Here is a 49087-nt window from a genome sequence, read left to right as displayed (position 1 = left end):
AATGACAGAAAAATGACTGAGTGCTGCATTCCACAGCAAAACCCCGCCTTATACCCATTTACACACAGAGTTATCCACAATCGTAAGAAAATTAGCGGTCAACATCCCTGAAAAGAAGAGAAAACGAATAAGGAAATCGCTATATAGAAAGAAACTCGCTCTACGGTATATAAAGAAGGAATGCACAGGTAGTCCATGCCCCATCATCCCTACCACCTTTGAATTACGCATCCCATCAGGCGATAATACCCGTACAAACCGTGATTCCAGGACCGTGATGAGACACTCTCTGCAACGTACTGCTATACGCAAACGCCCGATGAAGCTCGGCACTACCGTGATCCTCATGGTCAGTGCGGTACTCTTCTCCGTGCTGCTTGTCGTTCATCTGATTTATTTCTCACAGATCAGCAATATGACGCGCGATGCGTTAGCAGGTAAAGCGCTTGCGGTCGCGCGGACGTTGGCAAACTCCCCGGAGATCCGCCAGGGGCTAATGAAAAAGCCCGCGGAAAGCGGCATTCAGGCGATTGCTCAGGCGGTGAATAAGAGCAACGATTTTTTGTTCATCGTCGTCACCGATATGCAAAGCATTCGTTACTCCCACCCCGAAGCACAGCGAATCGGTCAGCCGTTTAAAGGCGATGACATTTTGCTGGCCCTACAAGGTAAAGAGAATGTCGCCATTAATCGCGGATTTCTGGCTAAAGCCCTGCGGGTGTTCACTCCTATATATGACGAACATCACCGGCAAATTGGCGTGGTGGCGATCGGTCTTGAGCTAAGCAGAGTTGCTGAACAGATCAATAACAGCCGCGGCAGCATCATCTGGTCCATCTTATTTGGCGTGCTGGTTGGGCTGCTCGGTACATGGATATTCGTTAAGGTCCTCAAGCGCATTCTGTTTGGTCTGGAACCTTATGAAATCTCCAATCTGTTCGAACAACGCCAGGCGATGTTGCACTCGATAAAAGAAGGCGTCATTGCCGTTGACGAGTGCGGTGAAGTGACGCTGATAAACCAGGCTGCGCAGGAGTTGCTCGATTACCACAAGTCACAAGACGATGCCCAGCTCTCCACGCTCAGCCACGCGTGGTCACAGGTAGTCGATTTTTCACAGGTACTGCATGACGGAACGCCGCGTCGCGATGAAGAGATCATGGTTAAGGATCGGCTACTCTTAATTAACACCGTTCCGGTACTCAGCAACGGTAAAATCATCGGGGCCATTTCAACGTTCAGAGATAAGACTGAAGTGCGAAAACTGATGCAACGGCTGGACGGCATGGTCAACTATGCCGATGCACTTCGTGAACGATCCCACGAATTCATGAATAAATTGCACGTGATTCTGGGATTATTGCATCTGAAAAGTTATAAGCAGCTTGAAAATTACATCCTGAAGACCGCGAACAATTACCAGGAAGAGATTGGCTCACTGTTAGGAAAAATAAAATCTCCGGTGATCGCAGGATTTTTACTCAGTAAGATTAATCGTACCTCTGATTTAGGCCATAGCCTGGTGATCAGTAATGAAAGCCAGTTGCCAGAAAATAGCAACGAAGATCAGGTGGCGGTGCTGATTACCGTTCTGGGGAATCTGATTGAAAACGCCCTGGAGGCGCTAGGTCAAGAACCTGGCGGTGAGATCAGCGTATCCTTGCATTATCGACACGGCTGGTTGCATTGCGAAGTGAATGACGATGGTCCGGGGATCGCCCCCGAACACATTGAGCACATCTTTGAGAAGGGCGTTTCGTCAAAAGGAACCGAACGGGGCGTAGGTTTAGCGCTTGTTAAACAACAGGTTGAAAACGTTGGCGGTAATATATCCGTCGAGTCTGAACCTGGGATCTTCACCCAATTTTTTGTACAGTTACCGTGGAATGGTGAGAGGGCCAGCAGATGATCAATGTCTTAATTGTCGATGACGATGCAATGGTAGCGGAATTAAACCGCCGTTATGTCGCGCAACTCTCCGGTTTTCATTGCTGCGGCACAGCTTCCACGCTGGAGAAAGCAAAAGAGATAATCTTTCATAGCGGTCATCATATCGACCTGATTTTGCTTGATATTTACATGCAAAAAGAAAACGGTCTGGATCTGTTGCCTGTTCTGCACAGCGAAGGTTGCAAGTGTGATGTCATTGTCATCTCTTCCGCCGCCGACGCGACCACCATCAAAGACTCTCTCCACTATGGTGTCGTTGACTACCTGATCAAACCTTTCCAGGCTTCCCGTTTTGAAGAGGCACTGACCGGTTGGCTACAGAAGAAAACTGAAATGGAAAAGCATCAGTACTATGAACAGTCTGAGCTTGACCAGTTGATTCACGGTAGCTCCTCTAATGAGCAGGAAGTGCGGCGCTTACCCAAAGGATTAACGCCACAAACTTTACGCACGCTGTGCCAGTGGATTGATGAGCATCAGGATCAGGAATTCTCCACCGATGAACTGGCCAACGAGGTCAATATCTCGCGCGTCTCTTGCCGCAAATATCTTATCTGGCTCGTCAATTGTCACATTTTATTTACCAGCATCCATTATGGCGTAACCGGTCGACCGGTTTATCGTTACCGCGTTCAGGCGGAACATTACTCATTGCTTAAACAATATTGCCAATAAAAACAATTGGGGATTATTTGTTATTTGAAGGTAACAATTATTAAAATAATGAAAAATCCCTATTTTACTGGTTCATGCTGCAGAATTATAAATTTGCGTTAGATCAAATATATTTGTATCCGGCATGTTAAATGCGTTATTTTAATATTGATTAATGTCACACTGTTTTTAATTTCAAAATCGCTAACAAAAGTTAATTAAGTATTATCTAACTCGCAGAGTGTGTATTTTTACCCATAAAGGATTAGTCTGAAATTAACCAGACATACAAAATCTAGACTGGTAGCAATGGAGACCATGCTACGTACCATGGACACCGTACATTTTTGTGAGCAAATAAAAGTATCCGCACGCCAACCTCATCAAATCATGAAATGGCGTGAGCGTGATCACATAAATAACCCACTCACTCATTCTGTCGGTGGTTCACGTAATAGCGGAAAACGCAAAACAGATAAATTACAGCGTCAACCGCAGCTCTCTATGTCCAGCTCTGCTTCCCATCGCCTGAGGATTCTCTCCTCTGATCAAAGCCACAGAAAAAAGCAAAATATCGCCATAACTTTAAATAAACATTCTAGCAAGACATTTGAACATTAATCGCAAATACGGACATATCGAATACTGACCATTTTTTGATGCCTATTCTGGCAAAAAAGAATGTGGCACAGATCCATTTTTCAAAAAATTGACTGGGTTTTTCGCGAGGGTAAATAAAATGTTATTTAGTATACAACTTCTCATAATATTAATATGTTTGTTTTATGGTGCCAGAAAGGGCGGTATCGCGCTGGGTTTATTAGGCGGTATCGGCCTGGTCATTCTGGTTTTCGTTTTCCATCTCCAGCCGGGTAAACCACCTGTAGATGTCATGCTGGTTATTATTGCCGTGGTGGCCGCATCGGCAACCTTGCAAGCCTCTGGCGGCCTTGACGTTATGCTGCAAATCGCTGAAAAGCTGCTGCGTCGTAACCCAAAATACGTTTCCATCGTCGCCCCGTTCGTGACCTGCACCCTGACGATTCTCTGCGGTACTGGCCACGTGGTATACACCATCCTGCCAATCATTTATGACGTTGCCATTAAGAACAATATTCGTCCGGAACGTCCGATGGCGGCGAGTTCTATCGGTGCGCAGATGGGGATTATCGCCAGCCCGGTTTCCGTCGCCGTTGTGTCACTGGTGGCAATGCTGGGGAACGTCACGTTTGAAGGCAAGCATCTCGAATTCCTCGACCTGCTCAGCATCACCATCCCGTCTACCCTGTTGGGTATCCTGGCGATCGGTATCTTCAGCTGGTTCCGCGGTAAAGATCTGGATAAAGATGAAGAGTTCCAGAAGTTCATTTCCGTACCTGAAAACCACAACTATGTGTATGGCGATACCGCCACGCTGTTAGACAAAAAACTGCCGAAAAGCAACTGGCTGGCCATGTGGATCTTCCTTGCCGCAATCGCCGTGGTTGCCGTGCTCGGCGCGTTCTCTGAGCTGCGTCCTACCTTCAGCGGCAAACCGCTGTCAATGGTACTGGTCATCCAGATGTTCATGCTGCTGACCGGTGCGCTGATTATTATCCTGACGAAGACCAATCCCGCTTCAATATCTAAAAACGAAGTCTTCCGTTCCGGTATGATCGCGATTGTGGCGGTATACGGTATTGCCTGGATGGCCGAAACAATGTTCGGCGCGCACATGACAGAAATCGAAGGTGTGCTGGGCAATATGGTGAAAGAGTATCCGTGGGCCTATGCAATTGTTCTGCTGCTGGTTTCCAAATTTGTAAACTCACAGGCAGCGGCGCTGGCAGCGATTGTTCCGGTCGCGCTGGCAATCGGGGTTGATCCAGCGTACATCGTGGCTTCCGCTCCTGCATGTTACGGTTACTACATTCTGCCGACCTACCCGAGCGACCTGGCGGCTATTCAGTTTGACCGTTCCGGTACCACCCACATCGGCCGCTTCGTTATCAACCACAGCTTTATTCTGCCTGGTTTGATCGGCGTAAGCGTATCCTGTGTCTTTGGTTGGATCTTCGCCGCAATGTACGGTTTCTTGTAATTACAGTTCGCGTGCCGTCCACGTTGGTACGGCACGCCACCGTTAAGACACAGAGAATTTTAAAATTCCTGAGAAAAATGAAAAGGCTGGAAGCAAATGTCAAAAGTTGAATTCACTTACCAGGCGGCTTTCCCACTGGGGGAAGACAAAACTGAGTACTACCTGCTGACATCCGATCACGTCAGCGTCGGCGAGTTTGAAGGCGAAACAATTCTGAAAGTAGCCCCTGAAGCACTTACGCTACTGGCCCAGCAAGCCTTCCACGATGCCTCCTTCATGCTCCGCCCTGAACACCAACAGCAAGTCGCCTCAATTCTCCATGATCCCGAAGCCAGCGAAAACGATAAGTACGTGGCGCTGCAGTTCCTGAGAAACTCCGAAATCGCCGCCAAAGGCGTGTTGCCAACCTGCCAGGACACCGGTACGGCAATTATCATGGGTAAAAAAGGTCAGCGCGTATGGACCGGCGGCGGCGATGAAGCGGCCCTCTCCAAAGGCGTATTTAATACCTATATCGAAGATAACCTTCGCTACTCGCAAAACGCGGCGCTGGATATGTACAAAGAAGTGAATACCGGCACCAATCTGCCCGCGCAAATCGACCTGTACAGCGTGGACGGTGACGAATACAAATTCCTGTGCGTGGCCAAAGGCGGCGGTTCAGCCAACAAAACCTATCTGTATCAGGAAACCAAAGCGCTGCTGACTCCCGGCAAACTGAAAAACTTCCTGGTTGAGAAAATGCGCACGCTGGGTACCGCAGCTTGCCCGCCGTACCACATCGCATTCGTCATTGGCGGCACGTCAGCGGAAAGCACCCTTAAAACGGTGAAGCTGGCCAGCACGCATTACTATGACGCACTGCCGACTGAAGGTAATGCTCACGGCCAGGCGTTTCGCGATCTACAACTGGAACAGGAACTGCTGGAAGAAGCGCAAAAACTCGGCCTCGGCGCCCAGTTTGGCGGGAAATACTTCGCACACGATATCCGCGTGATCCGCCTGCCTCGCCACGGCGCGTCCTGCCCGGTCGGTATGGGCGTCTCTTGCTCCGCAGATCGTAACATTAAGGCCAAGATTAACCGCGAAGGGATCTGGATCGAAAAACTGGAACATAACCCAGCTCAGTACATTCCGGAATCCCTGCGCCAGGCGGGCGAAGGTGAAGTGGTTAAAGTTGACCTCAACCGCCCAATGAAAGAGATCCTCGCCCAGCTCTCTCAGTACCCGGTCTCTACCCGCCTGTCGCTGAGTGGCACCATCATTGTTGGTCGCGATATTGCCCACGCGAAGCTAAAAGAACGTATTGAGTCCGGCGAAGGCCTGCCGCAGTACGTGAAAGATCATCCGATCTACTACGCGGGTCCGGCCAAAACACCTGCGGGTTATCCGTCCGGCTCTTTAGGGCCAACCACCGCGGGTCGTATGGACTCCTATGTTGACCTGCTGCAGTCTCACGGCGGCAGCATGATCATGCTGGCAAAAGGTAACCGAAGCCAGCAGGTGACTGACGCATGCCACAAACACGGCGGCTTCTATTTAGGCAGCATTGGTGGTCCGGCAGCAGTACTGGCGCAGCAGAGCATTAAGCATCTGGAATGCGTGGAATACCCGGAGCTGGGTATGGAAGCTATCTGGAAAATCGAAGTAGAAGATTTCCCGGCTTTCATTCTGGTCGATGACAAAGGCAACGATTTCTTCCAGCAAATCGTCAGCAAACAATGCGCTAACTGCGCCAGGTAACCCATTCGGCCCGGCACTGGACTGACACCTGTTTTTTTGGCGTCAGTCCAGTGATCCCCCCGGGCCAACTTTATCCCCCCATTTACTGGCGTTGAATTTTTACCGCTCACAGGGAATAGTAACCTTTTCCATTACTTGTGAATTCGCAATGCTCCGCACACTGAACCCCACAATTTTGTACTCTGGCGCGCTGTTCCTGGCGTTGATTCTTATCTACACCGGAATCTCCGCCTCGGAGAAAATAACCTGGCTGATGGAAGTCACGCCGGTCATTATTGTCGTCCCGTTGCTGCTAGTGACCGTTAAGCGCTACCCGCTGACGCCGTTGCTCTACACGCTCATTTTCTTGCACGCCATCATTCTGATGGTCGGCGGTATGTATACCTACGCTAAAGTCCCCGTCGGTTTTCAGGTTCAGGAATGGCTGGATCTCAGTCGTAACCCCTATGACAAGCTGGGTCACTTCTTCCAGGGGCTGGTGCCTGCCCTGACGGCAAGAGAGATCTTAGTGCGCGGTAGTATTGTTCGTGGCCGAAAAATGCTGGCATTTTTGGTCTGCTGCGTAGCGCTGGCGATTAGCGCAATGTATGAACTGATCGAATGGTGGGCGGCGCTGGCAATGGGCCAGGGGGCGGATGATTTTCTTGGTACGCAGGGCGACCCGTGGGATACCCAGTCAGATATGTTCTGCGCTCTGCTCGGCGCATTGACAACGGTGCTGTTATTGGCTGGCTGGCACAACAGACAGTTAAAAACTGCCGGATAGCGCTCACGCTTATCCGGCAGTCTGCCCTACCCATTACGAGATTTGATAACCAGAATCGGCAAGGCGAACAACAGGGTCAGAAAGTTCGCCATGCTGACGGCAGTATCTTCAATCAATAATCCGTAAATCAGCCACAAAACCAGCCCACACACAAACATCACATACATTAAACCGGAGATACCCTGCGTGTTGCGGGTGGTAATGACCTTAATCGCTTGCGGTAAGAAAGAGAGCGTCGTCAGGCAGGCTGCCAAATACCCAATCCACGAATGCCATTCCATAGCTACGCCTTCATATCGCCTGGAGCGGCTACCGCAATAGCTGGGATATCCGATTGCTCATTGTGCTGCGGCACCTTACGGTACTTATCCAATAAATGGATCTGGATCCTGCGCAGCGTATCGCCGTTAAGTCGGTAAAAACGGAAATAGAGCAGCAGTGTGACGATAAAAAACAATGTGGGCAGGACAATCATAATGAACTGCATTCCGAGAATTGTTTCCGCTGATTGAGGCATATTGGGTACGTAACCAATCAGCCCAAGTACCACTGCAATGAAGAATGCTGCAAACGCTGATCCCCCTTTAACCACCATGGTCTGAACCGAATAGGCAATACTCTCACAGCGAATATTGAATTTGTATTCACCGTAATCGACGGTGTCCGCCACCATAATGACCTGCAACACCCAGAAAAGCGCAGTACCGATATTCAGGAAAATCCCCGCGGTAACGATCAGGAAGGTATTGTGGTACTCCGCCAGAGCCATAATCAGCAATACGCCTGCGCTCAAAACAGGCATCACTGAAGCGCCAGCCCAGAGTATTCGACGAGAAAGCGCTTTCGCCAGGCGTGGGAAGAGGATCAGCGTTAATAAATTCGCTGCGCCGGCATATGACAGGTAATACGGGAAAAGATCTGCATCGCCAATAACATAGGTAAAATAGTAGATCGCAAATCCGGTGATAATATTGGCCGCAACATTGTAAGCCAGCGCCATCCCTAACAGGCATGAAAGCTGATCGTTTTTGTAAATCAGCCCGAGAATCGTTTTTAGCGGTAGACGACTGCTGTCCGCCGTTGCCTCGCTGTCGGAGGAATAAACTTCATGAACGTTGCGTAATGTGACGAGCGTCGACGCGATGAAGAATGCAATCAGCACCAACGTAAACATCTGGAAACCGAAGCCGCGATCGGCACCGCCAACATAGCTCACAAAAGGCAGCGTCACGCCCGCGGTGACAAACCCGGCAAGGCTGGCGAAGAAACGGGGGAACGGCACCAGTTGTTCACGCTCGCGTTTATCCAGCGTAATGGTGGGGACCAGCGACCAGAATGGAATATCCATAATGGTGTAAGTCATCCCCCATAATATATACGTCACACAAACAAATACGATTTGCGCCGTCCCCTCAAACAGGTGTGCGCTAAAAAGCAAAAACAGCACCAACGAGTTCGCCAACGTGCCGAGTAAGATCCAGGGTTTAAATTTTCCCCAACGCGACCGGGTAGCATTCACTATCCAACCCATCACCGGATCGTTAAACGCATTCCATATTTTTGCCACCAGGAACAACGTTCCAACGACGCCTACCGATAATCCCACCACGTCGGTGTAGTAATACATCAGGTACATGTACACGATACCGATGGCGAAATCCTTACCAAACGCTCCAAATCCATAACTGAGTTTTGTTGTCAGAGAGATGCTCATAGGGTATCGGGTCGCTGTTACCAGCGCCCGCCTTCTGTAAGAGGAAACGTCAGAGGTTAAACGCCGGATTCTCTGCCCGGCTTGATTGTGTGTTAACGGTGTAACCAGGCCGGCAGCCAGTCGCCGTGAGACGCGATCAGGTCATCAACCAGCGCATAAATCTCCTCAATCCCCAATACCGCAGCGGTATGCGGATCCATCATCGCCGCGTGATAAACACGATCGCGATTTTCTGTCAGGATGGCTTCCGTCAGCAGAGTCTGAACATTGATATTGGTTTGCATCATAGCCGCCAAATGCGACGGGAGAGTACCCACCTTCGTTGGCTGGATACCATTCGCATCGACCAGGCAAGCCACTTCCACACAACAGCCTAGCGGCAGGTTATCGATCAAATGGTCATTACGAACGTTGCCGTATACCACGCTCGGTTCACCGGTCCAGATAGCGTTCATGATAGTGCTGGCATATTCGCGCGACGGTTTAATATCGATTCGCGCCGCCGTTTTGTACTTCTCCAGCTCTTTGTTCCAGTTCGCCAACTGTTCCACGCATCGTTTTGGGTACTCATCCAGTGGAACCTTATAGCGCTCAATCAGATCCTCACGCCCGGGTTTGATAAACCATGGCGTATATTCGGCGAAATGCTCCGAAGACTCGGTGACGAAATAGCCGAGTTTTTTGAACATTTCATAGCGCACAATGTTCTGGCAACGCGTATTTCCGTGAATATTCGGTTTCGGCGCCTGACCGGATTCATAAGCCGCCAGCAGTTCCGGATAAAGATTCACATAGGCACCGTCAGCCGTTTTGCGCTCAAGTTCCAGATAAAACGCCATATGGTTGATCCCGGCGCAGCGATAACGCAAAGAGGCTGGGTCGATGTTCAAATCGCGGGCCAGCTCCTCCGCTGTTCCCTGCACCGAATGACACAGTCCAACCTGCTTAATATGCGGATAGCGTGCATACATTGCCCAGGTGTTCATCGCCATCGGGTTAACGTAGTTAAGCATGGTAGCCTGCGGACAAACTTCGGTCATGTCCTCACAAATCTGCCATAAATGCGGGATAGTGCGCAGCGCGCGCATAATACCGCCAGGCCCCAACGTGTCGGCAATCGTCTGCTCCAGACCATGACGTTTACACACCGCAAAATCGGTGACGGTACATGGTTCATAACCGCCGATCTGGAAAGCCACCACCACAAAATCGGCGTCCTGTAATGCCGCTTTTTGATCGGTGTAGCAGGTGATACGTCCGGACGCGCCCGCTGAGTCCATCAACTTACGCACAACAATGTGTGACTCTTCCAGCCGAGTAGGATTAACGTCCATCAGGGCGACATGCGCAGATTTAAGCGCATCGCGATGAAAAACGTCTCCAAGGATATTTTTGACGAAAATCGTGGAACCGGCGCCGATAAAGGTAATTTTGGGTGCAGACATCATGACTCTCCAGAACATTAGTGAACACAGTCATGGTGGCACAGCGCATAGCTGAAAACTTCCGACTTCCCTGGCGAGCATTCCCATAAACTCAGATCGCCTCTTTGCCCGCTAGTGGATCTGAGTTTATGGGACAAAATTGCCCAAAAAGCAGAGTATGCGGTCCCAAAATCTCGCTATGCTCAATGATATCGGTCCGATTTGTGTCCTGATTCTCAGCCTTAATGCGCAGTAAATGACATGATTCTGATAATTCAGGAAATGGAGCAACCATGAGTACACTACCGACATCGCCTCTTCCCCCCGATCCGCACATGTGCAGTAGCGATGAAGAACAAACTCGCAGCCCATTGTCGCTGTACTCAGAATATCAACGGATGGACATTGAGCTGCGCTCACCGCATGCAATGCCTGCCAGCCACTGGCATGGGCAGGTGGAGATCAATGTGCCGTTTGATGGCGACGTCGAGTATCTTATCAACAACGAAGTGGTGCAGATAAAACAGGGACACATCACGCTATTCTGGGCCTGTACGCCGCATCAGCTCACGCGTCCAGGCAGTTGCCAAAGCATGGCTATCTTCAATTTACCGATGCACCTTTTCCTCTCCTGGCCGCTGGATCGCGAACTGATCAACCACGTTACTCATGGCATGGTCATCAAATCGCTGGCGTCGCAGCAGCTGAGCACCTTTGAAGTTCAGCGCTGGCAACAGGAACTGAGCAACCCGAACGAGCAAATTCGCCAGCTCGCCATTGATGAAATTGGTCTGATGCTCAAGCGGTTTAGCCTTTCTGGCTGGCAGCCTATCCTGGTCAATAAAACCTCGCGGACGCACAAAAACAGCGTGTCCCGGCACGCCCAGTTTTACGTCAGCCAAATGCTGAGTTTTATTGCCGAAAACTACGACCAGGCGCTCACGATCAACGACGTCGCGGAGCACGTGAAGCTCAACGCCAACTACGCGATGGGGATTTTCCAGCGCGTGATGCAACTCACCATGAAGCAGTACATCACCGCGATGCGCATCAATCACGTCCGCGCATTGCTTAGCGATACCGATAAAACCATTCTCGACGTTGCGTTGACCGCCGGATTCCGATCCAGTAGCCGTTTTTATGACACCTTCAGCAAGTTTGTCGGCATGTCGCCGCAGCAGTACCGCAAACTGAGCCAGCAGCGTCGGCAAACAATGGCTGGCTGATATCATTCGCCAATATCAGTATCAGCCAAAAAAATATTCCCCCTGTCGATAAACGGCGGTGAAAAACCGCCAACAAGCGAACATAACCACTTGTTTAAAAACAAATTAAATACAAATCAGCCTATTTTTCATCCGCTTTACAGCTCATTTTGTCAGGATAATACTTGCCTGCGTCACATTCATACGGTGTGTCTGCAATCCATAAATTGCAACCTTTCCACAACCGGGTAAAAGATGATGAAAGTATTAATTGTTGAAAGTGAGTTTCTGCATCAGGACACCTGGATCGGTAGCGCTGTCGAACGTCTGGCTGACGCATTAAGCCGCCAAAATGTTACCGTCATTAAGTCCACCTCATTCGACGATGGTTACGCAATCCTCGCCGCCAATGAAGCCATTGATTGCCTGATGTTCAGCTATCAAATGGAACAACAAGACGAGCACCTGAACGTCAGGCAATTGATCGGCAAGCTCCACGAGCGCCAGCAAAACGTTCCCGTTTTCCTGCTGGGCGATCGCGAAAAAGCCACCGCATCGCTGGATCGCGACCTGCTGGAGCTTGTCGATGAATTCGCCTGGATTCTGGAAGATACCGCAGACTTTATCGCCGGGCGTGCCGTTGCGGCGATGACCCGTTACCGCCAGCAGCTTCTGCCGCCGTTGTTTAGCGCGCTGATGAAGTACGGCGACATCCATGAATACTCCTGGGCCGCGCCAGGCCACCAGGGCGGCGTCGGATTCACCAAAACGCCGGCCGGTCGTTTTTACCATGATTATTACGGCGAAAATTTATTCCGTAGCGACATGGGTATCGAACGCGCATCTCTTGGCTCGCTGCTGGATCACACCGGCGCTTTTGGCGAGAGCGAAAAATATGCCGCCCGCGTGTTTGGCGCTGACCGCTCCTGGTCCGTTGTGGTCGGGACTTCCGGCTCTAACCGCACCATTATGCAGGCTTGCATGACCGACAACGACGTCGTGGTGCTGGATCGTAACTGCCACAAATCTATTGAGCAGGGGCTAATCCTTACCGGAGCAAAACCGGTGTACATGGTGCCAAGCCGCAACCGGTACGGCATTATCGGGCCTATCTACCCGCAGGAAATGCAGCCTGAAACGTTACAGAAAAAAATCAGCGAAAGCCCGCTGACCAAAGGCAAAACCGGGCAAAAACCGTCTTACAGTGTGGTGACCAACTGTACCTATGACGGTGTTTGTTATAACGCCAAAGAGGCTCAGGACCTGCTCGCGCAAACCAGCGATCGCATCCACTTCGATGAGGCCTGGTACGGCTATGCCCGCTTCAACCCAATTTATGCCGATCACTACGCCATGCGTGGCGCGCCGGGCGATCATAACGGTCCTACCGTTTTTGCCACCCACTCGACCCACAAACTGCTGAATGCGCTCTCTCAGGCATCTTACATTCACGTCCGTGAAGGTCGTGGGGCCGTGAACTTCTCACGCTTCAACCAGGCGTACATGATGCACGCCACCACCTCTCCGCTGTATGCCATCTGCGCATCAAACGATGTGGCGGTTTCCATGATGGACGGCAACAGCGGTCTGTCGCTGACTCAGGAAGTGATCGACGAAGCGGTCGATTTCCGTCAGGCCATGGCACGGTTGTATAAAGAATTCACCGCCGAAGGCGACTGGTTCTTCAAACCGTGGAACAAAGAAGTGGTAACCGATCCGCAGACCGGCAAAACCTATGACTTTGCCGATGCGCCAACCCAACTCCTGACCACTGACCAGAACTGCTGGGTGATGCGTCCGGGTGAATCCTGGCACGGGTTTAAAGACCTGCCGGATAACTGGAGCATGCTGGACCCAATCAAAGTCAGCATTCTGGCGCCGGGGATGGGCGACGATGGCGAACTGGAAGAGAGCGGCGTACCGGCAGCGTTGGTCACCGCCTGGCTTGGCCGCCACGGTATCGTACCGACCCGAACCACTGATTTCCAGATTATGTTCCTGTTCTCAATGGGGATTACTCGTGGGAAATGGGGCACGCTAATCAACACCCTGTGCTCATTCAAACACCATTACGATGCCAATACACCGCTGGCGCAGGTGATGCCGGAACTGGTTGAGGAACATCCTGAAACTTACGCCAATATGGGCATTCACGATCTGGGCGACACCATGTTTGCCTGGCTGAAGGAGAACAACCCTGGCAGCCGACTCAACGCGGCCTACTCCGGCCTGCCTGTTGCTGACATCACCCCGCGTGAAGCCTATAACGCGATAGTCAGCGATAACGTTGAGATGGTCGCCATTGAAAATCTGCCGGGTCGTATAGCGGCGAATTCCGTGATTCCTTACCCACCGGGAATTCCAATGCTGCTGTCCGGGGAAAACTTTGGCGACGCCAATAGCCCGCAGATTAGTTATCTACGTTCGTTGCAGTCCTGGGACCACCACTTCCCTGGATTTGAACATGAAACCGAAGGAACGGAAATTATTGACGGTGTTTATCACGTCATGTGCGTGAAAGCATAATGTCGCTTTATAGATAGTCCGATGTTTAAGGTAGACATGTCATTCTTGAGTAATTCCTGAGTATTGCTGCAAAACAATAACATTGTCATACCTTTTTGCGCGGGACCACCCCGCGCTTTTTTTATACGCAAATAGCACGTTTCCACTTGCGTACAAAATTGTGTACATAAGAAAAATCCCGCAAACATTGTAATTAATTTCAGACACGTTATTTTATTGCAGTCCTGGTTTCATCATACAATTTCAATTTAGCCGATATGGTTCATCTGATGATGGGCTACGGTGTTTTATGTTCATATTCCTGGAGTTTGGGTATGAGGGTTTGCAGCAGAGCAGCTTGTGTTGTTGTATTAGCGGAGAAGGATGTTTGGTTAAGGATTAACGGTAAAGAAGCCATCAGCTTAAAAACTAATCATATGGCGTTGGTGGCATGCGATAATAATATTATCGATTTCTCATCACTTAATAACGCACTGGTCGTACATATCAGTCGCGATATCATTAAAGACTATCTGCGATTTTTAAATAAAGACCTTTCACAGATTCCACTCTGGCAACGGAGTGCCAACCCAGTGATGACCGCCGCGTGTCTGACGCCGGATGTCTTCCGTATAGCCGCCCAACATAGCGTTATGGACACAGTGGACGAAGGTGAAAGTGAGCGCACACGCTCGCTACTGTTCACGGTGTTATCACGTTTTCTCGGCAGCAAAAAGTTTATTTCTCTGCTCATGCATATACTACGTAGTCGTATCAGCGACAGCGTCTATCACATTATTGAGAGCGATATACATAAAGACTGGAATTTAAGCATGGTCGCCAGTTGCTTATGCCTGAGTCCCAGTTTGTTAAAGAAAAAGCTCAAAAGTGAAAATACAAGTTACAGCCAAATAATTACTACATGTCGCATGCGTTATGCCGTCAATCAGTTATTGATGGACGGCAAAAACATTTCTCAGGTATCTCAACTGTGCGGATATAACAGTACTTCATACTTTATTTCTGTATTCAAAGAGTTCTATGGAATGACGCCACTGCATTATGTCAGTCAACATAGGGAGCCATCCGCTGCCTGATTTTTAATCAGATAGCGATAAGCCATAATAATATCAGCATTAGCGATACCCCCAGTCCGTCACCATAAAATAGTCTTCTGAAGAGGTATGATTAAGCGTCATTTATCCTTATCAGGAGTTAAAAAATATGTCGACGGATGCTGATGCTCACAAAGTGGGCTTAATCCCCGTCACCCTTATGGTGTCGGGGAATATTATGGGTTCCGGTGTATTCCTGCTACCCGCAAACCTTGCGTCAACTGGCGGGATTGCAATCTACGGATGGTTGGTCACTATTATCGGTGCTTTAGCACTGTCGATGGTGTACGCAAAAATGTCGTCCTTAGACTCCAGTCCCGGTGGTTCTTATGCTTATGCCCGCCGCTGTTTCGGTCCTTTTTTAGGCTATCAGACCAACGTGCTGTACTGGCTGGCGTGCTGGATTGGTAACATCGCCATGGTGGTCATTGGCGTCGGTTATCTGAGCTACTTCTTCCCCATCTTAAAAGATCCGCTGGTCCTGACGCTGACCTGCGTCGTGGTGCTGTGGATCTTCGTATTGCTGAACATTGTCGGACCGAAAATGATCACCCGTGTGCAGGCCGTCGCAACGGTACTGGCGCTGGTGCCAATTGTCGGTATTGCCGTTTTCGGCTGGTTCTGGTTCCGCGGTGAAACCTATATGGCGGCCTGGAACGTCAGCGGCATGAACACCTTCGGCGCAATTCAAAGCACTCTGAACGTCACCTTGTGGTCATTTATCGGAGTGGAAAGCGCCTCCGTCGCGGCAGGCGTGGTTAAAAATCCCAAACGTAACGTGCCTATCGCCACTATGGGCGGCGTGCTGATTGCCGCCGTGTGCTATGTGCTCTCCACCACGGCGATTATGGGTATGATCCCTAACGCGGCGCTGCGTGTTTCAGCTTCTCCGTTCGGTGATGCCGCACGTATGGCGCTGGGTGACACCGCAGGGGCGATTGTCTCCTTCTGTGCCGCGGCCGGGTGCCTTGGTTCTCTGGGCGGCTGGACGCTGCTTGCCGGGCAAACCGCCAAAGCGGCAGCCGATGACGGCCTGTTCCCACCCATTTTTGCCCGCGTGAACAAAGCGGGTACGCCAGTTGCCGGATTAATTATCGTCGGCATCCTGATGACCATCTTCCAGTTCAGCAGTATGTCGCCGAACGCAGCGAAAGAGTTTGGTCTGGTCTCTTCGGTCTCCGTTATCTTCACCCTGGTGCCGTATCTTTACACCTGCGCCGCGCTGCTGCTGCTCGGCCATGGCCACTTCGGTAAAGCGCGTCCGATGTACTTACTGGTGACCTTTATCGCCTTTGTCTACTGCATCTGGGCGGTAGTCGGTTCCGGCGCCAAAGAGGTGATGTGGTCGTTCGTTACGCTGATGATCATCACCGCGCTGTACGCACTGAACTACAATCGGATCCATAAAAACCCGTATCCACTGGATGCCCCGGTAAACAATAACTAACGCAAACAGTCGTCAGCCCGATGGCATAGGATCATCGGGCTGACGCCTTCCCCCCGTTATTCTTGAAATCAACATTAAGAACTTAAGGTTGGCTTAATTTTACTTTGAGAGGATTTGCGCCACTTAGTCGATGGAACCCCCTTAATGTTAAAGCTCCTGTTTAAAAGGCCCACTCTCGGGCTCATCAGTTGGCTTCTGCTGATCTCATTTTATCTTGCGACTTTCCTGAACATTGCGTTCTATAAACAAGTTCTGCAAGACCTGCCACTGGACTCCGTGCGCAACGTGCTGGTGTTTTTATCAATGCCGATCGTCGCATTTAGCGTCATGAATATTGTGCTGACGCTGGCCTCATTCCTGTGGCTAAATCGCCTGGTGGCGTGCATTTTCATTCTGGTTGGCGCATCGGCTCAATATTTCATCATGACCTACGGCATCATCATCGACCGCTCGATGATCGCCAACATGATGGACACCACGCCCGCTGAAACCTTCGCTTTGCTGACGCCGCAAATGCTCATCACGCTCGGGGTGAGCGGCATTCTGGCCGCGCTCATTGCCTGCTGGGTCAGAATCAAGCCTATTACTCCGGCGCTGCGCAGCGTACTGTTTCGTGGCGCGAACATTCTGGTCTCCGCGCTGCTGATCGTGCTGGTCGCCGCGTTCTTCTATAAAGATTACGCCTCGCTGTTTCGCAACAATAAAGAACTGGTGAAATCCCTCAGCCCATCTAACAGCATTGTGGCGACGTCTTCCTGGTATTCGCATCAGAGGCTGGCCCATCTGCCGCTGGTGCGCATTGGTGAAGATGCCCATCGCAATCCGTTGATGGTGAAAGAAAAACGTAAGAACCTGACGATTGTGGTTCTCGGCGAGACCTCACGCGGCGATAACTTCTCGCTATCCGGCTATTCGCGCCAGACCAACCCGCTGCTGGAAAAAGATGATGTGGTCTATTTCCCCCACACCACTTCCTGCGGAACGGCGACGGCGGTGTCGGTGCCCTGCATGTTCTCTGATATGCCGCGCGCGCACTACGACGAGGAACTGGCGCAGCATCAGGAAGGCGTGCTCGACATTATTCAACGGGCGGGAATTAACGTGCTGTGGAACGATAACGACGGCGGCTGCAAAGGGGCTTGTGATCGGGTACCGCACCAGAATATGACTAAGCTGAACCTGCCAGGGCAGTGTATTGACGGTGAATGCTACGATGACGTGCTGTTCAACGGGCTGGAAGAGTACATCAATAACCTGCAAGGCGACGGGGTGATTGTGCTGCACACCATCGGCAGCCACGGTCCGACCTATTACAACCGCTATCCTGCGCAGTTCAAGAAATTTACGCCAACCTGCGACACCAACGAAATCCAGACCTGTTCACAGCAACAGTTGGTCAATACTTATGACAACACCATTCTTTACGTTGACTATATTGTTGATAAAGCAATCAATATACTGAAAGAGCACCAGGATAATTTCACCACCAGCCTGGTTTATCTTTCCGATCACGGCGAATCCTTAGGGGAAAATGGCGTCTATTTACACGGCCTGCCGTATTCGATTGCGCCAGATACGCAAAAACATGTGCCGATGCTGCTGTGGCTCTCAGAAGATTATCAGCAACGCTATCAGGTCTCTCAGACATGTTTGCAAAAACGGGCAAGCTCAGAGAATTTCTCGCAGGATAATCTCTTCTCCACCCTGCTGGGATTAACGGGCGTGCAAACACAGAAATATCAGGCGGCAGATGATATTCTGCAACCCTGCCGGGGAGGCTAAACGAATGAAAATTCTGATTGTTGAAGACGATACGTTGTTATTACAGGGACTGATACTCGCCGCGCAAACAGAAGGTTATGCCTGTGACGGCGTATCAACGGCCCGTGCAGCAGAGCAGTGTCTGGAGACCGGACATTACAGCCTGGTGGTTCTGGACCTGGGTTTACCGGATGAAGACGGCCTGCATTTCCTGAACCGCATCAGGCAGAAAAAATACACCGTGCCGGTGCTTATTCTCACCGCGCGCGACACGGTGAAAGACCGGGTCAGCGGGCTGGACGTGGGTGCCGATGACTATCTGGTCAAACCCTTCGCGCTGGAAGAACTGCACGCCCGCATCCGGGCGCTGCTGCGTCGTCATAACAATCAGGGCGAAAGTGAATTAATTGTCGGCAATCTGACGCTGAATATCGGTCGTCGCCAGGTGTGGATGGATGGACAAGAGGTCATCTTAACGCCGAAAGAATACGCGCTCCTGTCACGCCTGATGCTCAAAGCCGGCAGCCCGGTACACCGGGAAATCCTGTATAACGACATCTACAGCTGGGATAACGAACCGTCGACCAATACGCTGGAAGTACACATTCACAACCTGCGTGACAAAGTGGGCAAATCACGGATCCGCACGGTCAGGGGATTTGGCTATATGCTGGTTGCCACTGAGGAAAGCTAAGTGAAGCTGCTGCAATTTCTAAAACAACCGCTCCCGCTTCGTCATCGCCTGATGCTGACGATCGGTCTTATTCTGCTGGTCTTTCAGTTGATAAGCACCTTCTGGTTGTGGCACGAAAGCACCGAGCAAATACAGTTGTTCGAGCAGGCGTTACGCGAAAATAGAAATAACGATCGCCACATCCTGCATGAAATCCGCGAAGCCATCGCCAGCCTGATCGTCCCCGGCATCTTTATGGTCAGCCTGACGCTGCTGATTTGTTACCAGGCGGTACGGCGAATCACTCGCCCACTGGCGGATCTGCAAAAAGAGTTAGAAACGCGGGCCGCCGATAACCTGGCGCCGATTGAAGTTCACAGTTCAACCGTTGAGATCCAGGCGGTCGTCTCAGCACTCAACGAGCTGGTAACGCGGCTCACCACCACTATCGAAAACGAACGCTTATTTACCGCCGATGTCGCCCACGAACTGCGTACACCGCTGTCGGGCGTTCGCCTGCATCTGGAATTACTGTCAAAAACCCATAAGGTCGACGTTACGCCGTTAATTGCCCGTCTTGACCAAATGATGGACAGCGTGTCGCAACTGCTGCAACTTGCCCGCGTCGGACAGTCGTTTTCGGCCGGGAGCTACCAGCACGTCAAACTGCTGGAGGACGTTATTCTGCCCTCCTACGATGAACTCAGCACCATGCTGGAGCTGCGCCAGCAGACGTTGCTCCTGCCGCAAAGCGCGGCGGACGTTGTCGTACGTGGCGATGCTACGCTATTGCGAATGTTACTGAGAAACCTGGTAGAAAACGCGCATCGTTACAGTCCGGAAGGCACTAATATTACGATTAGCCTGAATACCGGGCATGATGCCGTCCTGGCCGTTGAAGATGAAGGACCCGGCATTGATGAAAGTAAATGCGGGGAGTTGAGCAAAGCGTTTGTGCGTATGGACAGCCGTTTTGGCGGGATTGGGCTGGGGCTGAGCATTGTCAGTCGTATCACCCAGTTACATCACGGGCATTTCTATTTGCAAAATCGTCAGGGAACCACCGGCACTCGCGCCTGGGTGGAATTAGCGAAAGGTCAGTAAGAACTCACCCATACATACAAAAAGCTGCTGACGATCAGCAGGCTGCACACGGTGGTCAAACTTTCATAAATGCGGGTTTTCATAACACTCTCCTCCGATACTATGGAGGAGAGTTTGCCAGACACAGATTAAGTCAACCTTAAGGCATGACCTACAGAAAAAGGTTACTCATCGATACGTGGATGCTGCTGCACCAGGCGCGTACGCTTGAGCTGCAGATCGGCAATTTCCTGATCGATATCTTCGATTTTCTGCTCGATATTATCGTAGTGCTCGCCAAGGATCTCTTTCGCTTCCTGAATATCCGAAGCGGCAGGCGTGGCCCCTTTCAGCGGTTGATTGGCGGTCTCTTTCATGGTCATGCCGGTAATTAAACCAATCACCGCAATCACCATCAGATAATAAGCAGGCATCATCAGATTCTGCGAGCTTTCCACCAGCCATGCGGCCAATGTCGGAGTCAGACCGGCGATCAATACCGAGATATTAAACGCGGCGGCCAGCGCACTGTAGCGAATATGCGTCGGGAACATCGCCGGTAACGTTGACGCCATCACCCCGGTAAAGCAGTTGAGGATCACCGCCAACATCAACAATCCGGCGAAAATCAGGCCGATGACGTTACTGTTAATCAGAATAAATGCCGGAATCGCCAACACAAACAGCGCAATACTGCCCATGATCACAAACGGACGACGCCCGAAGCGGTCGCTGAGCAAACCCATAATCGGCTGCACAAACAGCATACCAATCATGATGGCGATAATAATCAACACGCCGTGGTCTTCAGAGTAATGCAGGTTATGCGACAGATAACTCGGCATATAGGTGAGCAGCATGTAGTAGGTAACGTTAGTGGCAATCACCAGACCAACACATGCCAACAGGCTACGCCAGTGCTTGGTCGCAATCTCTTTAAACGAGACCTTAGGACCTTCCTGCAGCCCCTGACGATCGCCCTGCTCCAGTTTATCCACGTGCTGCTGGAACGCCGGCGTCTCTTCCAGCGCATGGCGCAGGTACAGACCAATCAACCCTAACGGTAGCGCCAGGAAGAACGGAATACGCCAGCCCCACTCAAGGAAGTTGTCCTCGCCGACGATAGTTGAAATCAGGACCACCACGCCCGCACCCAGCACAAACCCGGCAATTGAGCCGAAGTCCAGCCAGCTGCCCATAAACCCGCGCTTACGGTCTGGCGAGTACTCTGCGACAAAAATCGACGCCCCGGTATACTCTCCGCCGACCGAGAACCCCTGCGCCATCTTACACAGCAACAGCAGAATCGGTGCCCAGATACCAATCGAGGCATACGAGGGAATAAGACCGATACAGAAGGTACTTATCGACATAATCACAATGGTGATAGCGAGTATCTTCTGACGACCGTATTTATCGCCAAGCATACCGAAGAACAATCCGCCAAGCGGTCGAATCAGAAAGGGAACAGAGAAAGTAGCAAGTGCGGCAACCATCTGCACGCTGGGGTCAGCCCCCGGGAAGAACACTTTACCTAATGCGTAAGCAACAAACCCATAAACACCAAAATCAAACCACTCCATCGCATTACCTAACGACGCCGCGGTAATGGCTTTTCGCAATTTACCGTCATCAATGATGGTAACGTCGCGCAGCGTTATTGGTTTTATTTTTTTCCTTTTTAACATACCCGTCCTCATAGACTTAGCCCTGTCACGCTACAGTTCGAGTCCCCTAACGCCCCTGCGTCAGGGTCATCACCGAGCGGGGAACGCACAGACGCATTCCCTGTAACAAGCGTAGCAGGTTTACTTACACTGACGAGAAACACGCAGTACAACCGAACCTGTTGACGCCTGATTGGGCGGTTAATGACCTCTTTACCCTAACAGTGTTTAAATTTGTGATCAACTTCACATATAGTTTTCCGTTTCGTCAACCTGCGTAAATCAGGTCATTCTGAGTCAACTTTTTTACATGTCATGCTTGCGATTTGCTGGCAATTAAATACAAGAATAAATCGCTTTGTTGCGCCAACAATCACAATAGTCACTATTATTCTGCTAGCAAAAAAATCACCTAATCCCTTCACAAAAAGATCACAGCTTTTTTAATAATCAGAGCGTTTAAGAAATTTTGCGCGGAATATGTGATGAAGATAACTAAAACATCGTTTTATTTTGATTGAATCAACGTTCCCATGAATGCACACTAATTCCAGACGCAATATCCCTGGGAGCAGCAACACGCTCAACGTATGCCGCGTTAGATTTTATAAAACAAAGAGATAGCGATTTTCTTTGTTAAAAGACATTAGTAACCATTTGAATTTATTAATTTTTACTTTCTTGCGCGAGTATTAGCTGCGACAAGACATGAGGACGTTTATGAAAATTAAAGCCACGATTGAACGCATCCCCGGCGGAATGATGTTGATTCCCCTGTTATTAGGCGCAGTGTTAAATACGTTAGCTCCGGATACCGGTGCGTATTTCGGTTCGTTTACCAAAGGAATGATCAGCGGAACGGTACCGATTCTGGCTGTATGGTTTTTTTGTATCGGTGCATCTATTGATTTACGGGCAACCGGCACGGTATTACGCAAGTCCGGTACGTTGGTAATAACCAAAATAGCCGTGGCGTGGGTAGTGGCAATGATTGCTGCTTCCTTTATTCCTGATACCGGTATTCAAACCGGGTTCTTTGCCGGTCTTTCCGTGCTGGCAATTGTTTCAGCGATGGACATGACCAACGGCGGTTTGTACGCCAGCCTGATGAACCAGTATGGAACCAAAGAAGAGTCCGGCGCATTTGTGTTGATGTCTCTGGAGTCCGGTCCGTTAATGACCATGGTGATCCTCGGCTCCGCAGGTCTGGCCTCCTTCGAGCCACACCATTTTATCGGCGCGGTATTACCCTTCCTGATTGGTTTTACGTTGGGTAACCTGGATCACGACCTGCGTTCTTTCTTCAGCAAAGCCACGCCGGTGCTGATCCCGTTCTTTGGCTTCGCGTTGGGCAACACAATTAACCTGAGCGTAATCGTTGATACAGGCCTGCTGGGTATCCTGCTGGGTGTCGCGGTTATCGTTATCACCGGTATCCCACTGATTATTGCTGACCGCGTTATTGGCGGTGGGAACGGTACAGCGGGCGTAGCCGCCTCTTCCGCAGCAGGCGCTGCGGTAGCAAACCCGGTGATTATCGCCCAGATTAACCCGGCGTTCGAACCGGTTGCCGCATCCGCGACGGCGCTGGTTGCCGCCAGCGTGATTGTCACCGCCATTCTGGTGCCGATTATCACCGCGCTGTATGCCAAACGTTTTAATAAAAATCTGGTCGTCAATGAGGCTGCGGCAACCCCGGCAGACTCCCTGCACCACTAAACCTGCCTTTATCCCACTCACCGTTCCTGCTCAATTGATGAGCGGGGACGGTGCAAAAATCTCCTCAACCATCGCATCAACCAGCCGTTTAGCCGAACACAATCGCGGCATTCCCAACGCTACATTTTGCCAACGCTGCGTCACCGACCAGCTCACCGGATGACGCTGCGCATCGCACCAGTCCCCCAGCCAGCTTAACATATCGTTGTGCTCGCCCGAGCCGCCGACAACTGGCGTGCTGAGCCAATGATGATAGTAATGACGCGTGGCGGGTGCCGCATTCACGCTGTCCGCCAGCGCCTGCGCAGCCATGGTTCTCAGGTTGTCTTTTAGCATTGACACCACATCGGCATTCGCTAAACGGCAGGCGTCACCGAAGGCTCCCCAGCGTAACTCCTCCAGCGCAACAAAACAGCGTCCAGGCAACGACCAGCCGTCATACGCGCCAGCCCGCCAACGGGTAAAGATTTGCTCGCTGTGTTCGCCAGCTTGCACCGTCAGACCGCGTTGCGTCAGCGCTTTCTCTTTATAAGCACCGCGCTGGGTAAACCAGTCGGTGAGTGCACTCACCTGCTGCATCAGGCCGGGCGTGGGCAGCCCGCGAGGCTGTTCGGTTTGTTGTAAAAACCTCAGCCCTTCGGCAATGCGCACCAGCGCCAGATGACCCGGGTCGATCATGCCCGCCAGCTTCTCTACCAGCTTGAGACGCATCACCAGATGCTCGCTGGACACTCCCGCCATCACCCACGCACGCAGTTGCGTTTGGGATAATACTTCCTGCGTCAGGCGCGCACGCAGGCGCTGCTGCTGTTGCAGAAAACCGCCGGAACGTTTGGTTTCATCTCCCTGAACCAGATCGACCATAAACTTCGGGTAGACACACTCCAGCGTCCGCCCGGGGCCTTCCAGTAACACGTTAGTCATGTGTGCTCGGTTGCAAAAAGGGTATTGATATCGTCGCGCAGCAAGCGGGAATCTTCATAAAGCCATGCCGCAGTCGTAATGCGATGCTGCAACTGTTCATTCAAGGCATTCACCGCAGATTCATTTTGCTGGCGCACGGTCAGACTCTCACGCAGGCTCGCCTGTAATTGCGTCAAACACTGTGAAAAATCAGCAAAAAACGTGGCCATGCCTGCCGTAACGGAAATATCGACCTGAGCGGCTAAAGCTTTACGAATTTGTTGGCAAAACTGGGTGACGTAATGCACAAGGTTATTATGCAGTGCGCCCATATCAATGAGATAACGCGTTTTCGTTTCAACGTAATCATTCCATCCCCAGTTGGGTTGATTCAGCCAACGCGAGAAGGTATCACGTACCACGCCGCCAGGAGACGGTGTATTCTCCGCCGGAATATCCTGTTCAATGGCCTCGTTAAACAACTGGCGGGTGTTGAAGTTAAACATCGCCGCATGAAACGCCGGAAAACGGATCCGCGCCCGAAAACCCGCGTGATTCAGTTCCTCTTTCACCCGCTGTTCAATAGGGCGCATGGCATCATTAAGCGCCCGGGACAGTGTCGACTCAAGCTGTTCAAAGCGCAGGGCTAAGTCCCGGCTGATGCTTTCCTGCGCCGCCAGCAAGACCACTTCACAGGACGAACGCATTTTATCCAGCACGATTTTCGCCTGGCCTTCATCGTGCAGCACCAGCATTTCTCCGACCATTTCTGCCGAGGAGACGCCAGCCCCCAGGCCATGTTGTGACATCATCAGGACGTTTTCTTTGACAAAGAACGTGTTGATGCCGCACAGAATCTCAGTCTGTTGATCATTGAGATAGCCCGCAGCAGCCTCCAGCGCCAACTCGACCTCATGGCTGACTTCATCGCTGACCCGCCCCTGACTCACTTCTAACTGTTGCATATCCTCTTCAATATGCGTGATGTTCAGCCGCAATTTTTCATAGGCAACCGTTAATCCGTGGGAGCGAAACTCCAGATATTCGTGCGCGCTTTGCGCATAATTCAATAACTTATGCGACGCTGAGCGTAGCGCATACAGTGAAGCATTGGCGTAAGCGGCATGAATCACTTTCTGAATCGGCTGCTCAAACAGCGAATCCTCCCACAACAGATCGGCGGCATGGCGGATGTGCTCCGTATCCTCAAGATCGGTGGTGCGCCAGCGTCTGCCAAGGGCCGCCTCGGCAAAGTCCTGTACCCAGCGTTGCACCTGATGATCCGGCAGCCGCCCGCGGGTCGTCAGCTCATGACGCGCCCTGTTCGCCAGATACCCCCACATCGAGGAAACTGGATAGATTCGCTCCGGGGCAATGCCGCCTTGCATCAGCGTGCCGGAAATTAACGCCCGCACCTGCTCTTCATCATCACTATTACGGTCTTTTTGATCGAACTTGTTCACCAGCGCGTATAACGGCACTGACTTACCAACCGCCATAATCGCCTGACGCACTTCTTCATCGGAAATCGACTTCAGTTGGGTGTAATCCAGCACCGCCAGCACCGCAGAAGCCCGCGCCAGCTGTTCATTCAGCATCTTTTGTAGGTGCGGTTGCCCGGCCTCATTCGGCCCTGGCGTATCCAGCAATGTTAATTGCCCCGGATAGCTCGCCTGTCCGGCCAAATGGACAAACTCAACCTCGATAACCGGAATATGCTCAATCGCGGCATAAGCGGCAAAAGGAAAATCGACCTCCAGCGCTTTTGACAAACGCACCAGGTCATTCAGGCTTTTAAGGCAATGGAAAATAGGCTGTGCGCCAAGATAATACCGTTCAAATGCCACGCCGTTTTCAATATGCTGCAGCAGGACATTCATATCCTTATCAATTTCCAGGGTCTGCGTAAGACGCTGGCGATCGCACTCGCGCACGCGCTGCTGTAAAACTTTCATTAAGGCATCAATCGGTGCGACATGTGAAAAATGCAGTACCGGCTCTTTCTGCCCCGGCGTATGGCGAATTAGCGTCGGTAACGCCGTCATGGGGCGATTACGATTAGGTAAAACTTCTGTCCCCACAATCGCATTAATCGTCGTCGATTTTCCCGCTTTCATGGTACCGACAATCGCCAGCACCATTTCCAGGCGCGTAATCTTACGCAGTTCATTATTGAGCGTTGCTTGCTGGACATCCATGCCACGCGTGCTGAAATGCATGGGTTGAACAACCTGTCGGCTATGCTCTCCTTGTTTTAGCGCGACATCATCCAACGACGTCATGGGCAATTTTTGCAATTGCCTGAGATGTTCAAGTGAGAGCATCAGCAAGCGTTCCGCTTCCTGACTTAATTCATATATTGTCTGTGTGTGCATGGAAAATTTTTCCTTAACGCAAATGGCATTGCTTTTATTTAGCCCAATCGTTTTATTTATAGATTTTTTGGCTTTTATAATTACGTGTAGAAATAATTAAAATCAAAACAACCAATTGATATTATTAAAATAAATTTGGCGTATAACCGTTGGCCTGATGCCTCTCACTTATCTAATAAGTAAGAAAGATAAACAGCGTAGTTCAGTTTTAAAAAATGCCAGTTTAATCCCCCTACTAAAATTAAGGGGGTTGGTGATATTCAATCACAATGACTTAGGCATCCGTAGGCATTGTTACCTATGAATATCAGATATTTCGCCTCACCTTATCTTAAATAACTAAGCGTAGCAATTTCCCTTAAAAAATATTCCGCCATACTTTCATTGGGGTGAAAGCAGAGGGTCTTTACAGCAGATCATTTTGCCTAATCGCGCAGTAGTCCCGACAAATGCAGGGATTTTATGTATAATTGCGGCCTTTTTCGGCAATCTGCCATTTTTTGGGCGCATTTGCCCCTGCTGACTTTTGAGGAAATCCACATGTCATTACCACACTGCCCGCAATGCAACTCCGAATACACTTACGAAGATAACGGCATGTTCATCTGCCCGGAATGCGCTCACGAATGGAACGATGCTGAACCGGCACAGGACAGCGACGAACTGATCGTTAAAGATGCCAACGGCAACCTGCTGGCTGACGGCGACAGCGTTACCGTAGTGAAAGACCTGAAGGTAAAAGGTAGCTCTTCCATGCTGAAGATCGGTACCAAAGTAAAAAACATTCGTCTGGTTGAAGGCGACCATAACATCGATTGCAAAATCGATGGCTTTGGCCCAATGAAGCTGAAATCTGAGTTTGTGAAAAAGAACTGATGCAAATTGCCTGATGGCGCTACGCTCATCAGGCTGCGCCAGCTCATCTGCCAGGCGGGAAGCTAATACTTCCCGCCTGGTTTATTTGTGCAGACAATAACTACACTTAACTGGCTTCTTTTACCTGAGGTAAAAATTATGCCGTTAAGTCCCTATATCTCCTTTGCAGGCAACTGCGCTGACGCTATCGCTTACTACCAAAAAACGTTAGGCGCAGAGCTGCTCTACAAAATCAACTTCGGTGAAATGCCCAAATCCGCGCAGGACAACGAAGAAGGTTGCCCTTCCGGAATGAAATTCCCCGATACCGCCATTGCTCATGCCAATCTGCGCGTGGCAGGCAGCGACATCATGATGAGCGATAGCGCCCCCGACGGAAATGCTCACTACTCTGGCTTTACGCTGGTGCTCGACACGCAAAACGTCGACGAAGGCAAACGCTGGTTTGATAACCTGGCAGCAAACGGAAAAATCGAAATGGACTGGCAGGAAACCTTCTGGGCCCACGGTTTCGGTAAAGTGAGCGACCAGTATGGCGTGCCGTGGATGATCAACGTCGTCAAACAACAGCAACCTACTGAGTAATCCAACGGGAGGCCCGCCCTCCCGTACTGTCATCAAAAATCGCTTAACTCTTCATCGCCGAGTAACCATCCCTTAACGAAAACGTCACATTGATCCGCCACGATGGGGCCACTTTTTTAGGGAGGCCGCATCATGCAAACGATTATTCGCGTCGAAAAACTCTCCAAATCCTTCAATCAACATCAGGCGCTCAATGCGGTTGATCTGAACATCTGTTCCGGTGAGATGGTGGCTCTGCTTGGACCGTCTGGCTCTGGCAAATCCACCCTTTTACGTCATTTAAGCGGTTTGATCACCGGTGATAAATCGCCTGGTAGCCACGTCGAGTTGCTGGGTCGCACCGTTCAACGTGAAGGCCGCCTGGCGCGCGATATCCGCAAAAGCCGCGCCCACACCGGCTACATCTTCCAGCAGTTCAATCTGGTGAACCGCCTGACGGTACTGGAGAACGTCCTGATTGGCGCGCTCGGCAGCACGCCTTTCTGGCGCACCTGTTTTAGCTGGTTTAGCCAGGAACAGAAGCAGCGCGCATTACAGGCGCTAACCCGCGTTGGCATGGCGCACTTTGCATACCAGCGCGTTTCCACGCTTTCGGGCGGGCAACAGCAGCGCGTCGCCATTGCCCGCGCGCTGATGCAGCAGGCCAAAGTGATCCTGGCCGACGAGCCGATAGCCTCGCTGGACCCCGAATCCGCGCGCATCGTGATGGATACCCTGCGCGATATTAACCAGACCGACGGCATCACCGTGGTCGTCACGCTGCATCAGGTGGATTACGCCCTGCGCTACTGCGAACGCATCGTCGCGCTGCGCCAGGGCAACGTCTTCTTTGACGGTAGCAGCCAGCATTTTGATAACGATCGTTTTGACCATCTCTACCGCAGCATGAACCGCGTCGAACAGAACGCACAGGCTGCTTAACTTTGCCCGAACTGAGGAATAAACATGAATTACAAGGCCGTTGCCGCGCTGGCGTTTACCAGCATGTTCAGCATCAGCACCTTGTTAAGCCCGGCGCATGCCGAAGAACAAGAGAAAGCGCTGAACTTTGGCATTATTTCGACCGAATCACAGCAAAACCTGAAGCCGCAGTGGGAACCGTTCCTGAAAGATATGGAAAAATCACTGGGCGTAAAAGTGAACGCCTTCTTCGCCCCGGACTACGCCGGGATCATCCAGGGAATGCGCTTTAACAAAGTTGATATCGCCTGGTACGGTAACCTCTCGGCAATGGAAGCGGTGGATCGCGCTAACGGACAAGTGTTTGCCCAGACCGTCGCCGCCGACGGATCCCCGGGTTACTGGAGCGTGTTGATCGTTAACAAAGACAGTCCGATCAACAACCTGAACGATCTGATCGCCAAACGTAAGGATCTGACCTTCGGCAACGGCGATCCTAACTCCACTTCAGGCTACCTCGTCCCCGGTTACTACGTCTTCGCCAAAAATAACATCTCCGCCAGCGACTTCAAACGTACCGTCAATGCCGGACATGAAACCAACGCCCTGGCCGTCGCCAACAAACAGGTCGATGTCGCCACTAACAACACCGAAAACCTCGACAAGCTGAAAACTTCCGCGCCGGACAAGCTGAAAGAGCTGAAGGTTATCTGGAAGTCACCGCTGATCCCGGGCGATCCGATCGTCTGGCGTAAAAACCTTTCCGAAACCACCAAGGACAAGGTGTACGACTTCTTTATGAATTACGGCAAAACGCCGGAACAGAAAACCGTACTGGAGCGCCTGGGATGGGCACCGTTTCGCGCCTCCAGCGACTTACAACTGGTGCCGATTCGCCAACTGGCGCTGTTTAAAGAGATGCAGGGCGTGAAGGATAACAAAGGGCTGAACGAGGAAGAGAAAACCAGCAAAACCTCGGCGCTGAAAGCGCAGCTCGACGACCTTGACCGTCTGACCGCCGCACTGGGCGCCATGACCAGCGTCACCAAAGCGGTGCAGTGATTTGTAGACCGGATTGTAGGCCGGATAAGCGAAGCGCCATCCGGCAAAGGCGTGAATGCCGGATGGCGACGCAAAAGCGTCTTATCCGGCCTACAACGCAAACACACGTGCCAACGGAGCTAAACATGCAAACCATCACCGTCGCCCCGCCCAAACGTAGCTGGTTCTCGTTGCTGAGCTGGGCCATTCTTCTCGCCGTACTGGTGGTCTCGTGGAAAGGTGCCGAAATGGCTCCGCTCACGCTGATCCAGGATTCCGGCAATATGGCGACCTTCGCCGCCGACTTCTTCCCGCCGGACTTCAGCCAGTGGCAGGACTATCTCGGTGAAATGGCCGTTACCCTGCAAATTGCCGTCTGGGGTACTGCCCTCGCCGTGGTGCTATCGATTCCCTTCGGCCTGATGTGCGCCGATAACCTCGTGCCGTGGTGGATTTACCAGCCGATGCGTCGCCTGATGGATGCCTGTCGCGCCATCAATGAAATGGTCTTCGCCATGCTGTTCGTGGTCGCCGTCGGTTTAGGTCCGTTCGCCGGGGTGATGGCGCTGTTTATCCACACCACCGGGGTGCTTTCCAAGCTGCTTTCCGAAGCGGTAGAAGCCATTGAGCCAGGTCCGGTAGAAGGCATTCGCGCCACCGGGGCCAATAAAATTGAAGAAATTCTGTATGGCGTTCTGCCACAGGTCATGCCGCTGCTTATTTCCTATTCGCTGTATCGCTTTGAATCCAACGTTCGCTCGGCCACGGTAGTCGGGATGGTGGGCGCAGGCGGTATTGGCGTGACCTTATGGGAAGCGATTCGCGGTTTTCAGTTCCAGCAAACCTGCGCCCTGATGGTGTTAATCATCGTCACCGTCAGCCTGTTGGATTTCCTTTCCCAGCGTTTGCGTAAGCACTTTATCTGATTAGCGAGGCATTGATTGCTATGCACTTGTCTACACATCCGACCAGTTATCCAACGCGTTATCAGGAAATTGCCGCGAGACTTGAGCAGGAGCTTCGTCAACATTATCGCTGCGGTGACTATCTGCCCGCCGAACATCAGCTTGCCGCGCGCTACGAGGTAAACCGCCACACCCTGCGCCGCGCCATTGACCAGTTGGTTGAGCGCGGTTGGGTACAACGTCGCCAGGGCGTCGGCGTGCTGGTGCTGATGCGCCCGTTCGATTACCCGCTGAATGCCCAGGCGCGCTTTAGTCAGAACCTGCTGGACCAGGGCAGCCACCCCACCAGCGAAAAACTGCTGGCGGTGCTGCGCCCGGCCTCCAGCCACATTGCCGATGCGCTCAGCATTAACGAGGGCGATAACGTGATTCACCTGCGCACCCTGCGTCGGGTTAACGGTATCGCGCTGTGCCAGATCGACCATTATTTTTCCGACCTCACGCTGTGGCCGCTGCTGCAGGGCTTTAACAGCGGTTCGCTGCACGACTACCTGCGCGAACAGTCCGGCCTGACGCTGCTGCGTACGCAAACGCGCATCAGCGCCCGCCGCGCGCAGGCCAAAGAGAGCAAGGTGCTGGAAATCCCCAATATGGCGCCGCTGCTGTGCGTGCGCACCCTGAACCACCGTGAAGGCGAAGAACACGCGGCGGAATACTCCGTCAGCCTGACCCGCGCCGACATGATCGAATTCACTATGGAGCACTGAATGCATTTCGATACCGCCACCCGCCAGCGCTGGATGCGCGCGCTGGCTTACAGCAATGCCGATGCCCTGAACGCCCGCATCACCGCGCTCAAACTGACGCCGGACTATGAACTTATTCGCGCACCGGAAAGCGGACTGATGCAGATCCAGGCCCGTATGGGTGGTACCGGCAACCGCTTCTTTGCCGGTGACACCACGCTTACCCGCGCAGTTGTCCGCCTGAAAAGCGGCACGCTGGGTTACAGCTACCTGCTGGGACGCAACAAACAACATGCCGAGCAGTGCGCGGTGATTGACGCGCTGCTGCAGGAACAAACGCATTTCCAGAACTTAATGGAAACCTTAATTGCCCCGCTGGAAGCGGAACGCGATGCGCTGATTCGCGCACGCCGTGCCGAAGTCAACGCCAGTCGGGTCGACTTCTTCACGCTGGTACGCGGAGATAACGCATGACCTTACAAACCGCTTTTAATTTACCCGTTCAGGATGCTCAGCAGAGCTTTCGTCGCCTGCTGAAGGCCATGAGCGAACCGGGCGTAATCGTCGCCCTGCATCAACTGAAACACGGCTGGCAGCCACTGGGCGTGGCAACCACCAGCGTGCTGCTGACCCTGGTCGACGGCGACACGCCGGTCTGGCTGGCGCCGTCGATGGATAACGATATCGCCCGGCAGAACCTACGTTTTCATACCAACGCGCCGCTGGTGGATCAGCCGCAGCTGGCGGCCTTTGCCGTCGCCGATGAACACATCAGCAGTGAACAGCTTAATGTCCTCTCCGCCGGTTCCGCCGTCGCGCCAGAGACCAGCGCCACGCTCATTGTGCAGGTCGCAGGCTTAAGCGGCGGACGTATGCTGCGTCTGACCGGCGCGGGCATCGCCGAAGAGCGCATGATCGCGCCACAGTTGCCGGAATGCCTGATTCACGAACTCACCGAACGCCCGCATCCGTTCCCGCTGGGGGTTGATTTGATCCTCACCTGCGGCGAACGCCTGCTGGCTATTCCGCGAACCACCCATGTGGAGGTGTGCTGATGTACGTCGCCGTCAAAGGGGGCGAAAAGGCGATAGCCAACGCCCACGCCCTGCAGGAAAACCGACGCCGGGGCGATGAGACCATTGCTGAACTGAGCGTAGCGCAAATCGAACAGCAGATGAATCTGGCCGTCGACCGGGTGATGACCGAAGGCGGCATCGCCGATCGCGAACTGGCGGCGCTGGCGCTGAAGCAGGCCAGCGGCGATAACGTCGAAGCCATCTTTTTGCTCCGCGCCTACCGCACTACGCTGGCAAAGGTGGCGGTCAGCGAGCCGCTTAACAGTGCAGAAATGCGCCTTGAGCGCCGAATCTCGGCGGTCTACAAGGATATTCCCGGCGGACAGCTGTTGGGACCGACCTATGACTACACCCATCGCCTGCTGGATTTTACTCTGCTGGCTAATGGCGAAACGCCGCCTCTGCGCAGCGCAGACGGCGCACAGGATGCCTCCCCGCACGTCTTTTCCCTGCTGGCCAACCAGGGACTGGCAAAGCGTGAAGAGGATGATGGCGCCACGCCCGACGACGTCACCCGCACACCACCAGTTTACCCCTGTTCACGTGCTTCACGCCTGCAACAGCTGATGCGCGGCGACGAAGGCTATCTTCTGGCGTTGGCCTACTCCACCCAGCGCGGCTACGGGCGCAATCACCCGTTTGCCGCCGAAATCCGTAGCGGCTATGTGGCACTGGAAACAGTCCCGGAAGAGCTGGGATTTGCGGTGAACGTCGGCGAAATGCTGATGACCGAATGTGAAATGGTCAACGGGTTTGTCGCACCAGAAAACGAATCTCCCCATTTTACCCGCGGCTACGGGCTGGTGTTCGGCATGAGCGAACGTAAAGCAATGGCGATGGCGTTGGTGGACCGCGCTCTACAGGCAGCCGAATACGATGAAACGGTCACGGGACCGGCGCAGGACGAAGAGTTCGTGCTGGCGCATGCGGATAACGTCGAGGCGGCGGGTTTTGTTTCGCACCTCAAACTTCCCCATTACGTCGATTTCCAGGCTGAGCTGGAACTGCTCAAACGCCTGCAACAGGAGGCCCCTCGTGACCACTAACCTCTCCGGCTACAACTTTGCGTATCTTGATGAGCAGACCAAGCGCATGATCCGCCGCGCCATTCTGAAAGCGGTGGCCATCCCCGGTTACCAGGTGCCGTTTGGCGGACGTGAAATGCCGATGCCTTACGGTTGGGGAACCGGCGGCATCCAGCTCACCGCCAGCGTGATTGGCGAGCCGGACGTATTGAAGGTGATTGACCAGGGCGCGGATGACACCACCAACGCCGTGTCGATTCGCAATTTCTTCAAACGCGTAACCGGGGTGAATACCACCGAGCGTACGGAAGACGCGACCTTGATCCAGACCCGCCACCGCATCCCGGAAACGCCGCTGGTGGAAGATCAAATCATTATCTTCCAGGTACCGATCCCTGAGCCGCTGCGCTTTATCGAACCGCGCGAAACGGAAACCCGCACCATGCACGCGCTGGAAGAGTACGGCATCATGCAGGTGAAACTGTATGAAGATATCGCCCGCTTCGGCCATATCGCCACCACTTACGCCTATCCGGTGAAAGTAAATGACCGCTACGTCATGGACCCGTCGCCCATCCCAAAATTCGACAATCCGAAGATGGACATGATGCCGGCCCTGCAACTGTTTGGCGCAGGCCGCGAAAAGCGCATCTATGCCGTTCCACCTTACACCCGCGTGGAAAGTCTCGATTTCGACGATCACCCGTTTACCGTGCAGAGCTGGGATGAGCCTTGCGCCATTTGTGGCTCAACCCACAGCTATCTCGATGAAGTGGTGCTCGATGACACCGGCAAACGCATGTTTGTCTGCTCCGACACCGACTACTGCCGCCAACAGAGCGAGGCCCTCAGCCAATGACGCAACCGCTGCTTTCAGTCAACAACCTGACCCATCTCTACGCGCCGGGCAAGGGCTTCAGTGATGTCTCTTTTGACCTGTGGCCTGGCGAAGTGCTGGGTATCGTCGGCGAGTCCGGTTCCGGCAAAACCACGTTGCTGAAATCAATCTCATCACGGCTGACGCCGCAGAACGGTGAGATTTTGTATCAGAACCGTTCACTGTACGGCATGAACGAGGCCGACCGCCGCCGTCTGCTGCGCACCGAGTGGGGCGTGGTGCACCAGCATCCGCTGGATGGCCTGCGCCGTCAGGTCTCCGCAGGCGGCAATATCGGCGAACGTCTGATGGCCACCGGCGCGCGCCACTACGGCGACATCCGCGCCACCGCGCAGCGTTGGCTGGAGGAGGTAGAGATCCCTGCCTCGCGTATCGACGATCTGCCCACCACCTTTTCCGGCGGCATGCAGCAGCGCCTGCAGATCGCCCGTAACCTCGTCACCCACCCCAAACTGGTGTTTATGGACGAACCCACCGGCGGGTTGGACGTTTCCGTACAGGCCAAACTGCTGGACCTGCTGCGCGGCCTGGTGGTGGAACTGGATCTGGCGGTAGTGATTGTCACCCACGATCTGGGCGTGGCGCGCCTGCTGGCCGACCGTTTGCTGGTGATGAAGCAGGGTCAGGTGGTGGAAAGTGGGTTAACCGACCGCGTGCTCGACGACCCGCATCATCCGTATACCCAGTTGCTGGTGTCGTCGGTTTTGCAGAACTGATTTTTTTGTTGTGCCGGATGGCGGCTGCGCCTTATCCGGCCTACGGAGCGGCATCGCTTGTGCCGGATGGCGGCATTGGTTGTAGGCCTGATAAGCGAAGCGCCATCAGGCAATCAAACGAAAAAACGCTTAAAGAGGCTAAAAATGAACGCGATCCGCGTTGAAAATGTCAGTAAAACCTTTGTCCTGCATCAGCAAAACGGCGTGCGTCTGCCGGTGCTGCAAAACGCCACGCTGGACGTTAAAAACGGCGAATGCGTGGTGCTGCACGGTCACTCGGGCAGCGGCAAATCCACGTTGCTGCGTTCGCTGTACGCCAACTATCTGCCTGATGAAGGCCACATCCACATCCGCCACAACGATGAATGGGTCGATCTGGTGCAGGCTCCGGCGCGTAAAGTGCTGGAAGTTCGTCGTTCAACCATCGGCTGGGTGAGCCAGTTCCTGCGCGTGATCCCGAGGATTTCCGCGCTGGATGTGGTGATGCAGCCGCTGCTGGATCTCGGCGTATCCCGTGAAGAGTGTGCAGCCAAAGCAGCTAACCTGCTTACCCGTCTGAACGTGCCGGAGCGGCTGTGGCACCTTGCGCCTTCGACCTTTTCCGGTGGTGAACAGCAGCGCGTCAACATCGCCCGCGGGTTTATCGTTGATTACCCAATTCTGCTACTCGATGAGCCTACCGCCTCGCTGGACGCCAAAAATAGCGCCGCCGTCGTCGCATTAATTGAAGAAGCGAAAGCCCGCGGCGCAGCAATTGTCGGCATTTTTCACGATCAAACCGTGCGCGACCGCGTAGCGGATCGTCTGCATCTGATGGGAACAACAGCATGATTATCAATAACGTAAAGCTGGTACTGGAAGATGAAGTGGTGCAAGGATCGCTGGAAATTGAAGGCGGAACGATCCGCGCCTTTGCCGAAAGTCAAAGCCAGCTGCCGCAGGCGCTGGACGGCGAAGGCGGCTGGCTGCTGCCAGGGCTTATCGAACTGCATACTGACAATCTCGACAAGTTTTTCACCCCGCGACCGAAGGTAGACTGGCCTGCCCACTCGGCGATGAGCAGCCACGACGCCCTAATGGTGGCCAGCGGCATTACCACCGTGCTGGACGCGGTGGCGATTGGCGATGTGCGCGACGGTGGCGACCGTCTGGAAAATCTGGAGAAGATGATCAATGCAGTGGAAGAGACGCAAAAGCGCGGGGTCAATCGCGCCGAACACCGCCTGCATTTACGCTGCGAGCTGCCGCACCACACCACCCTGCCGCTGTTTGAAAAACTGGTCGGTCGTGAGCCGGTGACGCTGGTATCGCTGATGGATCACTCGCCAGGCCAGCGTCAGTTCGCCAATCGCGAGAAGTACCGCGAGTATTATCAGGGCAAGTATTCACTCACCGACGAGCAGATGGCCCGCTATGAAGAAGAACAATTAGCCCTGGCTGCGCGTTGGTCACAGCCCAACCGCACGGCGATTGCCCAGATGTGCCGTGAGCGCCAGATTGCGCTGGCGAGCCATGACGATGCCACCAGCGAACATGTGCTGGAATCGCACCAGCTTGGCAGCGTGATCGCCGAATTTCCCACCACTTTCGCGGCGGCTGAAGCCTCACGCCAGCATGGAATGAACGTACTGATGGGCGCACCCAACATCGTGCGCGGCGGCTCTCACTCCGGTAACGTGGCGGCCCATAAGCTGGCTGAGCTGGGTCTGCTGGATATTCTCTCCTCCGACTACTACCCCGCCAGCCTGCTCGATGCGGCATTTCGCGTGGCGGACGATAACGCCAACGGCTTTACGCTCCCGCAGGCGATTCGCCTGGTAACCCACAATCCGGCGCGGGCATTAAATCTCGACGATCGTGGCGTTGTTGCCGAAGGCAAACGCGCGGATCTGGTGCTGGCGCACCGCAAAGGCGGCAACATCCATATCGACCACGTCTGGCGTCAGGGAAAAAGGGTATTCTGACTATGGGTAAACTGATCTGGCTGATGGGGCCCTCCGGCTCCGGTAAGGACAGTCTGCTGGCAGAACTGCGCCAGCAGGAACCGACACAACTGCTGGTGGCGCACCGTTACATCACCCGCGCCTCCAACGCTGGGAATGAAAACCATATCGCGCTGAGTGAACATGAATTTTTTATCCGCGCCGGGCAGAATCTGCTGGCGCTGAGCTGGCACGCGAACGGCTTCTACTACGGCGTCGGCGTAGAGATAGACCTCTGGCTGCACGCCGGCTTTGATGTGGTGGTCAACGGCTCGCGCGCGCATCTGCCCCAGGCGCAGGCCCGTTATGGCGCTTCTTTGCTTCCCATTTGCTTACAGGTTTCTCCGGCAATTCTCCGCCAGCGCCTGCAGGCGCGTGGACGGGAGAGCGAAACGGAAATCGCTGCCCGCCTTGAACGTGCGGCGCGCTACGCACCGTATGACTGCCACGTCCTGAATAACGATGGTAGTTTGCTACAGTCTGTCGATACACTGCTCGCACTGATGGGACGCAAGGAGAAGAAACATGTCTGTCTGTGAATTACGCCGCGCCACGCTCTACGATACCGATGCGGTTTACGCGCTGATCTGCGAGTTGAAGCAGGGTCAGTTTGACCTGCAGGCTTTTAGCGCTGGTTACGCCGCAAATCTGCAAGATCCCAATATGCACTACCAGTTGGCGTTAATCGACGGACAGGTCGTCGGCTTGATCGGTCTGCACCTACAGTTTCATCTGCACCACGCTAACTGGATTGGCGAAATCCAGGAACTGGTGGTGATGCCGCAGGCGCGAGGGTTAAGGGTCGGCAGCCAGTTACTGGCCTGGGCCGAAGCCGCCGCACGCGAAGCGGGCGCAGAAGTCACCGAGCTTTCCACCAGCACCCAACGCCTTGACGCACATCGTTTTTACCAGCGCGAAGGTTATACCATGAGCCATTTTCGCTTCACCAAACCGGTGTAGGGGGAGCCATGAGTCTGACCATTACGCTGACGGGAACGGGCGGCGCGCAGCTGGTGCCGACATTTGGCTGCGATTGTGCGGCCTGCCAACGAGCACGCTTACAGGTGCAATACCGTCGACGCCCTTGTAGCGGGGTGGTCAAATTCAACAATGCGGTGACATTGCTGGACGCGGGGATCCCACATCTGATGGACGACTGGCCAGCGGGCAGCTTCCAGCAGTTTCTGCTGACCCACTATCATATGGATCACGTGCAGGGGCTATTTCCGCTGCGCTGGGGCGTGGGGGCAACTATCCCGGTGTACGGACCGCCGGATGATCAGGGTTGCGACGATCTGTTTAAGCATCCCGGCATCCTCGATTTTAGCCATACCGTTGCGCCATTTGTGGTGTTTGACCTGCAAGGATTGCAGGTCACGCCGCTGCCGCTCAACCATTCAAAGTTGACGTTTGGCTATCTGCTGGAGTCCGCGCACAGCCGCGTGGCGTGGCTCTCCGATACCGCCGGGCTTCCCGATAAGACGCTAAAGTTTCTCCACAATAACCAGCCTCAGGTGATTATCATCGACTGCAGCCACGCCCCGCGCGCCGAACCGCCGCGCAATCACAGCGATGTAAATACCGTTATCGCCTTAAACGAGGTTATCCGCTGCCCACGGGTGATCCTGACGCATATCAGCCATCAGTTTGATCTGTGGCTGATGGAAAATCCGCTACCAGTAGGGTTTGAAGCCGGATATGACGGAATGGAGGTTGTGCTGGAGTAAGGAAATTAGCCGGATGCGATGAAAACATCTTATCCGGCCTACAAGCTGACAGTCAGGCGACTTTTTTAGACTCGCCATTTCGCTGAGCGATAAAATCTTTAACCGAAACAATGCGGTTCAGTTCTTCTTGCGCCCGCATGTCATTTTCAACTTCCCACAGGTCAACCGCCGACTGTAAGTTACGCCAGAAATCAACGGAGGTATCGAACGCTTTGGCCAAACGAAACGCCATATCCGTTGTTAATTTGCGATTATTGTTGACCAGTGCGCTCACCGTATTGCGATGAACATGCAGTATTTCAGCCAGATCGTTAATTTTCAGCTCGAGCGGCTCCAGGTATTCATATTGCAGGATATCACCCACAGTAGTTGGTTTTCTGGTTGCCTGTTTCATATCTTTACCTTAGATTTTCTCTAGTTCTAGTAGATGTGTGGATCTAAGTACACATCTTCGGCCTTACCGTTAATCCATTTGAATATTAATCGGTACTGCTTGTTTACTCTAATTGAAGAATATTCCTGCAACTTTCCGGTTAACTCTTCATATCTGTTACCGGGTGGCGAGCGCAAATCCCGATGCGAAACAGCCGCATTAATAATATCCAGCTTTCTGGCTAATGCAGTATGAATATCCGCAGGTATTTTTCTGTGCGATGTCGCCCGCTCAAAAAAATCTTCAAGCCATGTATCCCGAAAACTTCTGATGTTTAATGATTTAGACATTCCATTGCCAGCTCCTCTTCCATAAGCATAGAGAGATTGTAACGCACACACGCACTGTGCTCAAGTGCATTTCTTGACATAAAATGGCGAAATATTTAGCTGACAGGTGAATCCCTGCCTGGGAGACAAAATACTCATATATTTAAAGCGTTATAGCTAACGATCGTAATCTTCTTCCATTCTGCGTTCTTCGTCTTCTAACTGACGCCGTTCCTGATCGAGCTGGCGCTGGCGGTCATCCAGTTGACGGCGTCGGTCTTCAAACTGGCGGCGGCGGTCATCATATTGTCTGCGACGATCGTCACTCATCTGACGCTGCCAGCTTTCATCACGAGAGTCGTCATAATCCCGCCCGTTGTCCGGTTTGTATGCGTCGTTAATCGCCTGCTGAATATTGCCAATGGCGTCATCGATAATATCCGCCTGCGCTGACATGGTGGTCAGTGACAGCAAGCTAAACAATAAAAGCATGGGATAACATTTCATAAGCCAGACCCGAAGTTGAACTGGCTTTACGTTAGTCAACGCAGAAAAGAAGGTGTAGCGGAGGAATCTCAAACTCGATAGGACGCCCCTGGTTCCATCAACTGGTAAGCGCGTTGTTTTTCCTCTGCCACCAAAACAACACCGTGGCATTTTGTATCTGGTGACATGCTCCATATCCGCTCTTCTGGGATACATCCCCCATCATATATAACTTTCGAACCATCATACGGCCAGAATGCGTTTTGCTCCGTGTCCAGGATAAAAACTGAGATGTATTCAGACTCACGCGCAATTTTCTGCCAGAGCATTTTCCCGCCATCATATTGCTCAAAATCGCTAATCAGCGTTACACCACAGCGCAAAATCAGTGCTTCATACAGGCGCGTCGCCAACCCTTTATCTCGTTCGGACGGATTAACACATATCCCTTCTATCTGAAACACAGACGCCTCTTCCCAACATCGTTCCACCGTTAGAATATCGTTGTCCAGGTAGGGTTTACGCTGCAAATCCAGTGCAGCAAGAACCCGATGGCGAGGCACGCCATTAAAAATCTCAATATCAGCTTCAATGATTGCTGCGCGTGGAGTTTGCCTGTCATAAATAACCAGCAGAATACGCCCGGAAAGCTCAAACGTATCCACCACCTTAAACGAGCGGGCGACGGCCATCGGGCTATACGTTGTCGGCATCACAATCATCTGCGAATCACCTCTTGTTAGTACTGGCATAATTCCTTTTATATCCTAATCGGGCTGTGTTTGCTCAGATTAGCATCACCCGTTTGCTCCCTGGTCTTGATGAATTCCTAATCTCTTTGGCAGGTTTAGTTTTCCGAAGGAAGCTCGCAAAATAGTATGCAAAGAGGACAATGTCTTAGCGGTATGACTGTTCACTTTTCCGCAGCGCCTGCGCCAGCTCTCCCCGGGTAAAAGGCTTACGCAATAGCGCCACATCCGGCAACGCCGGGTTATGCGCCGGCCGTAAATCCTGACCGCTAATCAGCAGGATGTTCAGTTGCGGATAATGTGCCAGCGCATGATTAACCACATCCACGCCGCTTAACCCCCCCGGCAACATTAAATCGCTGATAAAAATATCAATCTCGGATGAAGCCGCCAGCATATGCATCGCCTGTTCGCCGTTGGCGGCCTCTAACGTCAGGTAGCCCAGCAGATGTAACTGCTCACATAATGTCTGGCGCACATCGGCTTCATCCTCAAGCACCAGTACCAGTTTTTCACCGCTGTTCGCCGCATGTACCGCCACCGGTTCTGCCTGAGCCTGCACCGGCACAACGGCGCGAGGAAGCTGCAATCTGACCGTCGTTCCCTGTCCGGGCGCGCTTTCAATCTCCACCCGGCCACCGGACTGGCGCACAAAACCGTAGACCATCGATAGCCCCAACCCGCTGCCGCTACCGGTCTGTTTAGTGGTGAAAAACGGTTCGAAGACCTGAGCTTTCACCTCCTGCGACATCCCGCTTCCCTGGTCGGCAACCTCCAGCATCACCATATCCTGCTTACGCCCATCGCTGCGCGTGACCCGCTGATTCCAGGTACGGATTTTAATCGTGCCCGCCTGCCCGTCCATGGCGTCACGGGCGTTCATCACCAGATTGATAATGGCGTTTTCCAGTTGGCTGACGTCAATCCACGCGGGCCAGGCGGGAGACTGGGCTTCAATCTCCAGCGTCAACGTGGCCGGAAGAGAGTGGCGCATCAGTTCGCCCAGGTTTTCCAGCAGCGTTTTCAGCTCCACCGCATGAGGGTGCAACGACTGTTTGCGCGAAAAGGCCAGCAGCCGCTGGGTAAGCAGCGCCCCGCGCTCGGCGGCTTTTAGCGCCCGATTGACCCGCGGCGCATCGGGCGAGTCTGGGTTCACCAGATCCAGGCTGCCAATAATCACCGCCAGCAGGTTATTGAAATCATGCGCTAATCCGCCCGTCAGTTGCCCCACCGCCTTCAGCTTTTGGCTATGCAATAGCGCTTCCTCCAGCCCCTGGCGCTCGGTGCGGTCGATTTCCATCTGGCTGGTTTTTTCTTTTAGCAATCGGGTGGTGTGCTCCAGCGACGCTGTATTACGGGCAAAGACGCTAAAGGCGCGGGCCAGCTCACCCAGCTCATCGCGACGCTGCAGGGCCGGTACGCTGACGTCCGATTCACCGTGCGCCAGCCGGGTCATCGCCCGTGAAATGGCCGTCAGGTTGGAACCGAGGTTACGGTAGATATACCACCCGGCAAAACCGGTGATCACCACCGCCAGCAGCGCAAACGCCAAAATAAACAACGCGCCAGATTGCAATTCCTGATGGCTTTGCGCCACCCGCTGTTCGGAGATCAGCGCCACCTGCGAGGCATACTGGTTGATATCGCTGTTGAGGATCGCCACCAGCGCTTTGATATGAAACATATACCAGTTGATCGCCAAATCGCTTTGTTCCAGCGCGGAAGAGAGCGGCTCCAGCTTATGCAGTTCCTGGTTGAAGTCGTTGAGGATGTGGCTAATCAGCGGATTATTGGCTTGCACAGGCAGCGCAGGCATCACGCCATTCAGTTGTTTCACCACCGAACGCGGCGTGGGTGTTTCAATGGCGGCGATAATTAATCGGTCTATTTGTCCCAGCAGCACGTCATCCTGCGCGCCGGTGAGCTTTTGCAGATGACGTAAATAACTTTGATTCTGATACAGTGAACTGAGCAACGCGTTACGTTCCAGGTGTCGCAGTTGCCCGCGCTGCAGCATACCTTCCACGCTGCTTTGTAGCTCCTGACTACGCTGGATAATACGCTCAACCAGCACAGGCTCCTGCTGAGCCAGCGGCGCATTAGCCAACTGTTCCAGCGAATCCTTCAGCGCCCGTTGCGTCTCCTGCAGCCGCTCCGCTTCACCTTTGTATTCCAGCGCGCCAACCACCTGCGACAGCCGCACCGCCGCCGTCGCCACGTTCGCCGTATCCCGCGCCAGGTTCATGCTGCTGGTCATGTCATCAACGGTTTGCTGCTGCACCTGCTCCTGGATCTGACTGGCGTGCTGAAACCCCAGCACCGCCACGCCGCTCACCATCAGCGTAACCGCGACGACCAGCAGATTGAAGAACAGCAATCGTCCGCGCGCACTGGCGAAAAAGTGACGTCCCGGTTGCGGCATATCACGCTCCGTGAAGAAAAATCGCAATATGACAAATATGAACGGCTTCTGACATTTTGCATTTACATTCCTGTGATGGACTGCTGATATCGGCCACCCCACAGGAGATCCGCCATGAGCAGGACACCGGTTCTGGAGATGCGCAACATTGCCAAAGCGTTTGGCAAATTTTACGCGCTAAAAGGGGTCGATTTAACGGTCTGGCCGGGTGAGATTCATGCCCTGATGGGTGAGAATGGCGCGGGGAAAAGCACCCTGATGAAGATCCTCGCGGGTGCCTATACTGCCACCAGTGGTGAGATCCTGATTGACGGTCAGCCGTTCCACATTCGTGGGCCAAAAGATGCGCTCAGCGCGGGCATCACGCTGATTTACCAGGAGATGCAGCTCGCGCCCAACCTGACGGTAGCGGAAAATATCTTTCTTGGCAGCGAGCTGTCGCGCGGCGGTCTGGTCCAGCGTAAAGAGATGGTGATGCAGTCGCAGAAAGTCATCGACCGACTCGGTGCCCAGTTTAAGGCCAGCGACCGTGTGATGACATTGACTATCGCCGAACAGCAACAGGTGGAAATTGCCCGCGCCCTGCACCGTAACAGCCGCATTCTGGTGATGGATGAACCCACCGCCGCCCTCTCCTCACGTGAAACCCACCGCCTGTTTGAGCTGATCATGCGCCTGCGCGATGAAGGGATGGCGATTATTTACATCAGCCATCGCATGGCGGAAGTGTATGAACTCTCGGATCGCGTCAGCGTCCTGCGCGACGGGCAATATGTTGGCAGCCTGACCCGCGACAAGCTCAACGCCGCGGAGCTGGTGCGCATGATGGTGGGCCGTCCGCTAAGCGATCTGTTCAACAAAGAACGCGATATTCCCTTAGGGAAAGCGCGCCTCAACGTCCACCACCTGACCGACGGCCATAAAGTCCAGCCGTGCAGCTTGCTGGTGCGCTCCGGGGAGATCGTCGGCCTGGCCGGACTAGTCGGCGCCGGACGTTCTGAACTGGCTCAGTTGATTTTTGGCGTGCGTAAAGCCATCGGCGGCATGATTGAAGTAGACGGTGAGCCGGTGGTGATCCACTCCCCGCGTGAGGCGATTGACCACGGCATTGGCTTTCTGACGGAAAACCGCAAAGAGCAGGGATTGTTTTTAGAGCTGGCAGCGGCAGAAAACATCACCATGGCGACGCTGGAGCGTGATGCCAACTGGGGCATGCTCGATCGCAAAAAGGCGCAGGCTATTTCCGATGACGCCATCAAATTGCTCAACATCCGCGTGCCGCACGCGCAGGTACGCGCAGGCGGGCTGTCCGGCGGTAATCAGCAAAAACTGCTGATTTCGCGCTGGGTCGCGATCGGCCCACGTATTTTGATCCTCGATGAACCCACGCGCGGCGTGGATGTTGGCGCCAAAAGCGAGATCTACCGGATCATGAACGATATGGCGCGCAAAGGGGTGGCGATCCTGATGATCTCCAGCGAACTGCCGGAAGTCGTCGGCATGAGCGATCGCGTGTACGTCATGCGCGAAGGCAGCATTGCCGGCGAGCTGAACGGGCAAAGTATTACCCAGGAAAATATTATGACGCTGGCTACCGGCGTGAACGACTCCCACCATCAGGCGGTGCCCCATGAATAATCCAACCCCTCCCCAGCAGGTGGCGAAATCCGCCTCCGCGAAAAGAATGCTGATGAGCGATCTGATGCAAACGGTCGGCATCTTACCGATTCTCATCCTGATTGTGGCGGTCTTTGGCTTTATCGCGCCCAACTTTTTTACCGAAAGCAACCTGCTGAATATAACCCGTCAGGCGTCGATCAACATCGTGCTGGCGGCTGGCATGACCTTCATTATTTTGACCGGCGGGATCGACCTCTCGGTTGGCTCGATTCTCGGCACCACCGCCGTCGCAGCCATGGTCGTTTCTCTTATTCCTGAGCTTGCCATGCTTTCGATTCCGGCGGCGCTGATGCTCGGCCTGGTGCTGGGGTTGTTTAACGGCGCGCTGGTCGCTTTTGCCGGACTACCGCCGTTTATCGTCACGCTTGGAACGTATACGGCGTTACGCGGCGCGGCCTACCTGCTGGCCGATGGCACGACGGTGATTAACTCCAACATCAGCTTTGAGTGGATTGGTAACAACTATCTCGGGCCGATCCCATGGCTGGTGGTGATTGCGCTGGCGGTGGTGGTGGTGTGCTGGTTCATTCTGCGCCGTACCACGCTCGGCGTTCATATCTACGCGGTCGGCGGCAACATGCAGGCCGCACGCTTAACCGGGATCAAAGTGTGGCTGGTGCTGCTGTTCGTCTACGGCATGAGCGGTTTGCTTTCAGGTCTTGGCGGGGTGATGAGCGCCTCGCGGCTGTACAGCGCCAACGGCAACTTAGGCATGGGTTACGAACTGGACGCCATCGCGGCGGTGATCCTTGGCGGCACCAGTTTTGTTGGCGGGATCGGCACCATTACCGGCACGCTGGTGGGGGCGTTGATCATTGCCACACTCAATAACGGCATGACGCTGATGGGCGTCTCCTATTTCTGGCAACTGGTGATCAAAGGGGCGGTGATCATCATAGCGGTGCTGATCGACAAATACCGTACCCGACACCATCAAAGTGCATAGACAAACTTGCCGGATGGCGCCGCAATCGCCTTATCCGGCCTATAACAACAATACCCTACGTGAGGAAACGAGTATGCGTTTGAAGCCATTAGTGACCGCGCTCTGTGCTGGCGCACTGCTTGCTGCAGCTCCGTTTGTGCAGGCAAAAGAACTGAAATCGATCGGCGTTACGGTGGGCGATCTGGCCAACCCGTTCTTCGTGCAAATAACCAAAGGCGCGGAGCTGGAAGCACGCAAACTGGCGGGGGATAGCGTTAAAGTGACGCTGGTGTCCAGCGGCTACGATCTGGGGCAACAGGTGTCGCAAATCGACAACTTTATTGCCGCCAAAGTCGACATGATTATCCTTAACGCCGCCGACTCTAAAGGCATCGGCCCGGCGGTAAAACGCGCGAAAGACGCCGGGATTGTGGTGGTGGCCGTTGACGTGGCGGCGGAAGGCGCAGACGCGACCATCACCTCCGATAACACCCAGGCGGGTGAAATGGCCTGTAAATACATTACCGACCGCCTGAAAGGCAAAGGCAACGTCGTCATCATCAACGGGCCGCCGGTTTCCGCCGTCCAGAACCGCGTGGAAGGTTGCCAAACCGAGTTCAAACGCCACCCGGACATCAAGGTGCTGTCGCATAACCAAAACGCCAAAGGCAGTCGCGAAGGCGGGCTGGAGATCATGACCGCGTTGCTGGCGGCGAATCCGAAGATCGACGGCGTATTCGCCATTAACGATCCGACTGCGATCGGTGCCGATCTGGCGGCAAAACAGGCGCAGCGTAGCGAATTCTTTATTGTCGGCGTAGATGGATCCCCAGACGGTGAAGAAGCGCTGAAGCGCGAAAACTCACTATTTGTGGCGACTCCGGCACAAGATCCGCAGGTGATGGCTGCTAAAGCGGTCGAAATCGGCTATGACATATTGCAGGGGAAACCCGCCCCGAAAGAACCCGTGCTGATCCCGGTGACGATGATCGATAAAAACAACGTCGGCAGTTATAAGGGTTGGACAGTGAAATAAATCCTGAACCGACTAAGGCTCCTGCCACAAAAAGAGTCAAAGAAGCAAGAGCGCCCGTCAGGGCGCTTACCTCATAAAAACTGAGAGTAATAAATATCCATTTTCTCCTCTATATTATTACTCAGTATAAAAGAAAAAATCATAACCGCCGTGTAAATAACCAGAATACCAATAACCAAAGGTGTAAACGTATACCAGGGGTGACTTTGGAACAGTTCCAGTGGTACGAGACTTACAAATCCCATACACCATAAAATAATTGCGCACAATTTTATGACTCTCCAATAATCATGGAAATCCAGCTTATCAAGTGCCGGATAAGATCCTGGATATTTAGCCGCTATTATGCCGGATTGAATAGCATTTGCGGATGTACTGGCGAATAACTGATGTCCTTGCCCATATTTTGCAGCATCCGCAGCCAATGCCAATACAACCCAGCGCTGAACCTCTGTGCTTTGCCCAGTGACGGCCTCCAGTTCATATCGGCTATCGGCCAAAATGCTCGTTTTTGCGTTTTCTATCCCACTAAATAATACGAACTTTGACTGCTTATCCAGTGAGTTGAACCATAGTTTTTTAATTTTACTCACATCAACTTGCTGTGCAGAAAGATATGTACTTACTATTTCATCAAGATAGTAAGGGGTACTGTCCATCATGCGCAATAAATATAAAGGTGTGTCTTTATCTTTAAGCAGTTGTGTATTGGTAAAAATAAAAGCATTAGCACTTTCAAAAAAGTCAAAATTATTTTCATCTTGCAGTTCAACTGCAATAACCAGGTTATTTTCAGAAATATTTAAATCAACCCAGTCATTAATTAAGAAATAATCAGGGCACTCGTGAAGGATATTAATTTTTCCGACTTTATCGTTGGGGACGCTCAGGCTTGCCAGCACCGCCTTGAAACTACTGCCGATAGTGTCATCCGCTCCCTTAACGTACAGCCAGGTATTAAAAGGCCGATAATCCCTGACAAGAGAATATTTGAGGGGCTCTATCAATTGCCTTAGCACTTTATCAACTCTGGTGTCATCCATTGAGTCAACTTCAATATCAATGCGTAACGGCGTTGCAGAACCTGCTGGCGCTTCCCCCTCTAGTTTCTGAATTTTTAATGCCAGTTCAGGTACCGGCAGAATGGATGAATAGTCTAAAAGAGGCAATGCCCGTATTGCCCAGTTTTTCCACTGATTCATACCATACTGCTCAAGATAACCCGCATAGTAACATGGAAAAGATATAACACCGTAAGTGATTACCATCACACACCAGATTGCCAACACTATTAGCGATGGGATACCTATTGCATTCCATATCAGATCATCAGGAACTTTCTTGTCCTGCAACCAGTTGAATATATTGTATGTTATAAAAAACAGAAAGATAGCACAGCTAATGATCAGCATAATATTCAGCGGGAATTTTTCTGGTTCTTCATAGGGATTCTTGTTTGGTATCTTCCATTTCCTCATTTGCTTGTTCCCGCTGTTGGCAGTGTGGTTTTAATTGCACAACCACATGCGGCCCTACAACCATCCACAACGACGCCTTTGCCATCCATTGTCCAGGTTGGCTCAAAATCAAGTATTGGGAAGGTACCTTTGTGCAGAATACAAACCACAGTATCCCCCATTAAGGCGACAGCAATTCCCATAAACTTGCTACCAGAAGCTTTATTAACATATCCGCCATTTTCCAGCGGATCGTTTAGCCTGATTACACCTTTCATATTATTTCCCCGCATCCATATCGCAGTGCATCCGGGTCCAGCCCTTATAGCCCACCACTTCCGGTTCTTTGTCCGGCAGGTTTTGATAGTT

The 49087-nt window shown here is 52.8% G+C and carries 47 protein-coding genes and 1 pseudogene; 33 read left to right on the top strand and 15 right to left on the bottom strand.

All coding sequences use genetic code 11. The annotated features are described in order from the left end of the window. Nucleotides 1–277: 277 nt before the first annotated feature. The 6 genes from OGV77_RS00320 to OGV77_RS00295 all read left to right on the top strand — a co-directional run bounded on the left by OGV77_RS00320 (nt 278) and on the right by OGV77_RS00295 (nt 7193). Nucleotides 278–1909, top strand: a complete 1632-nt coding sequence (locus tag OGV77_RS00320; protein WP_043018144.1) for a sensor histidine kinase — start codon at nt 278–280, stop codon at nt 1907–1909. Beyond that, complete coding sequence (gene dcuR / locus OGV77_RS00315) at nt 1906–2625, top strand: two-component system response regulator DcuR (RefSeq protein ID WP_043018143.1); 720 nt, start codon at nt 1906–1908, stop codon at nt 2623–2625. The genes OGV77_RS00320 and dcuR overlap by 4 nt, the downstream gene beginning before the upstream one ends. A 297-nt stretch (nt 2626–2922) precedes the next feature. Beyond that, nucleotides 2923–3225: a hypothetical protein gene (locus tag OGV77_RS00310; protein ID WP_141110930.1), complete on the top strand. Its 303-nt coding sequence runs from the start codon at nt 2923–2925 to the stop codon at nt 3223–3225. A 118-nt stretch (nt 3226–3343) separates the two neighbouring features. Beyond that, on the top strand, nt 3344–4684 hold the full coding sequence (gene dcuB, locus OGV77_RS00305; RefSeq protein WP_003031873.1) for an anaerobic C4-dicarboxylate transporter DcuB: 1341 nt from the start codon (nt 3344–3346) through the stop codon (nt 4682–4684). 96 nt (nt 4685–4780) lie between these two features. Next, nucleotides 4781–6427, top strand: coding sequence for a class I fumarate hydratase FumA (fumA, locus tag OGV77_RS00300; protein WP_043018142.1), 1647 nt, complete (start codon nt 4781–4783; stop codon nt 6425–6427). 148 nt (nt 6428–6575) lie between these two features. Further along, a complete protein-coding gene (locus OGV77_RS00295; RefSeq protein WP_043018141.1) occupies nt 6576–7193 on the top strand; it encodes a DUF2238 domain-containing protein in 618 nt (205 codons plus the stop codon). Between the two features lie 26 nt (nt 7194–7219). On the opposite strand, the gene OGV77_RS00290 is transcribed toward OGV77_RS00295, so the two are convergent. The 3 genes from OGV77_RS00290 to melA all read right to left on the bottom strand — a co-directional run bounded on the left by OGV77_RS00290 (nt 7220) and on the right by melA (nt 10355). Then, on the bottom strand, nt 7220–7474 hold the full coding sequence (locus OGV77_RS00290) for a SemiSWEET transporter (protein WP_043018140.1): 255 nt from the start codon (nt 7472–7474) through the stop codon (nt 7220–7222). 2 nt (nt 7475–7476) lie between these two features. Continuing rightward, entirely contained in the window at nt 7477–8907 is a 1431-nt protein-coding gene (melB, locus tag OGV77_RS00285) for a melibiose:sodium transporter MelB (protein WP_087051826.1), read from the bottom strand. 92 nt (nt 8908–8999) lie between these two features. Beyond that, nucleotides 9000–10355: an alpha-galactosidase gene (gene melA / locus OGV77_RS00280; RefSeq protein ID WP_087051825.1), complete on the bottom strand. Its 1356-nt coding sequence runs from the start codon at nt 10353–10355 to the stop codon at nt 9000–9002. Nucleotides 10356–10624: 269 nt separating this feature from the next. Between melA and melR the strand changes: the two genes are divergently transcribed. The 7 genes from melR (at nt 10625) to pmrB (ending at nt 20141) form a co-directional block, all read left to right on the top strand. Then, on the top strand, nt 10625–11557 hold the full coding sequence (gene melR / locus OGV77_RS00275; RefSeq protein ID WP_087051824.1) for a transcriptional regulator MelR: 933 nt from the start codon (nt 10625–10627) through the stop codon (nt 11555–11557). Nucleotides 11558–11794: 237 nt separating this feature from the next. Beyond that, nucleotides 11795–14062 carry an arginine decarboxylase gene (gene adiA / locus OGV77_RS00270; RefSeq protein ID WP_141110931.1) on the top strand — a complete coding sequence of 756 codons (2268 nt, stop codon included), beginning with the start codon at nt 11795–11797 and terminating at the stop codon, nt 14060–14062. Between the two features lie 314 nt (nt 14063–14376). Continuing rightward, entirely contained in the window at nt 14377–15138 is a 762-nt protein-coding gene (locus OGV77_RS00265; RefSeq protein WP_087051822.1) for an AraC family transcriptional regulator, read from the top strand. Between the two features lie 127 nt (nt 15139–15265). Continuing rightward, on the top strand, nt 15266–16603 hold the full coding sequence (adiC, locus tag OGV77_RS00260) for an arginine/agmatine antiporter (protein ID WP_003031853.1): 1338 nt from the start codon (nt 15266–15268) through the stop codon (nt 16601–16603). Nucleotides 16604–16747: 144 nt separating this feature from the next. Beyond that, nucleotides 16748–18385, top strand: a complete 1638-nt coding sequence (eptA, locus tag OGV77_RS00255) for a phosphoethanolamine transferase EptA (RefSeq protein WP_087051821.1) — start codon at nt 16748–16750, stop codon at nt 18383–18385. 4 nt (nt 18386–18389) lie between these two features. After that, on the top strand, nt 18390–19058 hold the full coding sequence (pmrA, locus tag OGV77_RS00250; RefSeq protein WP_043018133.1) for a two-component system response regulator PmrA: 669 nt from the start codon (nt 18390–18392) through the stop codon (nt 19056–19058). 9 nt (nt 19059–19067) lie between these two features. Continuing rightward, on the top strand, nt 19068–20141 hold the full coding sequence (gene pmrB, locus OGV77_RS00245) for a two-component system sensor histidine kinase PmrB (RefSeq protein WP_087051827.1): 1074 nt from the start codon (nt 19068–19070) through the stop codon (nt 20139–20141). On the opposite strand, the gene pmrR is transcribed toward pmrB, so the two are convergent. Further along, complete coding sequence (gene pmrR, locus OGV77_RS00240; protein ID WP_008321468.1) at nt 20135–20224, bottom strand: LpxT activity modulator PmrR; 90 nt, start codon at nt 20222–20224, stop codon at nt 20135–20137. The two genes, pmrB and pmrR, sit on opposite strands and share 7 nt — an antisense overlap. Before the next feature lie 81 nt (nt 20225–20305). After that, nucleotides 20306–21808: a glycine betaine/L-proline transporter ProP gene (gene proP / locus OGV77_RS00235; protein WP_043018130.1), complete on the bottom strand. Its 1503-nt coding sequence runs from the start codon at nt 21806–21808 to the stop codon at nt 20306–20308. 699 nt (nt 21809–22507) lie between these two features. Between proP and kdgT the strand changes: the two genes are divergently transcribed. Continuing rightward, nucleotides 22508–23506, top strand: coding sequence for a 2-keto-3-deoxygluconate transporter (kdgT, locus tag OGV77_RS00230; protein WP_043018129.1), 999 nt, complete (start codon nt 22508–22510; stop codon nt 23504–23506). Nucleotides 23507–23536: 30 nt separating this feature from the next. Here kdgT and OGV77_RS00225 read toward each other — a convergent pair whose 3' ends face one another. Then, the gene (locus tag OGV77_RS00225; RefSeq protein ID WP_047406891.1) at nt 23537–24430 is read right to left on the bottom strand and encodes a diguanylate cyclase regulator RdcB family protein; all 894 of its coding nucleotides are present in this window, start codon (nt 24428–24430) and stop codon (nt 23537–23539) included. Continuing rightward, nucleotides 24427–26784 (bottom strand): clamp-binding protein CrfC, encoded by a 2358-nt coding sequence (gene crfC, locus OGV77_RS00220; protein WP_087051820.1) that lies wholly within the window; start codon nt 26782–26784, stop codon nt 24427–24429. Before crfC ends, OGV77_RS00225 begins: the two co-directional genes overlap by 4 nt. A gap of 540 nt (nt 26785–27324) precedes the next feature. On the opposite strand from crfC, the gene OGV77_RS00215 reads away from it, so the two are divergent. From OGV77_RS00215 to phnP, 16 genes are all read left to right on the top strand, one after another. Next, nucleotides 27325–27660: a zinc ribbon domain-containing protein YjdM gene (locus OGV77_RS00215; protein ID WP_003031835.1), complete on the top strand. Its 336-nt coding sequence runs from the start codon at nt 27325–27327 to the stop codon at nt 27658–27660. A gap of 138 nt (nt 27661–27798) precedes the next feature. Continuing rightward, nucleotides 27799–28245 carry a VOC family metalloprotein YjdN gene (gene yjdN / locus OGV77_RS00210; RefSeq protein ID WP_043018126.1) on the top strand — a complete coding sequence of 149 codons (447 nt, stop codon included), beginning with the start codon at nt 27799–27801 and terminating at the stop codon, nt 28243–28245. A gap of 132 nt (nt 28246–28377) precedes the next feature. Beyond that, nucleotides 28378–29166 (top strand): phosphonate ABC transporter ATP-binding protein, encoded by a 789-nt coding sequence (gene phnC, locus OGV77_RS00205; protein WP_043018125.1) that lies wholly within the window; start codon nt 28378–28380, stop codon nt 29164–29166. A gap of 24 nt (nt 29167–29190) precedes the next feature. Next, complete coding sequence (gene phnD, locus OGV77_RS00200; protein WP_043018124.1) at nt 29191–30207, top strand: phosphonate ABC transporter substrate-binding protein; 1017 nt, start codon at nt 29191–29193, stop codon at nt 30205–30207. A 125-nt stretch (nt 30208–30332) separates the two neighbouring features. Further along, complete coding sequence (gene phnE, locus OGV77_RS00195) at nt 30333–31112, top strand: phosphonate ABC transporter, permease protein PhnE (protein WP_016155398.1); 780 nt, start codon at nt 30333–30335, stop codon at nt 31110–31112. A gap of 20 nt (nt 31113–31132) precedes the next feature. Then, the gene (gene phnF / locus OGV77_RS00190) at nt 31133–31858 is read left to right on the top strand and encodes a phosphonate metabolism transcriptional regulator PhnF (protein WP_043018123.1); all 726 of its coding nucleotides are present in this window, start codon (nt 31133–31135) and stop codon (nt 31856–31858) included. Beyond that, nucleotides 31859–32311 carry a phosphonate C-P lyase system protein PhnG gene (gene phnG, locus OGV77_RS00185; protein WP_043018122.1) on the top strand — a complete coding sequence of 151 codons (453 nt, stop codon included), beginning with the start codon at nt 31859–31861 and terminating at the stop codon, nt 32309–32311. It begins immediately after the preceding gene. After that, nucleotides 32308–32892 carry a phosphonate C-P lyase system protein PhnH gene (phnH, locus tag OGV77_RS00180; RefSeq protein ID WP_043018121.1) on the top strand — a complete coding sequence of 195 codons (585 nt, stop codon included), beginning with the start codon at nt 32308–32310 and terminating at the stop codon, nt 32890–32892. The genes phnG and phnH overlap by 4 nt, the downstream gene beginning before the upstream one ends. Next, on the top strand, nt 32892–33959 hold the full coding sequence (locus OGV77_RS00175; protein WP_087051819.1) for a carbon-phosphorus lyase complex subunit: 1068 nt from the start codon (nt 32892–32894) through the stop codon (nt 33957–33959). Before phnH ends, OGV77_RS00175 begins: the two co-directional genes overlap by 1 nt. 46 nt (nt 33960–34005) lie before the next feature. Next, nucleotides 34006–34797: an alpha-D-ribose 1-methylphosphonate 5-phosphate C-P-lyase PhnJ gene (gene phnJ, locus OGV77_RS00170; RefSeq protein ID WP_230586357.1), complete on the top strand. Its 792-nt coding sequence runs from the start codon at nt 34006–34008 to the stop codon at nt 34795–34797. Then, nucleotides 34794–35552: a phosphonate C-P lyase system protein PhnK gene (phnK, locus tag OGV77_RS00165; protein ID WP_003826710.1), complete on the top strand. Its 759-nt coding sequence runs from the start codon at nt 34794–34796 to the stop codon at nt 35550–35552. The genes phnJ and phnK overlap by 4 nt, the downstream gene beginning before the upstream one ends. A 144-nt stretch (nt 35553–35696) precedes the next feature. Next, on the top strand, nt 35697–36383 hold the full coding sequence (phnL, locus tag OGV77_RS00160; RefSeq protein WP_043018513.1) for a phosphonate C-P lyase system protein PhnL: 687 nt from the start codon (nt 35697–35699) through the stop codon (nt 36381–36383). Next, on the top strand, nt 36380–37516 hold the full coding sequence (gene phnM / locus OGV77_RS00155; protein ID WP_087051818.1) for an alpha-D-ribose 1-methylphosphonate 5-triphosphate diphosphatase: 1137 nt from the start codon (nt 36380–36382) through the stop codon (nt 37514–37516). The genes phnL and phnM overlap by 4 nt, the downstream gene beginning before the upstream one ends. Nucleotides 37517–37518: 2 nt before the next feature. Continuing rightward, complete coding sequence (gene phnN / locus OGV77_RS00150) at nt 37519–38073, top strand: ribose 1,5-bisphosphokinase (protein ID WP_043018118.1); 555 nt, start codon at nt 37519–37521, stop codon at nt 38071–38073. Next, nucleotides 38060–38494, top strand: coding sequence for an aminoalkylphosphonate N-acetyltransferase (phnO, locus tag OGV77_RS00145; RefSeq protein ID WP_043018117.1), 435 nt, complete (start codon nt 38060–38062; stop codon nt 38492–38494). Before phnN ends, phnO begins: the two co-directional genes overlap by 14 nt. 8 nt (nt 38495–38502) lie before the next feature. Then, the gene (phnP, locus tag OGV77_RS00140; RefSeq protein ID WP_075145334.1) at nt 38503–39261 is read left to right on the top strand and encodes a phosphonate metabolism protein PhnP; all 759 of its coding nucleotides are present in this window, start codon (nt 38503–38505) and stop codon (nt 39259–39261) included. A gap of 52 nt (nt 39262–39313) precedes the next feature. Here the strand turns inward: phnP and OGV77_RS00135 are convergent, their stop codons facing one another. From OGV77_RS00135 to OGV77_RS00115, 5 genes are all read right to left on the bottom strand, one after another. Then, nucleotides 39314–39655, bottom strand: a complete 342-nt coding sequence (locus tag OGV77_RS00135; protein ID WP_043018115.1) for a HigA family addiction module antitoxin — start codon at nt 39653–39655, stop codon at nt 39314–39316. 26 nt (nt 39656–39681) lie between these two features. After that, on the bottom strand, nt 39682–39984 hold the full coding sequence (locus OGV77_RS00130) for a type II toxin-antitoxin system RelE/ParE family toxin (RefSeq protein ID WP_075145335.1): 303 nt from the start codon (nt 39982–39984) through the stop codon (nt 39682–39684). A 156-nt stretch (nt 39985–40140) separates the two neighbouring features. Beyond that, nucleotides 40141–40470 carry a DDRRRQL repeat protein YjdP gene (gene yjdP / locus OGV77_RS00125; protein ID WP_075145336.1) on the bottom strand — a complete coding sequence of 110 codons (330 nt, stop codon included), beginning with the start codon at nt 40468–40470 and terminating at the stop codon, nt 40141–40143. A 68-nt stretch (nt 40471–40538) separates the two neighbouring features. Continuing rightward, nucleotides 40539–41171 (bottom strand): GNAT family protein, encoded by a 633-nt coding sequence (locus tag OGV77_RS00120; RefSeq protein ID WP_063941245.1) that lies wholly within the window; start codon nt 41169–41171, stop codon nt 40539–40541. Nucleotides 41172–41346: 175 nt separating this feature from the next. After that, the gene (locus OGV77_RS00115; protein ID WP_087051817.1) at nt 41347–43620 is read right to left on the bottom strand and encodes a hybrid sensor histidine kinase/response regulator; all 2274 of its coding nucleotides are present in this window, start codon (nt 43618–43620) and stop codon (nt 41347–41349) included. 114 nt (nt 43621–43734) lie between these two features. Between OGV77_RS00115 and OGV77_RS00110 the strand changes: the two genes are divergently transcribed. From OGV77_RS00110 to OGV77_RS00100, 3 genes are all read left to right on the top strand, one after another. Next, a complete protein-coding gene (locus OGV77_RS00110) occupies nt 43735–45258 on the top strand; it encodes a sugar ABC transporter ATP-binding protein (RefSeq protein ID WP_075145337.1) in 1524 nt (507 codons plus the stop codon). Next, nucleotides 45251–46246, top strand: coding sequence for an ABC transporter permease subunit (locus OGV77_RS00105; protein WP_047406945.1), 996 nt, complete (start codon nt 45251–45253; stop codon nt 46244–46246). Before OGV77_RS00110 ends, OGV77_RS00105 begins: the two co-directional genes overlap by 8 nt. Nucleotides 46247–46319: 73 nt before the next feature. Then, the gene (locus tag OGV77_RS00100; RefSeq protein WP_003826688.1) at nt 46320–47261 is read left to right on the top strand and encodes an ABC transporter substrate-binding protein; all 942 of its coding nucleotides are present in this window, start codon (nt 46320–46322) and stop codon (nt 47259–47261) included. A 71-nt stretch (nt 47262–47332) separates the two neighbouring features. On the opposite strand, the gene OGV77_RS00095 is transcribed toward OGV77_RS00100, so the two are convergent. The 3 genes and pseudogenes from OGV77_RS00095 to OGV77_RS24785 form a co-directional block, all read right to left on the bottom strand. Then, complete coding sequence (locus OGV77_RS00095) at nt 47333–48739, bottom strand: KPHS_23130 family T6SS system protein (RefSeq protein ID WP_087051816.1); 1407 nt, start codon at nt 48737–48739, stop codon at nt 47333–47335. After that, on the bottom strand, nt 48736–48996 hold the full coding sequence (locus tag OGV77_RS00090) for a PAAR domain-containing protein (protein ID WP_043018109.1): 261 nt from the start codon (nt 48994–48996) through the stop codon (nt 48736–48738). The genes OGV77_RS00095 and OGV77_RS00090 overlap by 4 nt, the downstream gene beginning before the upstream one ends. Before the next feature lies 1 nt (nt 48997). Continuing rightward, nucleotides 48998–49087: pseudogene (locus tag OGV77_RS24785) on the bottom strand (T6SS immunity protein Tli3 family protein); the annotation flags it as partial.

It is taken from the genome of Citrobacter sp. Ce129, from assembly GCF_030334545.1.
In the GTDB taxonomy this organism is placed as follows: domain Bacteria; phylum Pseudomonadota; class Gammaproteobacteria; order Enterobacterales; family Enterobacteriaceae; genus Citrobacter; species Citrobacter europaeus.
Note: the sequence above shows the minus strand (reverse complement) of the source record. Positions and strands in the feature narration are given on the sequence as shown.

Excerpts from the sequence above, each read along its gene's own strand:
- OGV77_RS00320 (WP_043018144.1), top strand. The coding sequence starts at position 278 with ATGAGACACTCTCTGCAACGTACTGCTATACGCAAACGCCCGATGAAG.
- dcuR (WP_043018143.1), top strand. The coding sequence starts at position 1,906 with ATGATCAATGTCTTAATTGTCGATGACGATGCAATGGTAGCGGAATTA.
- OGV77_RS00310 (WP_141110930.1), top strand. The coding sequence starts at position 2,923 with ATGCTACGTACCATGGACACCGTACATTTTTGTGAGCAAATAAAAGTA.
- dcuB (WP_003031873.1), top strand. The coding sequence starts at position 3,344 with ATGTTATTTAGTATACAACTTCTCATAATATTAATATGTTTGTTTTAT.
- fumA (WP_043018142.1), top strand. The coding sequence starts at position 4,781 with ATGTCAAAAGTTGAATTCACTTACCAGGCGGCTTTCCCACTGGGGGAA.
- OGV77_RS00295 (WP_043018141.1), top strand. The coding sequence starts at position 6,576 with ATGCTCCGCACACTGAACCCCACAATTTTGTACTCTGGCGCGCTGTTC.
- OGV77_RS00290 (WP_043018140.1), bottom strand. The coding sequence starts at position 7,474 with ATGGAATGGCATTCGTGGATTGGGTATTTGGCAGCCTGCCTGACGACG.
- melB (WP_087051826.1), bottom strand. The coding sequence starts at position 8,907 with ATGAGCATCTCTCTGACAACAAAACTCAGTTATGGATTTGGAGCGTTT.
- melA (WP_087051825.1), bottom strand. The coding sequence starts at position 10,355 with ATGATGTCTGCACCCAAAATTACCTTTATCGGCGCCGGTTCCACGATT.
- melR (WP_087051824.1), top strand. The coding sequence starts at position 10,625 with ATGAGTACACTACCGACATCGCCTCTTCCCCCCGATCCGCACATGTGC.
- adiA (WP_141110931.1), top strand. The coding sequence starts at position 11,795 with ATGAAAGTATTAATTGTTGAAAGTGAGTTTCTGCATCAGGACACCTGG.
- OGV77_RS00265 (WP_087051822.1), top strand. The coding sequence starts at position 14,377 with ATGAGGGTTTGCAGCAGAGCAGCTTGTGTTGTTGTATTAGCGGAGAAG.
- adiC (WP_003031853.1), top strand. The coding sequence starts at position 15,266 with ATGTCGACGGATGCTGATGCTCACAAAGTGGGCTTAATCCCCGTCACC.
- eptA (WP_087051821.1), top strand. The coding sequence starts at position 16,748 with ATGTTAAAGCTCCTGTTTAAAAGGCCCACTCTCGGGCTCATCAGTTGG.
- pmrA (WP_043018133.1), top strand. The coding sequence starts at position 18,390 with ATGAAAATTCTGATTGTTGAAGACGATACGTTGTTATTACAGGGACTG.
- pmrR (WP_008321468.1), bottom strand. The coding sequence starts at position 20,224 with ATGAAAACCCGCATTTATGAAAGTTTGACCACCGTGTGCAGCCTGCTG.
- proP (WP_043018130.1), bottom strand. The coding sequence starts at position 21,808 with ATGTTAAAAAGGAAAAAAATAAAACCAATAACGCTGCGCGACGTTACC.
- kdgT (WP_043018129.1), top strand. The coding sequence starts at position 22,508 with ATGAAAATTAAAGCCACGATTGAACGCATCCCCGGCGGAATGATGTTG.
- OGV77_RS00225 (WP_047406891.1), bottom strand. The coding sequence starts at position 24,430 with ATGACTAACGTGTTACTGGAAGGCCCCGGGCGGACGCTGGAGTGTGTC.
- crfC (WP_087051820.1), bottom strand. The coding sequence starts at position 26,784 with ATGCACACACAGACAATATATGAATTAAGTCAGGAAGCGGAACGCTTG.
- OGV77_RS00215 (WP_003031835.1), top strand. The coding sequence starts at position 27,325 with ATGTCATTACCACACTGCCCGCAATGCAACTCCGAATACACTTACGAA.
- yjdN (WP_043018126.1), top strand. The coding sequence starts at position 27,799 with ATGCCGTTAAGTCCCTATATCTCCTTTGCAGGCAACTGCGCTGACGCT.
- phnC (WP_043018125.1), top strand. The coding sequence starts at position 28,378 with ATGCAAACGATTATTCGCGTCGAAAAACTCTCCAAATCCTTCAATCAA.
- phnD (WP_043018124.1), top strand. The coding sequence starts at position 29,191 with ATGAATTACAAGGCCGTTGCCGCGCTGGCGTTTACCAGCATGTTCAGC.
- phnE (WP_016155398.1), top strand. The coding sequence starts at position 30,333 with ATGCAAACCATCACCGTCGCCCCGCCCAAACGTAGCTGGTTCTCGTTG.
- phnF (WP_043018123.1), top strand. The coding sequence starts at position 31,133 with ATGCACTTGTCTACACATCCGACCAGTTATCCAACGCGTTATCAGGAA.
- phnG (WP_043018122.1), top strand. The coding sequence starts at position 31,859 with ATGCATTTCGATACCGCCACCCGCCAGCGCTGGATGCGCGCGCTGGCT.
- phnH (WP_043018121.1), top strand. The coding sequence starts at position 32,308 with ATGACCTTACAAACCGCTTTTAATTTACCCGTTCAGGATGCTCAGCAG.
- OGV77_RS00175 (WP_087051819.1), top strand. The coding sequence starts at position 32,892 with ATGTACGTCGCCGTCAAAGGGGGCGAAAAGGCGATAGCCAACGCCCAC.
- phnJ (WP_230586357.1), top strand. The coding sequence starts at position 34,006 with ATGATCCGCCGCGCCATTCTGAAAGCGGTGGCCATCCCCGGTTACCAG.
- phnK (WP_003826710.1), top strand. The coding sequence starts at position 34,794 with ATGACGCAACCGCTGCTTTCAGTCAACAACCTGACCCATCTCTACGCG.
- phnL (WP_043018513.1), top strand. The coding sequence starts at position 35,697 with ATGAACGCGATCCGCGTTGAAAATGTCAGTAAAACCTTTGTCCTGCAT.
- phnM (WP_087051818.1), top strand. The coding sequence starts at position 36,380 with ATGATTATCAATAACGTAAAGCTGGTACTGGAAGATGAAGTGGTGCAA.
- phnN (WP_043018118.1), top strand. The coding sequence starts at position 37,519 with ATGGGTAAACTGATCTGGCTGATGGGGCCCTCCGGCTCCGGTAAGGAC.
- phnO (WP_043018117.1), top strand. The coding sequence starts at position 38,060 with ATGTCTGTCTGTGAATTACGCCGCGCCACGCTCTACGATACCGATGCG.
- phnP (WP_075145334.1), top strand. The coding sequence starts at position 38,503 with ATGAGTCTGACCATTACGCTGACGGGAACGGGCGGCGCGCAGCTGGTG.
- OGV77_RS00135 (WP_043018115.1), bottom strand. The coding sequence starts at position 39,655 with ATGAAACAGGCAACCAGAAAACCAACTACTGTGGGTGATATCCTGCAA.
- OGV77_RS00130 (WP_075145335.1), bottom strand. The coding sequence starts at position 39,984 with ATGTCTAAATCATTAAACATCAGAAGTTTTCGGGATACATGGCTTGAA.
- yjdP (WP_075145336.1), bottom strand. The coding sequence starts at position 40,470 with ATGAAATGTTATCCCATGCTTTTATTGTTTAGCTTGCTGTCACTGACC.
- OGV77_RS00120 (WP_063941245.1), bottom strand. The coding sequence starts at position 41,171 with ATGATTGTGATGCCGACAACGTATAGCCCGATGGCCGTCGCCCGCTCG.
- OGV77_RS00115 (WP_087051817.1), bottom strand. The coding sequence starts at position 43,620 with ATGCCGCAACCGGGACGTCACTTTTTCGCCAGTGCGCGCGGACGATTG.
- OGV77_RS00110 (WP_075145337.1), top strand. The coding sequence starts at position 43,735 with ATGAGCAGGACACCGGTTCTGGAGATGCGCAACATTGCCAAAGCGTTT.
- OGV77_RS00105 (WP_047406945.1), top strand. The coding sequence starts at position 45,251 with ATGAATAATCCAACCCCTCCCCAGCAGGTGGCGAAATCCGCCTCCGCG.
- OGV77_RS00100 (WP_003826688.1), top strand. The coding sequence starts at position 46,320 with ATGCGTTTGAAGCCATTAGTGACCGCGCTCTGTGCTGGCGCACTGCTT.
- OGV77_RS00095 (WP_087051816.1), bottom strand. The coding sequence starts at position 48,739 with ATGAGGAAATGGAAGATACCAAACAAGAATCCCTATGAAGAACCAGAA.
- OGV77_RS00090 (WP_043018109.1), bottom strand. The coding sequence starts at position 48,996 with ATGAAAGGTGTAATCAGGCTAAACGATCCGCTGGAAAATGGCGGATAT.